General features: G+C 53.0%; 64 protein-coding genes (2 of these 64 only partly in view). 32 read left to right on the forward strand and 32 right to left on the reverse strand.

The features are described from left to right. Nucleotides 1–205: the 5' portion of a hypothetical protein gene (locus H8K03_21050; GenBank protein UVT20223.1), read on the reverse strand. The gene continues 203 nt to the left of window position 1, outside the view; only the first 205 of its 408 coding nucleotides appear in the window; the start codon lies at nt 203–205; its stop codon lies off the left edge, out of view. A 390-nt stretch (nt 206–595) separates the two neighbouring features. Next, nucleotides 596–1,036: a low affinity iron permease family protein gene (locus H8K03_21055; protein ID UVT22567.1), complete on the reverse strand. Its 441-nt coding sequence runs from the start codon at nt 1,034–1,036 to the stop codon at nt 596–598. 1,449 nt (nt 1,037–2,485) lie between these two features. Between H8K03_21055 and H8K03_21060 the strand changes: the two genes are divergently transcribed. From H8K03_21060 to H8K03_21070, 3 genes are all read left to right on the forward strand, one after another. Next, entirely contained in the window at nt 2,486–2,692 is a 207-nt protein-coding gene (locus H8K03_21060) for a hypothetical protein (GenBank protein UVT20224.1), read from the forward strand. A gap of 276 nt (nt 2,693–2,968) precedes the next feature. Continuing rightward, nucleotides 2,969–3,211 (forward strand): hypothetical protein, encoded by a 243-nt coding sequence (locus H8K03_21065; GenBank protein UVT20225.1) that lies wholly within the window; start codon nt 2,969–2,971, stop codon nt 3,209–3,211. A 393-nt stretch (nt 3,212–3,604) separates the two neighbouring features. Further along, nucleotides 3,605–4,006: a response regulator gene (locus H8K03_21070; GenBank protein UVT20226.1), complete on the forward strand. Its 402-nt coding sequence runs from the start codon at nt 3,605–3,607 to the stop codon at nt 4,004–4,006. Between the two features lie 140 nt (nt 4,007–4,146). On the opposite strand, the gene H8K03_21075 is transcribed toward H8K03_21070, so the two are convergent. The 3 genes from H8K03_21075 to H8K03_21085 all read right to left on the reverse strand — a co-directional run bounded on the left by H8K03_21075 (nt 4,147) and on the right by H8K03_21085 (nt 6,715). Further along, nucleotides 4,147–4,713, reverse strand: a complete 567-nt coding sequence (locus H8K03_21075) for an MEDS domain-containing protein (GenBank protein ID UVT20227.1) — start codon at nt 4,711–4,713, stop codon at nt 4,147–4,149. Between the two features lie 558 nt (nt 4,714–5,271). Then, nucleotides 5,272–5,565, reverse strand: coding sequence for a divalent metal cation transporter (locus tag H8K03_21080; protein UVT20228.1), 294 nt, complete (start codon nt 5,563–5,565; stop codon nt 5,272–5,274). Nucleotides 5,566–5,680: 115 nt separating this feature from the next. Continuing rightward, nucleotides 5,681–6,715, reverse strand: a complete 1,035-nt coding sequence (locus H8K03_21085; protein ID UVT20229.1) for a hypothetical protein — start codon at nt 6,713–6,715, stop codon at nt 5,681–5,683. A 579-nt stretch (nt 6,716–7,294) separates the two neighbouring features. Between H8K03_21085 and H8K03_21090 the strand changes: the two genes are divergently transcribed. The 4 genes from H8K03_21090 (at nt 7,295) to H8K03_21105 (ending at nt 9,707) form a co-directional block, all read left to right on the forward strand. Continuing rightward, on the forward strand, nt 7,295–7,963 hold the full coding sequence (locus H8K03_21090) for a PRC-barrel domain-containing protein (GenBank protein ID UVT20230.1): 669 nt from the start codon (nt 7,295–7,297) through the stop codon (nt 7,961–7,963). 38 nt (nt 7,964–8,001) lie between these two features. Further along, nucleotides 8,002–8,451 (forward strand): SRPBCC family protein, encoded by a 450-nt coding sequence (locus tag H8K03_21095; GenBank protein ID UVT20231.1) that lies wholly within the window; start codon nt 8,002–8,004, stop codon nt 8,449–8,451. A 68-nt stretch (nt 8,452–8,519) separates the two neighbouring features. Further along, entirely contained in the window at nt 8,520–8,831 is a 312-nt protein-coding gene (locus tag H8K03_21100; protein ID UVT20232.1) for a hypothetical protein, read from the forward strand. A 552-nt stretch (nt 8,832–9,383) separates the two neighbouring features. Beyond that, nucleotides 9,384–9,707 carry a 4a-hydroxytetrahydrobiopterin dehydratase gene (locus H8K03_21105; protein UVT20233.1) on the forward strand — a complete coding sequence of 108 codons (324 nt, stop codon included), beginning with the start codon at nt 9,384–9,386 and terminating at the stop codon, nt 9,705–9,707. Between the two features lie 341 nt (nt 9,708–10,048). On the opposite strand, the gene H8K03_21110 is transcribed toward H8K03_21105, so the two are convergent. From H8K03_21110 to H8K03_21155, 10 genes are all read right to left on the reverse strand, one after another. Then, nucleotides 10,049–10,534, reverse strand: a complete 486-nt coding sequence (locus H8K03_21110) for a hemerythrin domain-containing protein (protein ID UVT20234.1) — start codon at nt 10,532–10,534, stop codon at nt 10,049–10,051. A gap of 550 nt (nt 10,535–11,084) precedes the next feature. Then, on the reverse strand, nt 11,085–11,624 hold the full coding sequence (locus H8K03_21115) for a DUF4142 domain-containing protein (GenBank protein UVT20235.1): 540 nt from the start codon (nt 11,622–11,624) through the stop codon (nt 11,085–11,087). Nucleotides 11,625–11,876: 252 nt separating this feature from the next. Next, complete coding sequence (locus H8K03_21120; GenBank protein ID UVT20236.1) at nt 11,877–12,296, reverse strand: response regulator transcription factor; 420 nt, start codon at nt 12,294–12,296, stop codon at nt 11,877–11,879. Between the two features lie 178 nt (nt 12,297–12,474). Then, nucleotides 12,475–12,657 carry a hypothetical protein gene (locus tag H8K03_21125; protein ID UVT20237.1) on the reverse strand — a complete coding sequence of 61 codons (183 nt, stop codon included), beginning with the start codon at nt 12,655–12,657 and terminating at the stop codon, nt 12,475–12,477. Nucleotides 12,658–12,934: 277 nt separating this feature from the next. Continuing rightward, nucleotides 12,935–13,195, reverse strand: coding sequence for a hypothetical protein (locus H8K03_21130; protein UVT20238.1), 261 nt, complete (start codon nt 13,193–13,195; stop codon nt 12,935–12,937). A 199-nt stretch (nt 13,196–13,394) separates the two neighbouring features. Then, nucleotides 13,395–13,712: a hypothetical protein gene (locus tag H8K03_21135; protein ID UVT20239.1), complete on the reverse strand. Its 318-nt coding sequence runs from the start codon at nt 13,710–13,712 to the stop codon at nt 13,395–13,397. A gap of 8 nt (nt 13,713–13,720) precedes the next feature. Next, nucleotides 13,721–13,909 carry a hypothetical protein gene (locus tag H8K03_21140; protein ID UVT20240.1) on the reverse strand — a complete coding sequence of 63 codons (189 nt, stop codon included), beginning with the start codon at nt 13,907–13,909 and terminating at the stop codon, nt 13,721–13,723. A gap of 270 nt (nt 13,910–14,179) precedes the next feature. Beyond that, on the reverse strand, nt 14,180–14,419 hold the full coding sequence (locus tag H8K03_21145; GenBank protein UVT20241.1) for a hypothetical protein: 240 nt from the start codon (nt 14,417–14,419) through the stop codon (nt 14,180–14,182). A gap of 282 nt (nt 14,420–14,701) precedes the next feature. Next, the gene (locus tag H8K03_21150; GenBank protein ID UVT20242.1) at nt 14,702–15,421 is read right to left on the reverse strand and encodes a hypothetical protein; all 720 of its coding nucleotides are present in this window, start codon (nt 15,419–15,421) and stop codon (nt 14,702–14,704) included. Next, nucleotides 15,415–15,819 carry a DUF5009 domain-containing protein gene (locus H8K03_21155; protein ID UVT20243.1) on the reverse strand — a complete coding sequence of 135 codons (405 nt, stop codon included), beginning with the start codon at nt 15,817–15,819 and terminating at the stop codon, nt 15,415–15,417. The genes H8K03_21150 and H8K03_21155 overlap by 7 nt, the downstream gene beginning before the upstream one ends. A gap of 581 nt (nt 15,820–16,400) precedes the next feature. Here H8K03_21155 and H8K03_21160 point away from each other — a divergent pair. From H8K03_21160 to H8K03_21170, 3 genes are read left to right on the forward strand one after another with little or no spacing between them, the layout of a single operon-like run. Continuing rightward, nucleotides 16,401–16,634, forward strand: a complete 234-nt coding sequence (locus H8K03_21160; protein UVT20244.1) for a hypothetical protein — start codon at nt 16,401–16,403, stop codon at nt 16,632–16,634. Nucleotides 16,635–16,656: 22 nt separating this feature from the next. Beyond that, nucleotides 16,657–17,061 carry a YtxH domain-containing protein gene (locus H8K03_21165; protein UVT20245.1) on the forward strand — a complete coding sequence of 135 codons (405 nt, stop codon included), beginning with the start codon at nt 16,657–16,659 and terminating at the stop codon, nt 17,059–17,061. Between the two features lie 24 nt (nt 17,062–17,085). Next, nucleotides 17,086–17,484 carry a hypothetical protein gene (locus H8K03_21170; protein UVT20246.1) on the forward strand — a complete coding sequence of 133 codons (399 nt, stop codon included), beginning with the start codon at nt 17,086–17,088 and terminating at the stop codon, nt 17,482–17,484. A 469-nt stretch (nt 17,485–17,953) separates the two neighbouring features. Here H8K03_21170 and H8K03_21175 read toward each other — a convergent pair whose 3' ends face one another. From H8K03_21175 to H8K03_21185, 3 genes are read right to left on the reverse strand one after another with little or no spacing between them, the layout of a single operon-like run. Further along, nucleotides 17,954–19,672 (reverse strand): response regulator, encoded by a 1,719-nt coding sequence (locus H8K03_21175; protein UVT20247.1) that lies wholly within the window; start codon nt 19,670–19,672, stop codon nt 17,954–17,956. Further along, entirely contained in the window at nt 19,669–21,207 is a 1,539-nt protein-coding gene (locus H8K03_21180; GenBank protein ID UVT20248.1) for an AAA family ATPase, read from the reverse strand. Before H8K03_21180 ends, H8K03_21175 begins: the two co-directional genes overlap by 4 nt. Before the next feature lie 15 nt (nt 21,208–21,222). After that, nucleotides 21,223–21,651, reverse strand: coding sequence for a hypothetical protein (locus H8K03_21185; protein ID UVT20249.1), 429 nt, complete (start codon nt 21,649–21,651; stop codon nt 21,223–21,225). 560 nt (nt 21,652–22,211) lie between these two features. Here H8K03_21185 and H8K03_21190 point away from each other — a divergent pair. The 6 genes from H8K03_21190 to H8K03_21215 all read left to right on the forward strand — a co-directional run bounded on the left by H8K03_21190 (nt 22,212) and on the right by H8K03_21215 (nt 29,668). After that, on the forward strand, nt 22,212–22,490 hold the full coding sequence (locus H8K03_21190) for a hypothetical protein (GenBank protein ID UVT20250.1): 279 nt from the start codon (nt 22,212–22,214) through the stop codon (nt 22,488–22,490). 1,736 nt (nt 22,491–24,226) lie between these two features. Beyond that, nucleotides 24,227–24,442 carry a hypothetical protein gene (locus H8K03_21195; protein UVT20251.1) on the forward strand — a complete coding sequence of 72 codons (216 nt, stop codon included), beginning with the start codon at nt 24,227–24,229 and terminating at the stop codon, nt 24,440–24,442. Between the two features lie 510 nt (nt 24,443–24,952). Next, nucleotides 24,953–25,285: a hypothetical protein gene (locus H8K03_21200; protein ID UVT20252.1), complete on the forward strand. Its 333-nt coding sequence runs from the start codon at nt 24,953–24,955 to the stop codon at nt 25,283–25,285. 488 nt (nt 25,286–25,773) lie between these two features. Beyond that, on the forward strand, nt 25,774–26,187 hold the full coding sequence (locus H8K03_21205; GenBank protein UVT20253.1) for a hypothetical protein: 414 nt from the start codon (nt 25,774–25,776) through the stop codon (nt 26,185–26,187). A gap of 152 nt (nt 26,188–26,339) precedes the next feature. Further along, complete coding sequence (locus H8K03_21210) at nt 26,340–26,555, forward strand: hypothetical protein (GenBank protein ID UVT20254.1); 216 nt, start codon at nt 26,340–26,342, stop codon at nt 26,553–26,555. Between the two features lie 1,082 nt (nt 26,556–27,637). Continuing rightward, nucleotides 27,638–29,668 (forward strand): cadherin-like beta sandwich domain-containing protein, encoded by a 2,031-nt coding sequence (locus tag H8K03_21215; GenBank protein ID UVT20255.1) that lies wholly within the window; start codon nt 27,638–27,640, stop codon nt 29,666–29,668. 145 nt (nt 29,669–29,813) lie between these two features. Here H8K03_21215 and H8K03_21220 read toward each other — a convergent pair whose 3' ends face one another. After that, nucleotides 29,814–30,194 (reverse strand): hypothetical protein, encoded by a 381-nt coding sequence (locus H8K03_21220; GenBank protein UVT20256.1) that lies wholly within the window; start codon nt 30,192–30,194, stop codon nt 29,814–29,816. A 671-nt stretch (nt 30,195–30,865) separates the two neighbouring features. Here H8K03_21220 and H8K03_21225 point away from each other — a divergent pair. Both H8K03_21225 and H8K03_21230 read left to right on the forward strand, forming a co-directional pair. Then, a complete protein-coding gene (locus H8K03_21225; GenBank protein UVT20257.1) occupies nt 30,866–31,231 on the forward strand; it encodes a hypothetical protein in 366 nt (121 codons plus the stop codon). A 607-nt stretch (nt 31,232–31,838) separates the two neighbouring features. Continuing rightward, nucleotides 31,839–32,237: a hypothetical protein gene (locus H8K03_21230; GenBank protein ID UVT20258.1), complete on the forward strand. Its 399-nt coding sequence runs from the start codon at nt 31,839–31,841 to the stop codon at nt 32,235–32,237. 68 nt (nt 32,238–32,305) lie between these two features. Here H8K03_21230 and H8K03_21235 read toward each other — a convergent pair whose 3' ends face one another. From H8K03_21235 to H8K03_21245, 3 genes are all read right to left on the reverse strand, one after another. Beyond that, nucleotides 32,306–32,950, reverse strand: a complete 645-nt coding sequence (locus H8K03_21235) for a hypothetical protein (GenBank protein UVT20259.1) — start codon at nt 32,948–32,950, stop codon at nt 32,306–32,308. 332 nt (nt 32,951–33,282) lie between these two features. After that, nucleotides 33,283–33,507, reverse strand: a complete 225-nt coding sequence (locus tag H8K03_21240) for a hypothetical protein (protein ID UVT20260.1) — start codon at nt 33,505–33,507, stop codon at nt 33,283–33,285. A gap of 967 nt (nt 33,508–34,474) precedes the next feature. After that, the gene (locus tag H8K03_21245) at nt 34,475–35,395 is read right to left on the reverse strand and encodes a formylglycine-generating enzyme family protein (protein ID UVT20261.1); all 921 of its coding nucleotides are present in this window, start codon (nt 35,393–35,395) and stop codon (nt 34,475–34,477) included. A 1,209-nt stretch (nt 35,396–36,604) separates the two neighbouring features. Here H8K03_21245 and H8K03_21250 point away from each other — a divergent pair. The 4 genes from H8K03_21250 (at nt 36,605) to H8K03_21265 (ending at nt 42,337) form a co-directional block, all read left to right on the forward strand. Beyond that, nucleotides 36,605–36,808, forward strand: coding sequence for a hypothetical protein (locus H8K03_21250; protein ID UVT20262.1), 204 nt, complete (start codon nt 36,605–36,607; stop codon nt 36,806–36,808). Between the two features lie 571 nt (nt 36,809–37,379). Further along, nucleotides 37,380–38,768: a GTPase HflX gene (gene hflX, locus H8K03_21255; GenBank protein ID UVT20263.1), complete on the forward strand. Its 1,389-nt coding sequence runs from the start codon at nt 37,380–37,382 to the stop codon at nt 38,766–38,768. Nucleotides 38,769–39,561: 793 nt separating this feature from the next. Next, nucleotides 39,562–41,544, forward strand: coding sequence for an alpha amylase C-terminal domain-containing protein (locus tag H8K03_21260; protein UVT20264.1), 1,983 nt, complete (start codon nt 39,562–39,564; stop codon nt 41,542–41,544). 193 nt (nt 41,545–41,737) lie between these two features. Then, nucleotides 41,738–42,337, forward strand: coding sequence for a hypothetical protein (locus H8K03_21265; protein UVT20265.1), 600 nt, complete (start codon nt 41,738–41,740; stop codon nt 42,335–42,337). A 309-nt stretch (nt 42,338–42,646) separates the two neighbouring features. Here the strand turns inward: H8K03_21265 and H8K03_21270 are convergent, their stop codons facing one another. Together H8K03_21270 and H8K03_21275 are read right to left on the reverse strand one after the other, a co-directional pair. Further along, the gene (locus H8K03_21270; GenBank protein UVT20266.1) at nt 42,647–43,126 is read right to left on the reverse strand and encodes a hypothetical protein; all 480 of its coding nucleotides are present in this window, start codon (nt 43,124–43,126) and stop codon (nt 42,647–42,649) included. 414 nt (nt 43,127–43,540) lie between these two features. Beyond that, nucleotides 43,541–44,056, reverse strand: a complete 516-nt coding sequence (locus tag H8K03_21275; protein ID UVT20267.1) for a DoxX family protein — start codon at nt 44,054–44,056, stop codon at nt 43,541–43,543. Between the two features lie 320 nt (nt 44,057–44,376). Between H8K03_21275 and H8K03_21280 the strand changes: the two genes are divergently transcribed. Beyond that, the gene (locus H8K03_21280; GenBank protein ID UVT20268.1) at nt 44,377–44,754 is read left to right on the forward strand and encodes a response regulator; all 378 of its coding nucleotides are present in this window, start codon (nt 44,377–44,379) and stop codon (nt 44,752–44,754) included. Nucleotides 44,755–44,808: 54 nt separating this feature from the next. Beyond that, a complete protein-coding gene (locus H8K03_21285; protein ID UVT20269.1) occupies nt 44,809–45,171 on the forward strand; it encodes a response regulator in 363 nt (120 codons plus the stop codon). 627 nt (nt 45,172–45,798) lie between these two features. Here H8K03_21285 and H8K03_21290 read toward each other — a convergent pair. Both H8K03_21290 and H8K03_21295 read right to left on the reverse strand, forming a co-directional pair. Then, nucleotides 45,799–46,221, reverse strand: a complete 423-nt coding sequence (locus H8K03_21290) for a hypothetical protein (GenBank protein ID UVT20270.1) — start codon at nt 46,219–46,221, stop codon at nt 45,799–45,801. Nucleotides 46,222–46,316: 95 nt separating this feature from the next. Next, a complete protein-coding gene (locus H8K03_21295; protein UVT20271.1) occupies nt 46,317–46,532 on the reverse strand; it encodes a hypothetical protein in 216 nt (71 codons plus the stop codon). Between the two features lie 576 nt (nt 46,533–47,108). On the opposite strand from H8K03_21295, the gene H8K03_21300 reads away from it, so the two are divergent. After that, nucleotides 47,109–47,270 carry a hypothetical protein gene (locus tag H8K03_21300; protein ID UVT20272.1) on the forward strand — a complete coding sequence of 54 codons (162 nt, stop codon included), beginning with the start codon at nt 47,109–47,111 and terminating at the stop codon, nt 47,268–47,270. Between the two features lie 317 nt (nt 47,271–47,587). Then, complete coding sequence (locus H8K03_21305; protein ID UVT20273.1) at nt 47,588–47,875, forward strand: hypothetical protein; 288 nt, start codon at nt 47,588–47,590, stop codon at nt 47,873–47,875. Between the two features lie 295 nt (nt 47,876–48,170). On the opposite strand, the gene H8K03_21310 is transcribed toward H8K03_21305, so the two are convergent. The 3 genes from H8K03_21310 to H8K03_21320 form a co-directional block, all read right to left on the reverse strand. Further along, entirely contained in the window at nt 48,171–48,551 is a 381-nt protein-coding gene (locus tag H8K03_21310) for a hypothetical protein (protein UVT20274.1), read from the reverse strand. A 3-nt stretch (nt 48,552–48,554) separates the two neighbouring features. Continuing rightward, nucleotides 48,555–48,962: a hypothetical protein gene (locus H8K03_21315; protein UVT20275.1), complete on the reverse strand. Its 408-nt coding sequence runs from the start codon at nt 48,960–48,962 to the stop codon at nt 48,555–48,557. Nucleotides 48,963–49,104: 142 nt separating this feature from the next. Further along, entirely contained in the window at nt 49,105–49,332 is a 228-nt protein-coding gene (locus H8K03_21320) for a hypothetical protein (GenBank protein UVT20276.1), read from the reverse strand. A gap of 365 nt (nt 49,333–49,697) precedes the next feature. On the opposite strand from H8K03_21320, the gene H8K03_21325 reads away from it, so the two are divergent. After that, nucleotides 49,698–50,240: a hypothetical protein gene (locus tag H8K03_21325; protein ID UVT20277.1), complete on the forward strand. Its 543-nt coding sequence runs from the start codon at nt 49,698–49,700 to the stop codon at nt 50,238–50,240. A gap of 27 nt (nt 50,241–50,267) precedes the next feature. Here the strand turns inward: H8K03_21325 and H8K03_21330 are convergent, their stop codons facing one another. Beyond that, a complete protein-coding gene (locus tag H8K03_21330; protein ID UVT20278.1) occupies nt 50,268–50,435 on the reverse strand; it encodes a hypothetical protein in 168 nt (55 codons plus the stop codon). Between the two features lie 765 nt (nt 50,436–51,200). Between H8K03_21330 and H8K03_21335 the strand changes: the two genes are divergently transcribed. Beyond that, nucleotides 51,201–51,764, forward strand: coding sequence for an MEDS domain-containing protein (locus H8K03_21335; GenBank protein ID UVT20279.1), 564 nt, complete (start codon nt 51,201–51,203; stop codon nt 51,762–51,764). Between the two features lie 399 nt (nt 51,765–52,163). Next, on the forward strand, nt 52,164–52,562 hold the full coding sequence (locus H8K03_21340) for a response regulator (GenBank protein ID UVT20280.1): 399 nt from the start codon (nt 52,164–52,166) through the stop codon (nt 52,560–52,562). A 369-nt stretch (nt 52,563–52,931) separates the two neighbouring features. On the opposite strand, the gene H8K03_21345 is transcribed toward H8K03_21340, so the two are convergent. Further along, a complete protein-coding gene (locus tag H8K03_21345; protein UVT20281.1) occupies nt 52,932–53,399 on the reverse strand; it encodes a hypothetical protein in 468 nt (155 codons plus the stop codon). A gap of 257 nt (nt 53,400–53,656) precedes the next feature. Here H8K03_21345 and H8K03_21350 point away from each other — a divergent pair, with 257 nt between their 5' ends. The 3 genes from H8K03_21350 to H8K03_21360 all read left to right on the forward strand — a co-directional run bounded on the left by H8K03_21350 (nt 53,657) and on the right by H8K03_21360 (nt 54,788). Beyond that, nucleotides 53,657–53,890, forward strand: coding sequence for a hypothetical protein (locus H8K03_21350; GenBank protein ID UVT20282.1), 234 nt, complete (start codon nt 53,657–53,659; stop codon nt 53,888–53,890). A gap of 103 nt (nt 53,891–53,993) precedes the next feature. Then, on the forward strand, nt 53,994–54,356 hold the full coding sequence (locus tag H8K03_21355; protein UVT20283.1) for a hypothetical protein: 363 nt from the start codon (nt 53,994–53,996) through the stop codon (nt 54,354–54,356). 72 nt (nt 54,357–54,428) lie between these two features. Then, nucleotides 54,429–54,788, forward strand: a complete 360-nt coding sequence (locus tag H8K03_21360; protein UVT20284.1) for a hypothetical protein — start codon at nt 54,429–54,431, stop codon at nt 54,786–54,788. Nucleotides 54,789–56,603: 1,815 nt separating this feature from the next. Here H8K03_21360 and H8K03_21365 read toward each other — a convergent pair. Beyond that, nucleotides 56,604–56,645: the final stretch of a hypothetical protein gene (locus tag H8K03_21365; protein ID UVT20285.1), read on the reverse strand. 603 nt of this gene lie beyond the right edge of the window; 42 of the gene's 645 nt are visible here — the last part of the coding sequence; its start codon lies beyond the right edge, outside the window; the stop codon is at nt 56,604–56,606.

A 56,645-nucleotide genomic window follows, 5' to 3' on the forward strand; every position in this document is an offset into this window, starting at 1 on the left:
GACCGGAAAAGGCGAGGGCCGATGCGTTCAGCTCAAGCACGCGTTCGATATCCCATTCCCGGTCGAGCTCTTTGATTCGGCTAGTCAGCTCCTTCGCAGTGCTATTGGCATACTTCTCAACACGTCTTTGCGTCTCAAGATCCAACCGTCGGTTAACTTCCGGTGCCGTGTGTGCGCGAACACGATCATGGGTGTGTGTGGTCATCGTCGCCTCGGTCGGTTGAGGGTTTTACAAATATTGTCAAAGAAACAACATGACATTCAGACACAGCAATCAAAACATGACCCACCTGATTGTCCCGTTGCGGGAATCATCGGGGGATGTCCCGATTCCCATGGAACGGATATGGGTTTGGCGTAGTCGGGGTACATAAGTAGGTCTTCGATCGGTGCAATCGCCATTGCCACCTCCTTCTGAGTGCTGAGGGCAATGATGCTATATGTTAGATGGATGATGTCTGGTACGAACCTGGGAATAGCCCCAGAATGGATAGAGAAGGGGCCAATAGTGCACAGGAATGGAGCGAGGGCATAAAAATATGTGCGTCGACGAATACCTTGGCCGTCCCGTGTTGGCGCAGTGTTCAGGCCAGATCTACTTGCCGGTCTTCAGTCTTCCACGTGTTCCGTTGCGTTCCTCGGGGATCGATGGTGTTCCTGTCGCGATCTTTCCATGTTCTGCACCCTCTCGAGCCTGTCTGGCTAACTGCTCATAGAGGGCATGCACTTTATCCATGTCTTCCTGGGATAACTCCTCCAGATCCAGCATGGCATTGTGTGCCCCTTTCGTGCACCGAATGACTTCATCCAGCTTCAGTTGAGTCGCGGTACTATCGCGATTCTGCGTATTCTGGATAAGGAAGACCATGAGAAACGTCACAATGGTGGTACCCGTATTGATGACCAGTTGCCAGGTGTCGCTGAAAGCGAACAGCGGGCCGGTGATGGCCCATGTCACGACGACAATGAGCGCGACGCCAAAAGCACCGGAGGTGCCAAGCGTCCGAGAGCAGATCGTCGCAATACGAGCAAACATCTTGGTTTGTCTTGCGAGGTTGGCATCAGATCTCATATTCCCCACTATGGCTAGTGGAGAGTGTCATACCACTAGGACTGTCCCTCGGTGAGGAACTTGCCTGAGAAGTAAAAGTGGAATGCGAGTAAGAGTATGTGTCACGCCATCGGCCTGTGAAATGCGCTACCCTTTTACTCGTTAGCCCTTCACAATACAGTGGATTTCCTAGGTTGTGAGTATTGAGGAGGAAGTTCTCTCTTCGATATGGCGGCAGCAGTGGAGGTATTCACAAGAAACGGACGTTAGGCCGGATCCTCACTCTGAGCAAGGAAGGTCCGAGATACTCAATCACCGCTTCGTACAATGAAGCAACGTTCCGACATTTCCAGTCGACAAGCGGTTCCCCGATTTGGATGTCTTCCTCTGGCCTACTTCCTCTTTGTCTTACAGTGCTATAGAGTGAATAGAGGAAAGAATGTGTTGGGGAGATGTGAATATGAGCTTCCCCTGTATGCTTGCATTCTGTAGGGCGCTCTTTTCCAGCGCCATCCATCCGAATAGAATCATTCCCCTGCAGAGGGGAGGAGAAATGTCATGATTCGAGATATCCTAAAGCGAATGTCCTACAGCGTTATCCTAGTTGTCCCACTATGCGCGACTCTTGGGTGGGCGGCTGAGGATGAGGTTTTCCACAAATTGCTGGAAACACATTCATTGAAATGTAAATTTTCCATTGTGTCCCAAACCTATTGGGAGGACGGCAATGTGACGATCAAGACTGAACCTGAAAAGGATTTTCTCCTTCATTTCGATAGCATTGATATTCAGAGCCACCATGCTCGATTGTTAGGCAATCTAGGGTCATCAGACGTTAGCCTTCTTCTAACTAGTGGGTCGCTTTCTTTTCTTGAAACCACGTCCAATGGGGGCGTTAATCTCACGACCATCTTTCCAACCTATCGACGCGAATCACGCGAGTTCATAGCCGTTTCATCGCGTCACCTCTCAGTATTCGGACCGTTTCCAAGTCAGCATCATGGCAGTTGTCAGGTTTGGGAAGGACTATAGCGGCCCTCCGTTTGCTTTCCGAAACGCACACGACACATGAGTCTCGACGTTAAGCCACGTGACGGGGTGTCCCGATTCATGACGCAATCGGCATGAGATTGCCGGATGTCATGTATGCCAAGACTAGGAAGGTGCCCAGGTCATGCATAGGCCTCCATGCCTGTACACTAGTGTAGAAGATCTAGACAACGAGGAGGCATCATGATTTCCATTCCAAGAGATATTCGAGCCAGAAGCGTATTGTTCCTGGGACTAGCCACAATCCTACAGATTGGTTGCATGGGTTCGCGAGGAGACAAGATTATCAGTGGCCCATGCGACATACCACCTGGGCAAAATGCAATGCGAGCCGAACAAAGCGCCATGCGGGGAAGCCATCTGATATCTGGTGAGGTACTACGTGTGGACGGCCCAACTTATGTGCTCAAGGATGAGAGCGGAAAAGAAGTGAGCGTGCAGACCGATGAAGCAACGGAGAAGCCTCCCATTAATCAAGGAGACCGCATTTCTGCCAATGTCGATACTCAGAATCATGCCCTGTGGATTCGAGCGAATAGAGGAACCGATCGCCGAACCGAGCATGCTTCGGCTGACTGCAAACCGAGTTAGGATGCGCCTCTATCTGCCATGGTATCCGTGAACATCTCCTCGCCGGCCGTCTTTCGCTGGAAACTCTACTGGGGGGTTGTGTGAATCAAGTCTCGCACGAACCAGGGAAGTCACGAGCACAATAAAGAAGCTGAACATCCGATCATACAATTTAGCGAATACGCCAGTGTTCCTTGCCAGGAGGAGTGGAGAGGCAGCTGGGGGGGTGGCGATGCGGCATGATTAGGACGACGGCCAGGAGCGCACCATCGAGAAGGCAACAGATGAAGAGGGGCTATGAGTGGTGAACGTATCGACCCACCAACCACGCATGAGTATAAGGGACGCATGATCTCGTTGGTTCCTCAGCAAGGCGAAGATGGAACATGGCGTTGTCATTATGTATTCATTCGTTTCTCGCCGATACAATCGGCCTACATCACGAACTATCCTGATGGCGCCTTCACGACTTGCCAAGAATCAGAAGTAGCTGCCCTGCAAAAAGTAAAAAATCTCATCGATTCCGTGATCCAACGGTGATCCGGATCGAACGGGTGACCCGCGGCTTCTGACCCTTGATCACCCGTCAGGGGCAAACGCAGTGAGGCAATCTTCCCTTCTCCACCCGCTGGATCAAGAAAGCGACGAACAAAGCCATGGCCAGCTAAGGTCTTGGTAGGTTGTCAGAGCACACTCCTGTAGTCATAACCATTGATATGCGTCACGCCAATTCCTGGAACTAGTGCTACAGGCCTATCTACACCTCTGTTGCAAAAGGCCCCCACAATGATCGGCTTCAACGATTCTTCTGCCATTTTCCTCTGAAACACACTCGAATTGCAGTGGCACTCCTCTTGCTGCAGCTCACTTATGTGAATTGCGAGCGTCGGTATATTTGCAGCGACTAGGTTTTGTTCACGGGAAGCGACGATTATGGCTAACACAACGACTGTGTTGATAGTTGAGTGTGATCGAGACATGCGCCATCTGCTCCATGATGAATTCTGGAGCGCAGGTTATCGGATTCGCGAAGCCCAGGATGGCGAGGAGGCCCTTCGTGCGGTGCTGGAAACGCCTCCCGATATTATCTTGACGGACCTCCACCTGCCCGCAGGAGCAACGGACTATATTTCACGATTACACAGAATCGCTCCGCAGTGTCCCATTCTTGTCATGACGGCTTTCGGCGGAGCTCAAGTGAGAGACAATGTAATGCAGGCCGGGGCAAGCGCCTATTTTGATAAGCCCGTGCGTATCTCCGATATCAGAGCTAAAGTTGAGGGGTTACTCTTCAATTCGAATTGGAGAGTTTGTGATGGCAATCGGCAATGGTAAGAACGGGATGCCGCTGTATCGCACACCAGGATCGGAAGCATTCCTTGAGAGTCTGAAACCTGATCATAGCTGAGCGAGTAGATAGTTCTGCCACAGATTGGTCAGTGGTCTACGCGTAGAGTACAAATTCACGCTTCCGCTCAGATGCTGGCCCATCCACCGTGCGTGCGAAGCAAGGCCCGGGGATGGGCGCACATGATGTCGAACATATCTGTCGCTAAACACCGGATTGAGGCATAACAACATAATCCGATGAAGGGATGTTCGGCGATGACTGCGGTCGCATGGCGCTCGTAGCGCATAAAGGCCTGGCGACGCTCTTCAGACAGAAACTGTCCCGGTCCGCCCACGGCACGAACCCCCGTATAGCCGAGTTGGCGAGCCATGGCCGGTAAGGCGGTCAGCCGATCCAGGGAATCATCCACATCGAAGGCGCCATCACCGTACCAGTCTTCCGCAGACGAGATGTGCAGCTGCTTCTCGGCTTGCAGCGCTGGACCGTGAAGGCCGTGATTGGACAGTTCATCAAGGGCCACCAGAACGGTCAACGGGGGCGGAAGCACCCAGACGCACAACTCGCGTTCCGCTAAACCGGCCTTCAGGAAGGAAGCAGTAACTCGCAGAAATTCTGTGGGCCGCCGATAGAACAGACAGAGATGCGATCCCAAGGGAATGTCATGAATGCCACGAATACCACTGGCAGGCATGGGGGTACCCTCCTACGTCATACGTGGATGTCTCTAAATCCTGTGTTGTGTCGCCGAGAAGGAGTTGATGAACCCAGAGTGGGCAGGATCGTTCGGCCATCGAGTGGCTCACTACGAAGCTTAGTGGGTTAGACCTGCCTGGGACATGTTAAACAGCCGGTCTAAGCCGGTTTCCTCATGTCTATCGAATAATTCTCGCACTAAGCAGAACAAACAGTACGTCCCGGATTTACTTCTCGGTTTCTCGTAGGACACAAACCACCAAGCATCCTTGGATACGCAAGAATAATCTCAAAGTGTCTCATTTTAGGCTAGGAATACTCCTAAGGTCCACCGCCCCGTGGCAGTCGGCCTTACATCACGATAGGCTAATCACTCGGATCGTCCTGGTCTTTACCGAACAGTGCGGGAAGCCGCTTGGATATGTTCCTGAAGGCCTCCGCTTCCTCATCCGTAACATCGCCCAGTTCCAGAACCCTTGGACTGGCCAAAATATAGTCTCGGCCGCTGTGCCGGTAATCTTCGTGATCACCTCATAGGAGCCTACAATTTGGATGGTTACAATGGTGAGGCCGATGGGAATGACGAGGGTCCAGAGTGGGACCAGAAGGAGGAGATTAATCCCTGCGGCGATGCGAGAATATCCGTCCCCGCGTTGAGAGTATTGGCGACCATCAAGGCCTCGACGATGGTAGAGAGAAGGGCTCGAGGATAATGATCCCGCAATACCCCCGCGATCCCGTGTCCACTCACCATCCCAATTTTTGTGCACGTGAACTGAATGGACGCCACTAATGGAATGGTCAACCAGGCGGTCCGGAGTGTCGCATACCCGAAGGACGTCCCAGCCATGGCATAGGTCCCGATGCCTGAGGGATCATCATCGGAGGCCCCTGTTACCACGCCCGGTCCGAGCGCTTTGAGTACCTTTTTGAGGAGAGTCAGAGTTCCGAGGAACGCGCGCGGGTCAAGGGTTCATCCCCTGGTTATCTGTCTCGCCTTCGATTCTGCGGAGCTCAGATTCCCATCCGGCCTTCACAGTCATCTCTCGAATCAGGACCTCAAGCTCTTCGTCAATGAGGCGCAACGAAGCCTCAAGGGTTTCTAGCATGGAGGCCCGCGCCCGCAGCTCAGGAGCTGAATAGTGACCGCCTGCGCTGAAAAACAGGAGACGTCGGTGTGCTTCGTCTTGAGAATCCCGCTCCCCCAACCGTCCTTTCTGGCGCCAGCCATTGACCACTTGCGTGCGGGGCGAGGCATCGTGGGCAGTCGGCGACCGATGGAGATACCGCCATAGAATCGGGGAAAAGATCTGGGGCTTGTCGGGATCCTCCCAGAGTTCTCGGAGGATATTGCGCTCGTGTTGGAAGTCCACTTCGGATTGAATAAAGAGGGCGGAGACGCCGAACCACGAGGCGAGCACCCCTCCTCCCAGCGTGGCGGCATCTGCGCCCACCATCGCACCGGCGGCAAGGCCTATTCCGCCGGTGACAATGCCGGCGATTCCTCCTACGACAATGGACGCAATGGTGAGCTGCTTCACCCGCCTCCCATCGACTTCGTCAATGCGGTCCGCCAACTGGTCGGCTCGATCTCGTTCGCAGACGATTTCCGCGGTGGCCGAATTCACCTCGAGCATGGCCAGTTGAATCTGCTCCATCAGCTGTAAGCGACGAATAACCACATTCAACGTGGACCGGGGCGTCTCAGTATCCAGGAGTGCATTTAGGAGGGGCACTGCCTCGATGGTCTCGGCGATTCGACGCGCAACCGGACTTATCTGCTCCTTGACCCGTTCGGATGGCTCCACGCGCACCGTGGGTTTGACGTGAACCGGAGCCCGATTCGGACGTGTCTTGGCCTCTTCCGGTCCACAATGCTGGTTGTATTCCGTGGCCACGCCTCGTTGAGTGGATGGAATCAGCGAAGAACATCCAGCGGCGGAAAATACGGTCAGGGTCATGAAGGCGATGAGTCGAGAAGAGTAAGGAGCAACGATCATGGAATGCGTATCGGAAGTGCGTTTCAGTCAACTCTCTCTACTGATACCTTTCTAAGGATGAGTGAGGTGCTAGGACTCACCCTAGTATGCGGGCCCCTCTTTACGCGCACCTCGTGTCCGGCATCAATATATCCACGATGACCGACCGGTTGCTGATGGTGCAACGCCGGCTCCTCGCGGCTGGACTGTCGGAATGTAGGTGCAACGGTGAGCAATTCGACAAGAGGATCACTCGAAAGCCAACAACACAGACTAGATGTTTCCCGAGACCTGAGTCGTCGCACATTATCGATCTTCCCGCTCTGCCATGTCTTTTCCCAGTATTGAAATCCTTGAGGCTAGGCTACGGTATAACCAGCAAGCAAGACGGGGTCAGGTTATGGAGTCTCCAAGAGCGCAGTACCGAAACAAGGCAGTGAAGCAACGCTGGACGGATCGGGATGCATCCCAGATTCGAGCAAGAGCAACACCGGCAAAGGGTCAATAGAGGTTGAACCGCTTAACCAGAACAGACGCTAACGTGAAAGGAAGTCTGTTTGCTCGACATTCAACATGTGCCACAACAGGAAGGAGTGGGTGATGAAAATACGCAACATGCTGCACTATATGACGGCGGTGACCGTGATGGTGATCGTGCCAAATTGGGTCTTTGCGGAAGGGGATCCAAAACCAAAGCCGCCGCAATCTCGTATGGAAAAGCAGGCGACTGACATGACGGCCGGAAAACAAGGGAATGTTGGGGAATACGATGTGGTGCCAGTCCCACGCGGTGCCTTAGTCGATGAAAAGGGCAGTGCGCTTGATCAGGTGGTCAAAAACACCAAAGGAGAGACGCTGGGCACGATCGAAAAACTGTTGAAGGATACCAAGACCGGAAGGGTCGAATATGCGGTCCTCGAGGTAGAAGGCACCAAACACCAACTGCCGCTGCAATGGAGCCAATTCAAGCAAAGCGGGGGACAGCTGACATTGAATGCGACGAAAGAGGAGCTGCAACCCTCGACCAACGCGGCACAGGCTACAGACAAGTCTCCGGACACGTCCACCTATATGGAGGAGATCAACAAGGTTCGGAGGCAACCAAAACCGCAAGGTATGGCTCCCGACGCGGGAGGCACCGACCGCCCCGCCGCTGCGGGTCCGATGGGTGAATCCGAAGTAGGGGGTGGTGGTCCAAGTGGGACCAGGGCACTTCCGCCCGGCGGCGCGCCCGGTTATGAAGGGGATCACCCGAGCAGCAAGCGGTAATCTGATCCAATAATAATCAAACCAGGAGGACGTTCACGATGTCTGTCATAGAAAAATCCATTGACCTGAATGTTCCGGTTCGGACCGCCTATAATCAATGGACCCAGTTTGAGGACTTTCCTCGGTTCATGGAGGGGGTCGAGCAAGTCCGGCAGATCGACGACAAACATCTGCACTGGAAAGCCAGTATTGGCGGAAAGCAGGAAGAATGGGATGCCGTGATCACCGAGCAGGTACCTGATCAACGGATCGCGTGGCGGAGTCAACAAGGAGCAAAGAACGAAGGGATCGTCATCTTTTCTCCAGTCACGGAGGGGAAGTCGAAGATCAACCTGCGCATCGAATATGAGCCCCACGGGGTGGTCGAGAAAACGGGTGATGCCGTGGGCGTGGTGTCTCAGCGAGTGGAAGGGGACCTGAAGCGATTCAAGGAATTCATCGAGTCGCGTGGACAAGCAACCGGTGCCTGGCGAGGGAATGTGAGCTGAGCGAATAAGAACGCGCTCTCAGAGGTTTCGTTATGACACTCGCCTGAAAAACAATATACGGAGGTTCTATGAAAACAGCACTCCTATCGATGCTTGTGGTTGGACTATTGGGCTCCGGAATCGGGGTAACTTACGCCGCGGATCCTATGGCGGAGAAAGAAGCCAGTCCCACCATTAAAGAGCGACTGACGAAAGATGCGATCAAGGGGACGTTAATGAAGATCGAGGGAGGGTATTACTCCATAAGAGATGAGGATGGTATCAACCGAAAGATTCATGTCGACAAGAGCACAAAGCTCGACAAAGTCCTGCTGGGCGACCTGGTCAAAGCGTATGTGACGGATCAAGGCCATACGACGACGTTGCAGCGGGCGAATTGACTGTATTGACTAATTGTGAAGAGAGCGCACGGTACCACCAGAGAAACCAAGGGGCCCTCCCAGTACCGGTCGAGACAGGCAGACGATAGCATGATCATAGAACAGAGCAGTGGAAATGTTGTGAGCCGATGACGGAAACGTTATCGAAGACATGATATAAACATTGCGCTGTTCGACAAGCTCCGTTCTTGAAAGAGGACGGAGCTTTCTTTTTGCCGTCAACAATCGGGCAGAAGGGAATGCGCCGCTGACGATGCAGGCGCTCATGTATGCGTTGCGCCGAGGACGAATCAAGGAGCCGTGCGCATACGGACAATGCCATCCGAAATGCCAATCTCTACCGTGTTGGAGAATTGCCATTGCTTGAACGGATGGTTGGGCATGGATATGCACCATCGTTGAGGCCTGTCTTACGCTTCGCAAGAGCCTATGCCCACTCAAAAGCATCAGGGGTTTCGGCTAGGCGCCTATCTATCCAGCTTTGCCTACAATGATCCTGAGACGCTCATATCGGGAGATCGCACAGGCACTTGGAAGTTCATGGAGGTTTCTATGACAGCGGTACGGAAATTGTCAGATCCGGAGATCAGAGATCGCTTAAACAACCTGAACGATTGGTCCTTAGATCACGGAAAGCTCTACAGGGAGTATAAATTTAAAGATTTTGTCACGGCGTTCGCCTTCATGACAAAGGTGGCGCAAGCAGCAGAGGCTGCTGCTCATCATCCGGAGTGGTTCAACGTCTATGACACCGTGAAGGTGCACTTATCGACGCACGATGTGGGCGGTATCAGTGCGCGCGACTTTGACCTTGCCCAACAGATCGACCATATAGTTGTAACTATGGCCCTTCCAGGACCAGATCGAGGAAGCTGAACGGCTTGCGTAATCTTTTCATAGCTCTGTGAGCCGAGAGCCTCTGCCAAACGTCAGGCTTGAAAGGCATGAGGGTGGTTGTCCTGGCAGGAAGGAGGAATGGAGTTCATTCACATCGAATGTTCAGGACGAGTCTTCACACTTTTCCGGTTTGCCAAGACCTCGATGTAGGTGTTCGGTTCGTTAAGAGGTCCGCTGGATCGAACGGTTGACATAGGTCTCGTCTTCCGCCGACACCAATTTAATCGGTCGTTCGATCAGCCAGGTATGTACTCGTGTGACGGAGCGGTAGGAAGGGCCGCTTCTCTCTCATGGTTTCGAGAAAAGCGGCCCTAGAGTAACTAGGCTTTGGCAAAGGGCTTCTTGCCCCTAGTAAACTTGTTCACCCCGGTGTCCTTGCGCTTCATCACCGCCATCTCTAGTGCTTCCCAGTCGAGCCCGGCTTCCTGTGCCTTTGGAAACATTTCCCCTTCTTCTTCCTCGACATGATGCTTCACCAACTCCCCCAGGACTTTGAACTTGGCCTGAAAGGCTTCATCCTTCGGTTTGAGCTTCTTCAGCTCCTTGATGAGAACGTGAACGAGATGGTGCTCTTCGATCGCCTCGTTCATTTGTTCGTCATCGTCGATGGCCTCACGAATTGCCGGGTAGATGAGCTTCTCCTCCAAATCAGCATGGACCTCGAGTTCCATAATCGTGGTGGCGGCAATGTCTGCTTGCTCCTTCCCTTCCACCGATTCGAACTCCTCGAACAGCCCTTTCACCTTCTCATGGTCCTCTTTCAACATCTCAATCACGCCGGGTACGACTGCTGTTTTGCCTGCCATAGGGACCTCCTTTTGTGAATAATCCTTGTTCAACGTAATCGACTTCGGACCGGCGTCCTACTAGGAAAGAGCATAGGAAGGCCGATGGAGCAATGCCTCGACACCCAAATGCACGGCAGGCGCGATTCGTATCTGACCTCGTCCCTTGAGTTCTCTCCAAACAGTTCATCCGTACGCGGCTTCATTTGTTACTCAAATTCTTAAGGGGTCACGGCGAGGCGTCCATTTCGGTCTTTGGGATGATAGGAAACCAAGGTATGCGGCTTGTATCGAGGAACGGCTTGTTTCCTGACTTTACAGCAGGGCCTCTGGAGGCCCTCCACGTGTGTCTCTTATTGGCGTCGCGCTTGGATGGCTTCTTAGCAGGCATGACTGCGTCCTCCCAGGAAAGCGGACTTGTTCATTGCAGAACTTGAGGGTGACGCCGATCCGTGGATTTAGCCACCTCTTGGGCGTCGGCATCTTGGTAACCGTATGCTTCAAAACGGTTAATCCTCCGGCTGATCCACCTTCATAACCCAGCAAGAGAGGCAGGCGCTTGAGGCCCCAGCTATTTTGCGAGGTGTTCTTCGGGAACGCCCAGGGAAGAAGCGATGGTTTTCGCCTGGGCGAGGTGATCTTTCACCACGGGTACGGCGTCAGCCACCCATTGGCGAACCTCTTGATTCTTCTCCTGGCCTGCACGTTTTTCGAGCTCCTTCATTTCCTTAGCATGTTCCCGCAACATCAGGGTGATATAGGCGCGATCAAACCCCTTGCCTGACGCCGCATCGAGCTCAGCTTTCATCCCTGTCAGCGAGTCGCTCGACTGGTTTACGAGCTGCAGTCCTCCGTTCGAGGCCAGACGCTCAACGTCTTTCCGAGCCTTCTGATGATCAGCCACCATCCGGGCGCCGAACTGTTTAACCTGCTCACTCTCGGCTTTCTGTGTAGCGATCTGACCCAGGTCGATGTGCTGCTGCTGACCAGCAGCGGCTTTTTGCAGGAAGGCTTCGGTGGTTTGTGGGGGAACGTCCGGGGCGGCCATGGCCCAGGATGTTGAAACGACTACAGCAATTCCACATACGATCGATACGATGGGATGAGACATGGCGCCCTCCATATGCTGAGATGCCTAAGGATTGACATGGTGACCAGTATGCATGGCGACCATGCATGACATGGCCTTGGTTCATCATGACGGACTGCGATTGGGTTTCGTACTAGGAAGGCCCTTAGGGGAACGAGATGCCCAGCTGGACGTCACGACCTGCAAGGCGCGGAACCATAGCTACGGGTTCATGACCAGGGCCAGGAATGTTCTCACATATGTGAGACGCGGCGAGAGAGGATGAAGTCTGCTTTACCTAAAGAGCGCGGAATGGATGGCCTGGTAGAAGTCCTCCGGCGAGGCTTCCTTCGTCAGGTAGGCCGACGCGCCTGCGGCCTTCATGTCACGAGCGACTGCGCCACTTGGGTAGACTGAGAGCCCGATAATGATCACCTGGGGCTGCGTCGTTTTGATCCACCGCGTGGCATCGAGGCCATTCATCCTGGGCATGTCACGATCCATGAGGATGACATCTGGCTGTAGTTGTTGCGCCAGCACGCAGGCCAATTCCCCGTTCTCTGCTTCGCCGACAACCCTGAACTCACCGGAGGAATTGACCATGTCCCGCAATTCCTGGCGGATGAGACGATGGTTCTCGACCACGAGCACGCGAACGGGCTGGAATGATCGTCTCCTGGTGTTGACGGAATCTGGTTTGCGTTGCACAGCCATAGATATCTGGACCGAAGGTTACACATCCGTAGACTCCATGAGATTAGCGGACTCCGAGTGGGAATTGTGCTCGGACATACCCTAGGGAGGGAATATGACCAATAAGTGGTCAGGGGAAAAGGGAAGGCAGCCGATTGCGCTGACGATCAAGCAGGCGGAAGAAAACGCTAAGATCACGTCAAGACGAAGAGGTTGGAGATTCGTCTCCTAAGACAGCTGGAAACTTCGCGGCAAGCATAGCGAGGTAATGTTGAATGGTCTCTCGCTCTCTTTTACTAAGATCGTCAGGGTTCGTGCCGATGATGATCAAGCGTTCCGAAGCGACAGCAAATTGCCGGATCTCGTCACGTATGGATTCCATGAACGAACATCCTCCTGCACAATGAGGGGCGATTAGGAGGAGCGATTAGGCCATCCAGGCTGTTAGACATTAGGCCTCAGAAGGGCATATCAACAATCAGGAATTTCCTGAGTTTCCTACATTATTATACTGGGACGATAAGGCATCATCAGTTCAAGCCGGCGGACCCTGCCCACGTTGTGGGTTACGGTTCCATACCCCTTAGGCAGCACCAGAAGAAAAGGAAACGGTGAGGCGAGAAATACACACGCAGGGGTGGTGCTGCGGGTAAAGGACGCTAGGCACGTAGATGAAAACTGTCGTCAGGCACGGGTCCGAAGTGCTTCCAGTTGGAATCAATCCACGCCTTCCCAGCCTCGATGGCTCTCACATGGGCTTCATCCTCGGATCGCGCAGTGATGGCGAGGGTCGGTAACGTCTTGGGATGGTCAGACCCATCCTCCGGCGCCGGCCATACCCGCGTTTCAACGGTCCAGCTGCCGGGCCCCTCGACAGCCGCCGTCGTCGTGATGGTTCTTCCTTTGTAGCCGGTCTCCATGGCTCCCTCCGTGCCCTAGGACCAAGTCACTCCCATCATCGGTTGCGGTCCGTGCTCTGTTCAGTGAGGAAAAGAACCCGGTTGTCCTTGAAGACTCCTCCGCCAGGCCAACAAATTTTAAGCGTACGTAATATTTCTAGACAATTAGAGAAAAACCTCAAGGAGAAGTCCGGAGGTTGGGCTGGATCTATGAGGCAATTTAGGACAGTTTCTCGGCGATGGTGATTCCTCCATCGGAACCTATTCGAATTCGCATTGCTGGGTTTGCTAGGACAGCGGGGATAACGGTGTTCTCCATATAGAGCTGAAGTTTCCTTATGGTGCGCAGATCGTCCAAGAACTCCCGATTGAACTGCAATTGCCAACTGTCCTTGCCGTTGTTGAAGACGAAGAGCGTGAGGAAGTCTCCCCCAATCTTGACATCATGGAACAGATTCTCAAGGGAATCTTGTATGATTCGTCTCTTTTCCAGGTCTAATGCTATGCGATCGTCGCTCATATTGATCTCGACGTGCATGGCACGTCCTATTTGGCTTTCGTTAAGAGGATTTTCAGTTTCTCGTACCCCGGTGCTTCTGGATGGCAATAATACTCCGTGAGGGACCCATTGCCGTTTCTGATAGAGATGCGAAAGCTCTTACCATGAGCCTCGATCTTCACTGCCTCAACAATGTTGAGATAGAGGTCCTGATTCACCTGGACGATGTTATCCACCTGCGGTCCTCCATTAAAAAGCACTCAGCCCATTATGTAGAATCAAGGCTTTTAAAGGTAGTGATCACTAATCAATTGTTGTACAACCTCGAGTGCGGTCGTATGGGCTTCATTTTCGGATTGGCCGGATGCTCCGATCGTTTGCAGCACAGTAGGAAATGGTAATTGGTATGGAATGAAGTCGCTATGCGGCGTAGTGAGTTGGATCTTCCTTGCACAGCTTCAGGACTATCAAACGCCCGTGTTCTTGTCCGTCGGATAACGCTCGCCCTAGTGGAATAAACTGTAGGCCCCGAATTTCTTACCCGGTTCCTCTCGGCTGGCTATTAGGGATAGGATGTCTTGTAACGCTTTGAGATACCCGGCACGCCAATAGGCACAGTCTGTTGGGTCTGCATGTTGATGCAGCGGCTCGATTCCCTCAGAAGATCCATGCTTCTGGGTCCAGCGTTCGAGCGCTGCTGCGGACTCTTCAATCAGGACACAGACCACACAATCATCCTTAGACATGCGCGACGATACCCCTCACAGGACCATTTGTATCAGGCTCTGAATACCTCTCAGTGCCGCCAGGACGTACGAGAAGCAGTGCGGTTCTACCACAGAGCGTTGGAGATTCGGAATCTTTCTGAAGCAGAAAAATAGACGTACGGGATGAGGCCATTCGCTGCGGGCACTAGGCCATAAAGGGAATTAGGGATCAAGGTGGTGCAAGAGGAGGTTTTCGTGGAAATGTAACCGAGCTATCTAGAGAGCCTCATTTTGGGAGAGTCCTAAATGGCCTCTCATCATCTAGAGCCGAAGAAACAACCGGTGCATATATAAGAACCACGCCGCCAGATACATCATCAAAACGTGCATCATTGCATAGAGCAGCGACGCCAACTTCGGCGTGGCAATCACCTCAAAAAACGATTTGTACAGCAATGTACTAACGCCGATCAACGAGAGCAGCGTGGCAAACAACACGGACATCACATAGATCGAAATCGGGTTCGCGCCATAAATCGCCAGCAACCCGCGCCAGTCTTTCCACCTCGACACATCGATGAACCAGTAACAGCACGCAAATGTGAGAGCCGCATATCCCGAAGTCAGGAACGCGTAGGGCGGCGTCCAAAGCTTCTTGTTGACCGGCATGAAGAAATTGAGAAACACCGCGAGCGACACTAATGCGAGACCCCACACAAACACCCAAATCGTCTTCTCACGCGCGTCCAATCCTTCACGCTGCAACAACGTCCCACACAGCGTGCCGAACAGGAGATTCGAAATCGCCGGCAGCGTGCTGATAAGCCCCTCCGGGTCCCACACCTTTGCATACAGATGTCCCGACATGAGTAGATTGTCGATGTACTGCGCAAAATTCCCAATCGGATTCAATATGCCCGGACCGTGGCCGGGAACGGGGATCAGAGTCATCATGGACCAGTAGGCGGTAGATAGCCCAATAATCCAGTACACCTGGGCGCGCCACGACGTATAAATGACGATCGCAGCGCCGACTAGCAAATCGCGATCCGTTGCAGCACGCCAGGAATGTGAATCGTCTCCAGGGTATAGGTTGGAAATCCGTTCAACAACAACCCGAGACCAAAGAGCAATGCGGCGCGCCGCAGCATGTGCAGCATCAGCTGAAGCTTGTTGGCGCCCTCGTCGATCCGCCGAGTGAACGAAAAGGTCAGCGACACACCGACAATCCAAAGAAAAAACGGAAACACAAGATCGGCGAAGGTCCAGTCGTGCCACTTCGCGTGTCGCAGTGGTGCGAACGTCTCTTGTCCAAAGCTGCCGTTGTTTACCAAAATCATCGCCGCAATCGTCGCCCCGCGAAATGCATCCAGTGAGATCAGGCGCCTGCTGTCACCAAATAGAATAGATTGTTGACGAGCGAGGGTGTTCTTGAACACGTTGTACCTAAGCCGTTTGAATCAAATCCTAAAAGCGCTTGAGGAGCATAGTGATAGATGCGGGCAACACAAAACCGAAAAAGTTGGAGGCGTGAGACTCCCGGCAGATCAGCATGCACCGCTGTCACTACTCGGACAGATGATAATCATGCCCACTAAAGGTTGCCCACTGGTGATCGCCCTCATTCTGGAATCAGTGGTTCATACGCCCTCGGGGGGCGAGCGTCATCAACGAATGGAACGCTTCACGGTGCTACGCCTCTGAAAATGTCCTATGAAGCAGTCAAGAAACGAGCGGAGCCGCATAGCGAGATCGTGGGTGAACTGCCGGACATGTGGAAGGACTCGGTGACACTCACGAGCTAAATGCGAAGGCAACAAGCCAACCGATATTCCCATGGGTGTTCCTTTCGCCAGAACTTCAACGGCGAGACGAGAGAAATCTCCGTCGGGGATGGTGCCTCATAAACTAGGGAAGTTGCTAGTTCAGAGCATACCCTTGAGAATGCATAACTAAGGCGCTCTTCTAGAAATGCTTCCATAAGGATCGCCGTCAGCGGTGTAGAAAGAGCGGCTCCCTCATGATTATACGCGACGAGATACGGCAATTTATGGTCGTCTCGGAAAGCTTGCTCGACGGTACCCTCAAAGTGGAGGAGCTGACACACATCGAACTAGAACTTCTAGAGTATTGTCTACTCAAGGTTGGTCAGAAGGTTCCGATCAACCGAGCACTGACGCATTATTCGATCCAGGACAATGCCGATCTCACATCGCAATCATTACCTAGTCGTTCAACTGCCAGGCGAGAGTAACTTGCATGAGTAATGTTCACTCATGCATAAACACGATTCTTCTGCCTTGTCTTTAACCGCCGAACAGGACGTTATGATGCACAACGGAAACCATTACTATGAGCGTACTGGGCACGTGATGGGATGGTCTTATTTTATAGCTGGGGCATTGATTGGAACTGGTGTTACGCTGCTGTTTGCGCCTCAATCGGGCACCGAGCTGCGTGGCATGCTGTGCAACTATGCCAATCGCGTGAAGGATGATTTACTGGATTGGGCTGAAGAGACATATGACGTGGGAGAAGAGATCCTTGGGGATGCCGGACAGTCGACCAGTGAATTTGCAAAACAAGGACAGGAGACGGTGAAGGATGCCGGACGTACGGCTAAAGTAGTGACCAAACGATCACAAGACATGGTCCGCGAGCCGAGGCGTTCAGCGCTGTAAATCAGCACAGAAAGAGAGAGGATTATGACGATTCGACACATGGGCGCCTCTATCGTCATGATGAGCGTGATTCTTTTTAACACGGGCTGTTCCCTAATGATCGACCCACCTAAAGGGGATACCCCCGCCGAGAGCACCTTGAAAAGTGAATCAAAAAGTCTGGCTGGTGTGTACGCAGACCTTGGGTCGGACGGCTCCATCCAGCCTCATTCTGAATCAGTGGGCCAGGGAGGGCGGATCAATGGTCTCATTATTCTCGGTGGACCGGCAGACATGCCCGATATGAAAACGGGTAAGACGACGATCAAGGGGTCGACGGACACCACACCCACAGTGAAGATGGGAGAAACAACGTTTAGTTCCGGATCAGGCTCGAATAGCACGGGGTCATCGGGTAGCGCCCCTAAAGCCGGCGGCAAATAGGTGTGTGGTCAGGTCTGGAGATGATGGCTGCCTTTGTCGGTGCTCAAAAGGTCCAGCAATAATTGGCTGTCGGAAGCAATTGGTCCCTTGCGGTCGTCCAGCGTTGAGTCTTACTGACCGATTTTCCTTCCTTCCATAATTGAAAGCATAGTTTTTGGGAACTGTTGCTCTGCGGCATAGGACCTCCGCGGGAGATTGTCCGTCGATCTCCAACCTACTCAACAAAGCTACCCTTTGAATAAAGTGAGCAACTTATGTCAGGGTTCACTCGCCTCCTAATTTCTTCATACACCACAGCTTCGCATGATGGGCGCACCCTGCCCCCGTCATGCTCATGGGACTCTTTTGAGGAATGCGACACTAGGAAAATGGAGGAAGAGGTATTCCTAGCTGAAGTAACAGCGAAATAAGGCTATTTCTATCCATGAAGAGCGTAATTGCCCTATGTTTGCGAAGTCGTAATCAGACGTTATGTGAACAGGCCTGGCGGAGTCGTTTTCCTCTTGCAGGATACGGCCTTGTCGATAGCGTGGCACAGCGCATCTCCCGCACTCTCTTTGGTCAGATAGGCAGCCGCGCCCGCCGCTTTCATTCTTGGGCCCGTATCCGGTGATGATAGGACCGATAAGCCGATAATCACAATATGTGGTTGATGTGCTTTGATGCGCTTTGTCGCTTCGATGCCGTCCATCTTCGGCATGTTAATATCCATCACGACCACATCGGGGTGGAGTTCCTGAGCGAGTTCTACAGCTGCGAGTCCATCGCCCGCTTCGCCCACCACTTCCAAATGCTTATAGGCAGACACAATGCTTCGCAGGCCTTCCCGCATGAGGGGCTGATCGTCCACGAGAAGAAGGCGAATCGGCGCGTGCGTTTCTGATGCTGAGGACTGACTCCCGAGGATGCGGCGATCAGAAAAAGAGTTGCTAGGTGGCGGCTGATGATCGATCGTCTTCTCTATCGTCTCGCTTTTCATACCCGCGACTTCAGTTCGCATTGTGACGGGCAAAGTGAGCGTCGCGGTGGTGCCCTCCCCCGGCTCTGATTGAAGATCGAAACTGCCACCCATCGCCTTCATTCGTTCCCGGATGCTGAACAGCCCAAACTTCGAGGACAGCGGGGAGGGACTTTCGGAGAGAGCAGCTGCAGACAGATCAAACCCGTTGTCATCGTGCACGGCCAGGCGCAGCAATCCACCTTCGTACGTCATCTGAACAGTGGCCCGCTTCACCATGCCATGTTTTGCGACGTTGATCAGTAACTCCCGGACTGATTGGAACAAGAGTACGGCGCGATCTTGAGTCAGTGGCAGGTCGCCTCCCTGCTTCACGTCGAGGGTAACAGTCAACTCGTGTCGCTTCATATTGTCGATCAACCACGTGAGACCGGCGGGCAATCCTCGCTCCTGTAGTACCGGTGGACTTAACTCGGCCATCAAGGTTCGGCAGTACGTCAGGGCCATCCCCAAGGTTTCCTCTGTTTGGTTGACCAGGGCTTCGCTATTGGACGGGAGGCCGGTCCGTCTTGCTTGCGTGAGCGTCATCCGGCAGAGGACCAGCAGTTGCGCTAGATAATCATGTAACTCGGTCGCTAATCGCTTGCGTTCACGCTGTTCCGCGAGGTTCAGCTCCGTCGCCAGCAGGCGAAGGCGATTCTCCGATTGCCCCAGGGCTTTCGTGCGTTCGGACACACGTTGTTCCAGCTCATCGTTCAGCTTGACCGAGACCTCCGTGCGTTCATGCTGGCGTACGGATGAGAGCAATAACTCCTGATTCATCGCCGTGGCCTGCTGATGAAATAGCGTCGTCTCGGTGACTTGCATCATGACGCCCACCGGTCGTTCATGGGTATCCAGCACGGGCCACATTGCATACGACCAATAGACCGGATGGGGTTCTGTCTGCTCTGACTCGGTGTGCGTTTCAGATGTTCCCGTGCGGTAGACGCGATCCAAGACAGTAAGACAGTGGTCCCCTTCCTGAATACTTTCGCTGAAAGGCCTTCCCAAAAGAGCATCCCGGTCCTTTCCAACCAAAAGGCAGAAGGCAGCGTTGCCATAGTGGACGATGTGTTGGGCGCCCTTGAGTTCGGCCATGGGCACCGGGGAACGCTCCATGAGGGAGTGGCGAAGTTCCGGTGGAAGCACGACCCGCGAAGAATCTTTCTGGGGCTCCGGCTCTGTCATGGCTCTTTCGATTGGCTCCCGGCTCTCCAATACGCCGGAATGCCAGTGATCAGCGCACGATATTCGTTGAGGCGTGTATCGGTCAATCTGATCCCCTTCCCGGTAATCTCAAATTCACGGATATCTTTGCCGTGCTGGCTATCACGCATTTTGACGACAGCCAGGATGCGGCGGAGCACGCCGTCAATATCGACGTACCGCAGCCGGATAATGTCATCGGCCAGGAAGGATACCATGTAATGACTGAAGCGAAATTCGGTGAAGCTCTCGTCCAATTCGACCGTGTTGAAGACGGTCACCCCGGCCCCCGTCACGGTGGCCATCATCCGGTACAGTGATTCGCGGAAGTCGGTGCGGAACCCGGGCGCGAGCGCCATCTCGAAGCCGACCAGAGAATCGATGACCAGCCGTTTGGCATCGAGTTCTTTGACCGCATCGAGGATCGCTTGAAGACTTTCATCCACCGAAAGGTCCAACGGGCGCAGGTAGAGGATTTTGAGCGTCCCATCTCGCTCGGCCTTGGCCAAGTCGTGCCCCAGGTTCTTCGCCCGGCGCTTCACGTCCTCCGGGCGTTCCTCAAACACCGCCATAATGGCCGTCTCACCTTGCCGCAGCCCTTCGGCAATGAACTGGACCGCCATCACCGATTTGCCTGTCCCGGACGCTCCCGCTACCAGGACACTGTCCCCGGTTGGGATGCCGCCGCCCATCATCTGGTCCAGCGCAGGAATACCGGTAGACAGGCGGGGACGTTTTTCCGGTCGGGGTTTTCGTTCCGCCAACCCCAGCGTGCGCGAGAAGGTTTGCACCCCATCCTCGGTGATACGGAACGTGTGGAGCCCCGGCACGGACGCCTGGCCGCGCAGCTTGATGACTTGCATCTTCCGCACGACCGAATTGCGTTCCGTCACTTGCGAGAGCCAGAGTAGGCCGTCGGCGACGGTGAAGATCGGATTCTCCTGGACTTCATTCTCAACATATTCGCCGAGCAGAAACGTCGTGGCCTGCCAACTGGTCAGGTGGAGGGCCAACTGCTGGACGAAAAACTGCACGTCCATCTCGGTCACGTCAGTTTGTTTCCGCAACGCGGTGCGAAACGAATCGACCACGACGAAGCTGGGATTGGCCGCCTCCACTTCGCGCACGATCGCCTGCAGCACCGTGGGCAAATTCTGTTCGAGGACGACGTGGCTCAAGTTGATAAAGCTGATCGCGCCGCTCAATTTGGTCTGATCGAAGAACGTGAATTGCTGCTGGTAGCGCAGCATCTTGATAGCCGACTCGCCGAGGATCGTGAAATAGAGCGCAGGACGTTTCGGCGTGGCATTGGCGAACACGAACTGATGCGCAAAGGTGGTCTTGCCGCAGCCGGGCCCGCCGGCGACGATGTTGAACGAAAACTCCGGGAGGCCGCCCCCCAGGATCGCGTCGAGCCCGGGAATGCCGGTGGGTAACTTACGGATGATCACCTTCCCCCGTTTGTCGAGGGGTTTCCCCGGCCGTTCGTGTCCCGTCGGTTTGACTGGTTTTCTCATGGATTGTCCTCTCGTTTACCCCTGCCTGTCGTCGAATGCCACATCCGGCCATGCGTCCAGGAGCAGGCGCATCGTCAGCCCTTCGCCGATGAACGTCACCAAAAGCCCGAGTAACTGAGTGACCAGCAGGACCTCTCCTTCGCGGATCTCGTGCGGCGACAATTGTGCCTGCGTGTCGTCCCAGCCCTTCAAGGATCCATCGGCTGCGATGTGGATGGCCTTCAACCAGCGCAGTTCGCCGCTGGCCAGCGCCAGCGCACGGGACAAGAGCGACCGAAAACCAGCCACTCCGGCCAGGCGTGAGAGAGGCTGGCGTAGCTTTTCGCAGACGCAAAAGGCCGGTGATGTGTGGTCGCCAACGCTGGCAGCTGTGGCCGTACCCGTCTCAAACTCAATGAGTCGATGGGCAAACTGTTTTACATTCGTAGAAATGTCGTCTCGCATGCGCTAACCCGCGATGATTCTTCGCGAGTGGGTTAGTTGAGCGGACTGTTGCAACGTACTCCGCGTGTTCCACGCGGGTAATTTCTTGAAGAGAGAAAATCTTGTCATGCGGGAATCTTTCGTCCTAGTTAGCAGCAGAGTGAGGAAGGGCAGTAGCATATAAAGAGGCGAGATTTGAAGCAACCTGGTAGAAGACCTAGGGTCTAACCACCGGGGGCACTATCACATCCAGCAATCGATCAACCTCGCAAAGCCAGCTTACGCCCTCGTGAACAACCGGTCAGAGGGAATGCCCCGATACCGTCCAGGGCCTTGTAGAAATGTTATAATCCTTGCTCACCTCCCTCGTTCATCATCGTCCTAAGCGTTTCCCTAGTATCAAGCCTATCGAGGTCATTAGGGTGGGCTCTTTTGAAAGAACGGTCCAACTTTTGGATTTAACCTGTACTACAAATACTCCCCCAAATGTCCGCCTTCTTTCAGTAGCCCTCTGTCATGTTTTCCTAGTGCCCGAGTCGATAGCCTCCTGAGAGAATGATTCAACACGAACGGAGGTACCTATGAAAACCACATTACTATCGGTACTGGTGGTTGGACTGTTGGGCTCCGGCATAGGGATGGCCTACGCGGCCACTCCCATGGCTGAGAAAGAGGTCAGTCCCACAATTAAAGAGCGCCTGGCGAAAGACATGGTCAAGGGGACGTTGATGAAAATCGAAGGGGAGTATTATTCCATCAAAGATGACGACGGCAAAACGTACAGGGTCCATGTCGACAAGAACACCAAGTTGGATAAAGTGGTGGTGGGAGACCTGGTCAGAGCCTATATCAGGAGATAGAACAGCACAAAATAGTACCGCTACTTTCTAGGAACAACGCTCTGTCTTGCACTAAATTCAGTGCAGCCTGCATGACCAAGAACTGGAGCGCCTCAAGTTCCGCGCTAAGATCTTTTAGCGCACGGCAACGGCCTGAGATCCTTGGGCAGACAGACTCTTGTGGCGATTATTCGAAATGGTGCGATCAATAATGGCCCCGCAATTGAGGCATTTCCATGCATAAAACGCGAGAAAGAAATCTGAGAACCGTTCTAGCATCATCATCCCTTTGCACTTCGGACATTCCATTGATCCCTCCCAGGTTGATTGCGTTCACAGCTGATGACAAACATAAGCAAGAGCTGCACCAAATCGTGCTATTCAATAGTGCACGTATTTACGCTATACGTAATATAACGTGGGTAGAAAGTGTCATACGCTTGACGGTGCGCAAGGGTTGAATCCGTCAATGTTTTGTCAGGGTGCGGGAGAGACACGCGGCGGAATCTTTGGTGGAAGGTGGTTTCCGGAACGATAGAGTGGTTAGTTCCGGCCCTTATCGACTTGCCCAGGATTGGATCGGCACGGCGTGGATGGCGTTCTGTGGCGAACCCTCGATCACTTGATCGCTATAGGCGAGATTGATGTAGGTCTAGCGTTTCTTACCGAAATAGCGGACCACTTGCAGCCACGTCTGGTTGCGTGTCATCGCGGGCGGGGACGTCAGACACAAGAATGGAGAGTTGCCCTACGAACCAGACGGGCTACGTGCCGGGTAGCCATTCGCTTTTTGCACAAGGTGCGAGTATCATCTAAAAAGTTCTCACATTTGTCGCGTGGCCAAGCCAACAATTGCTTGAGCCGCTTTAGGGGCGAGATCGTGTGGGATCTTCCTGAATGTACTCGAAAGTTAAAAACGTATATTAAAGTGGCATCCTTAGTCATAGGAATTGGCGGGGCCTTGTTCGTGTCAATCGCAATCGACAGCCATGTGCTTTGTAACAGTGATGACATGGAAAAGAGGTGACTGTATGATGCCATGGATTATCGAGCCGTTCTTGGTGGGAGCCATTCTCGGACTAACGTACATAGTTATATCTAAATGGCGGAGTTGGAGGGAGTAACTGGTAACAAAGGAATTCTCAGCAGAAGTGAATAGGTGCGAGAGTCTTATCGTAGCCTGGTAGCTCTCCCGATCCTTTCTGAAGAAATTGTCATTCCAGCAAATAGAGTGCGTTTCCTGCTAGGCCCGCGTTTCAACCCGAACTGTTCACCCCGTACCCATCTCATAATACCCGCTAATGCAAAGATCCATTGCCTTGTCTCCAGCCTGACACGCTCCAATATATTTCAGCGGGCGTCTTCCACTTTCCACGGTTGTCTCAATCAACGTGTTGCGGTACTCGTGTATAAGGTCCTATACGTTTAGAAACTTGGGCCCAGCAAGCTCTGCCCCAAACAGAAGAACATATAATTGCAGACATGACAGCATCAGTGGCATTCATTCCAGTTGTCGGTGTAGGAGAAGCCGCGTAGAAGGGCCAAAACGGCTGACGGCCCGTGAACACAAATAGTCGTTTGGTAATGGGTACGTTAGCAAATGCTGGATTCGTTTCCGCAAGCAGCCCCCATTGTTCATTCGGAATAGAAAGTGTTGAAAAGTCCTACCTACACACAAATATTGACGCCGAGCATGTAAGTATGTACATTTCCGTGCCCTATCCGTAGTATTTCGGCTAGAAACAGGAGAGATGACCATGAGTCACACAGGCAAATGCCCTCACTGCAATCAGGTTCTACAAAAGGTCAGTTTTGAGCAGCTTCCTATCCACCAGGGCAATCAGAAGAAATGGATCGGCGCAAGCATGGTCTGTCCTTTCTGTGAGAAGATTTTGAACGTTTCGGTTGATGCAATTGCGTTAAGGAACGACATCGTGAATCAAGTTGTCGATCACTTGAAGAGAGAAAAGTAGTACTGCCCAAGACTGCGGTCTCAAACCGTTGCAACAGGGGGCCACAAGTTGCAACCTACTGTACTACTCATCCCCTCGCCAGCCACCCAACCAAACCGGCGCACCCGTCCGCCCTCAGGGAAAGTGCTCCATTGCAACACCAGGATCAAAACCATACCGGATCATGCTGAGCATTTCCTCCATGCCAAAGGGCTTGCGAAGGGTGTGACGGGCTCCCAATAGCCTGGCAGTACTGAGCACACTCCGCTCACCGTCCATCCCAGAAACGGCAATGACCTTGGCGTTCAGAAATTCATGGGTGAGCTCGATGATCGTGACGAACTAGCCACTATGTGTTTTCCTAGTAGGATGCTCTCACCGCATAGAACTATTCTAAAGTAAGCAACCTGCGTTTAAGTCGTCGCAGGTCACGACGTGAGTTTGTGAAGGCTACTTGTTTCTGTCCAATCTGGGATGGATCAGATGGCTGTTCGGTGTCTAGACCAGTCTCACTAGAAAGGGGAGGATGTCATGAGAGGAAAGAACCTAGTAACAGTTGGATTCTTGTCGATGCTGGCTGCAACCCTAATCTTGAGCCCTTTCGACAGCTTCGCTGCTGACCCACAGGGAAACAAGGGGAGCACAAAGGAGAATGCGGCGTCCAAGAGCAGGAAGGAAGCGGGAAGTCAGGAGAGAGTGGATGTCATGGAGCAAGTCCCGAAGAAAGGGGCGCAGCCCGACAGCATGACACCCGGAAAGGAGAAAAGAAAGGATGTCATCGAGGATGTCGGCTCCAACGGTGATGTCTATCCATCCACCGGGGGGTCAACGAGAAAGGATGTCATCGATACGATCAGAAACTAGCACCAGAGTCTAAGGTTTATATAGTGAGCCCCTAAGGTCTTGCTGCGACGCCTAAGTGCGTTCAGGTTCTGACAGTACCAGCTGGACAAAGTGTTGCTGCGGGTGACCTGGACAAGGCCTATGTGACCGGCTAAGGCCATACGACGACGTTGCAGCGTACGCATTGAGGCGACAATCATGACCGAAAAGCAATGCGCCCATCCTCAGTGTAAATGTCCCGCTAAGGCGGGAAAAGAATTTTGCTCCGACGAATGCCGCACTGGCCGCACCGAGGGTAATGCGTGTGCCTGCAACCACCCGGGCTGTCGGACCGCCAAGTAAAGCTGGTGGTTTGGTTCTCGGAACGAGGGCAGAGCAGCAGGTCAGGTTGTCCCAAAAGCACGGCTGGGTGATATTGAATTGCTTGGCGAAGCTGGGAATGGCGAGGAGGCGGTCTAGTATTAATCAGCTACGCAACAGAGACACCCTGAATTCTGCGAGGAGCAGCAATGTTCGTCCTGTTGAAGTCCTACTTCAAAACACTCCCGGCCCTCCTCCTGCTCTTGACCCTCGGGTGCGTTACATCCATCCCCCCTGTCACTCCTGAACAGATCGCGAGAGCGGACTATGGCAAAGTCCCTGCTCGAACAATCTATCAGGAGGCCGTGAAGGATTATATGCAAGGTGTGCTGTTTGATCCGTACACCGCCTACTATCGATTCTTCGGAGAGCCACAGAAGGGGTACGTGCGCATCTCGGGGACGAAAAACCCTTCTCCGGTGTTTGGCTATCTTGTGCAGGTGGGCATCGATGCGAAGAATCTAAAGGGCAGCTACGTCGGCGAGCACCCGTATCGATTCTTTATCAAGAACGAAACCCTCTATCTGCTGAATTCGTCTGACAACGCCGAGGTCGTGCCGTAGAAACCGGCGAAGGCCTACCTCGCTTCCAGATTTACAATGGATCAATGAGTCTGAAGCTCAAGTCGTTCAATGCTGGGAAACCGCAGAAGAGGCTGTCGCGGCGAGATTAGCTAAACACAAAACAACATTGATTCACGCTGATGGAGTGAGACATGGAAACCTTATACAAAGGAAGAAAGATTTCCACTGCGGTGCGTCATATGGGAAGCAACTGGCTGCTCATCACGACTATCTGGCCAGCGGCATCGAACGAGACTGACGATCCGCAGGCGATACAGACGATTGGCGTACCCAGCCAATCTGAAAAGGAAGCCCATGCCAAAGCGCTCGAAACTGGACAGCGATTGATTGATGCTAATTGTATTTAGCCGTTGCCCCTTCCATTTTGGTGGGGGGATACCTAATGGACAACATCGTGAAGGAGGTCCCGACCTCTATCCCAATATCACAGAGGCGGTCAAAATGGAGGCGCATGGGAAGAGCTTCGCATCCCATCAGGAATGGCAATGGTTCCCTAACCCAGTATTACCACTCTGAAGCACCGGGTATATCAAGATGAAAGAACTCCTAATCAAGGTAAATGAACGGTTCCTATTTCCCTCTGACCGATTGTTAACGATCACCTAGGCTCGCCCATCTCCGGCGCTGTCTTCTCTATTAACTGAATCATATCGGGTCGCCTCTCCGGGACTTCACTCTCACTCAGCGGTCAGGCCTCCGGATTGACTCCATTACCGATTCTGGCAGAATGCTGCGTCGTTTATGCTCGGGAAAGGAGGCACCCAATGCAACTGGCGAAAGAAGTGAAAACATTCTCCGTAGCTTGTGAACACATTCTCGCCGCCATTGCCCAGCACAGAGCGCTCACGAAGGATGAGCCCTCATGATCGAATACTATTGCGTGGAGATACTCTCCAAGATCGCGCCATTCATGACCAAACCAGGATGATCATCCCGTCCGATTCGTTTAGAGCAATACGACCGAACATCAAATCTTGATCAATAGGTGTTGATCAATAGGAGGTTTGGAGAACATACGCTACGTGAAATTAGGGCACCGCTTACCCGCCTCGGTCTTTCATTCAAGCCATCTGAAGAACCAGTTGCTCACACTACGGTGAGCCGGCTAACCCCCTGAAGCAATATTGGTATACCGTCCATCCGTCATGGGGTGAGGCAATGCTTCAGTAGCTGAGACCATAAGACTTACTGTGCAGGACCGTCTTTGCACAGAGTGAGGAGCCGGTCTAACGCTCGCTTGCTCGTGTGCTATTCAAGTGAGGCCGCCACATCGAAGCATAAAGCTGCTTCCTCCATTATTGCGTTCAGGTGCATACCTGCATCGATACGGCCTAGGGGTATCCCTACTTCCTTGCGAATCTAGACTTATTCATAGATGGACTTGTCGCGGGTTGAATAGCTTTATTCCTTCATGACTTCATAAAGGCCCATGGTTCGAATCACGCATCCATTACTCGCCGGTGCTGGACAGTATCTAGCCGCCGCTTTTCTTGTTGCACTCGGGTTGAGCGCCTCTGGGTGTGGCGACTCGGCGTCCGTTAACCCAGCAGTGGAACTCAGCAGGCTGACCGTCAGCCCCGGCACACTTCAACCGGGGTTTAGCAGCGAAACAACCTCATACCGCGTCGATCTGACCAACGACATTACGACTGTGACCGTCACCGCCCAAGCGGCAGTCTCGGGCGATACCGTGACGATTAATGGTCACGCGACGACAAGTCGTACCATCACCCTCGATCCGGCCGGGCAAACGACCGTCGTCAATATTGTAGTTTCAGAATCACCCAATAATTCGAGAACCTATACTATCCGTCTGATCAGAGCAGGACTAGTTGGAAACAACTCATTACAGAGCTTGGGGGTTTCCTCTGGAGCACTGGCTCCCGCATTCGATGCGAACGTGCAAACCTATACCGTTAGTGTTGCCAACAACGTCGGAAGCCTCAATGTCACCTCCACACTGTCGGATCCTGCTGCAACGATGACCGTGAATGGACAGGCCGCGCTCTCTGGTCAAGCCCGTGCAATCACCCTGAATGACCCGGGCCAAAGCACGAGCATCACGATTATCGTGACAGCCCAGAACGGCAATGACAAAGCCTACCTGGTGATGGTGAGCCGTGGAGTGTCAAACAATAACAATTTGCAGAGTCTGACCATCTCACCGGGAGCGTTAACCCCCCCTTTCAGCGCCGGTACCGTCGGCTACACGATCAATGTGGCAAGTACCGTGAACAGCGTGACGGTAACCCCCAGCGTGCAAGATAGCGCAGCAAGCATGACCGTGAATGGCCAAGCCACGAACTCAGGTCAGGCTCGAGCCATTACGTTGAACGGGCCGGGAGCAAATACCTTTATCAATATCATCGTGAACTCTCAGAGCGGCCCCTCCAAAACCTATTCTGTGAACGTGCTGCGTGCCGCTCTCGTTGGGAACAACAACCTCTCAGCGTTGACAGTGTCGTCCGGTTCCTTATCTCCTGTCTTCAATTCCGGTACGGAAGACTACTCTGTGAGTGTGACACCCGATGTCACTACCGTCACGGTGACGCCTGCACTTCAAAATTCTAGTTCCACTATGACGGTGAACGGGACACCCACCACCTCTGGCCAGGCTCGCCCCGTTACATTGCGTGCAGCGGGGTTGAGTACCCTGATCAATATAGTGGTGACGGCGCAGAACGGAACTCAGAGGACCTATACGGTGGAAGTCGATCGTGCCGCATTGGGTGGGAACAACAACCTGTCGGCCTTGAGCGTATCTCCAGGCTCTTTGGCTCCTGCGTTTGTACCAAGCACTCTGACCTACACGGTGAACGTGGCAAACTCCGTCACCAGCGTGAATGTCGCTGCAACCAAAGCCGATGCCAATGCGGTGATATCTGAAGACGTGACAGCCGGAGCAGGAACAGCCACCGGCCAAGCAACCATACAACTCGGTGGGGAGGGGACAGCGACTCTTGTGTTGATCGCGGTCACTGCCTCGAATGGCAGCTCCAAGACGTACCGAATCACCGTGGCCCGAGCCTCGTCATCGAGCAACAACAACTTGTCAGCCCTATCTGTCTCGCCAGGGTCCTTAACGCCTTCCTTTGCAGCGGGCAGAGAGGACTACACCACAGATGTAGCCAGCGATGTCACGAGCATGAACCTTTCGGCTACGAAGGCCGACGCGAATGCCGTGCTGTCCGGCTCAGTGAGCGCCGGGACAGGGGTTTCCACAGGACAAGCCACCATTCCATTAAACGGAGCTGGAACCAGTACTTCTGTCTCCATCACGGTGACCGCTGCGAATGGCAGTTCGAAGACCTATTCCATCACCGTAAATCGTGCGGCCAATGGAGACGAGGACAATAATGGCGGCAACCGGGGGAACGGGAGTAACAGAGGAAATGGAGGAAACAATGGGAATGGAGGAAATAACGGAAATGGAAACAACAAAAATAAGGAAGATGACTAATGCAACTTGCTACGCATATATCCGACCAGCTCGGGCCATACACTCATGAGACTCTTCTCCCATTAACACGTTTCTTTCCATTTTCTGTAACAACGATCAGCAGGCATACGTACTGACATGGGTCGGTCTTCATCACCGTGACCACCTACGAAGCCGCTTTGATATAGGATGCTCGTTTCCAACCTGACCGCAGCCTGCCCTTTACCAAGACTTTGAGGCGCTGGAGCTCTTCAACCACGCGCTCCCACTCCTCTAATTTGTTCAAATCATCTTGGCAACTGGTGTCTGCGAGCCAGACTTGGAACAGGGCAAGGTTTGCGATCTGCTCCTGGTTTGTCGGTTGTGCAAGGATAGAGGGATCGTTATTGATGAGTCCTCTGAGATGGGGGCAAAGACTTCCGAGTTCTGCGAGCTCACACGAACAGCTCACAATGAGCTCTTTCTCCGTCCATTCTGCGTTCACCTCAGAGGGAAAATGCGAGGAGAACTCATCGACGCAATACAGGGACAGTTCCTGTTCATTCACAATTGCCGCTCGCTCTCTGCCAGGCGGTCATCTATTACAAGTGTTTATAAGGCAGTCTAAGATTGGACGGGTTGTACATCATGGGGTAGCCAGCGTGCAATAGAAAACGAGCAGGTATATTGCTATAGCCTGAGACTTTACTTAGGAACACTTATTGGCGCTGGATATGTTCTCACGCATATACATGCATATAAATACGTATGAACACGACACGCAGCATCAACTAGGAGAGTTGCTAGTTCAGAAGATACCCTTCCGAATGCATAACTAAGCCGGTCCTATAGCAATGCATCCATATTGACCGCCATCACGATCGCAGAAGAGCGGCTCTCTCATGACCTTACGTGATGAGATTCGGCATTTTATGGTCATATCGGAAACCTTGCTCGACGGCTCCATCAAAGCAGAGGACCTGACATACATCGAACTCGAACTTCTCCAGTATTATCTATGCAGGGTTGGCCAGAAGTTCACGACCCACCCTAAACTGACGCATTCGTCCTTGTGAGACAATGGCGATGTCCCATCGCAATCATTGCCGAGCGGGTCAATGGTCAGGGGAGAGTAACGTATATGAGCAATGTTCACCGCCAACGAGTTTGTGTCTGACGACACATCGAACATACTGTTCAGACTGAGCCACTACCAGCTTATGGCTGAGAGACGAAAAGATGGCCAATACTATCAGAGGCTTCTTCGGCATGCTCGCACACGCGGAACAAACAAAGTTCGAACTCGCAACCCTTAGGAAGGTTCCCACGATCGAGATGCAGGTCTACGATCACGTCGGCTTTCAGCCCACCAGCCATACCGACATGTCTCCGAATGGTTTCTTCGCGAGCCTCAAGCACGTACTTGGAATCGATCCATCGAGTCAGCCTCTGCCCCCAGAAGGCGTTCGGCGTGGCGGACCGGTCCTTGAGGTCCAAGCCGAGGAGCGTTACCTCAATGCGATTGCCGAGACGTTGGACCGATGCGGAGCGGAGGATATCTTCAGCTTCACGACAGCGGAGCGGATGGGTGGACAACAGGGGTAATTTAGCCAGAATCATGGCTGGCAGAGAACGGTGGGACCAAGTCGATAGTCAGGGGAAAGCTGCCATCCGTCATAGTACTGAGACTCTTTTAGGCTTCCAGCGCCAGGAGAAAGGGAAGGTGGTGTCGGCCCTGCCAAGACTCCCTCCCTGTTCAGTGTTCTCCCTAGTCGCGCTCAATGAGTCTGGATAGGTAATCTTTAACAGAGAGTTCAGCCAAGGCTGCCCCCTGGCTTGGCTTCACTACTATCTCTCTAGGAATCTCTCGCCTATGAATCGGCCCTGGTCCAAGATTCTTCATCTCCTCACGCACGGATTTTCGGTCTTGGCGCGCTACGTCCCTCCTGTCCCGTTGTACCATGTGCGCCCGAGTCGTGCCGTGAGTGTGGGGGACTGTGGTGTGCCAGAGCACTCGCATCGGACCAAGAAAGCGGCCGAGCGTTGTCAGCCAAAGCCTATCAATAGGACGGCTCGAATTGTTCCTACAAAGGAAGAGCAAGCCGCTGATGCCAGGCGTTTATTTGAAATGGTCTTATCCGGAGCGACATATTCACAGGCGGCGACGACGTTTGGTACGTCAATGACACTGTGTAGGAAGAGGTTCTTTAGATTGGCGCGCCTGACGGTTCGCAGGCGTTCACCGGCTCATCGATACGAACCACCGTTTGATGAGCAGCAGGTGGCGGTGATGAGGCGACACAAAGAAGCCTGGCTACAAGCCTATGACCAAGCAGTGGCACCCCTGTCGCTCTCTGAGTGTCAAAGGCCAGAAACTGTTTCGATCTGTCAACTCAAGTTGAGCTCCTATACTGAAACCTCCCTCAGAAATGCTGACATCACCACACTTGCTGACCTCCTCAATACGACCGAACATCAGATCTTAATCAATAGGAGGTTTGGGGAACATACGTTGCGTGAAATTAGGGCACTGCTTACCCGCCTCGGTCTTTCATTTAAGCCATCTGAAGAATCAGTTGCTCACACCACGGTGAGACGGCTAACCCCCTGAAGCAATATTGATATACCGTCCATGCGTCATGGGGTGGGACAATGCTTCAGTAGCTGAGACCATGAGGCTTACTGTGATGGACTGTCATTGCATAGAGTGAGGAGACGGTCTAAGGCACGTTTCCTGGTGAGTTCTTGAATGGAGGCCGCCGTATCGAAGAGATTTCCTTCCTCCTCAGTCGACAGAAGCGGGCGCTTGCTCGTCTTGAACATCTGTAATGTTCTGTCGACCAATTCATAGGCAGCCGCAAGATGTGGTTCAGCGGTGAAATCCCGAGGATATGTCTCCATATGGTCTTGAAACGTCGCTATTGCCCGCACTCTCGACGCGAGCAATTTCATCAATTGATTATGCCATAGGGCCTGTTTGACCGCATGGACAGCCTCATGAGGAACGACGGGCTTCGCGATGAAATCCAGCGCATCCCGTTGGAGGACCCGATAAGCCGATGTGCGGTCTCGCTCACCGGCAGTGACAAGAATGGGCGCGACGGAACCCTGGGCGGCTTTATATTTGAGGAATCGATACGCTTGCAGCAGAATGAGACTCATTGCCATGGTGTCGTACGATGCCAGGCCACTCTTCCGACATAGTTCCTCGACGGAAGTACAGATATCGACCATCACGTGCGGGAAGTGATCAGACAAGATGCGCGGGAAATGATCGAGGGTATGAGGATCGGTGTCAGCGAGGATAATCGTATGGCGGAACATCTGTGTGCCCTAGGAACAAGTGACTCCCATCATCGGTTGCGATCCCTGCGCTGTTCAGTAATGAAAAGAAGCCGGCTTCCTTGAAGACTCCTCTGTCAAGCCAACAAATTTTAAGCGTAGGTAATATTCCAAGACAATTAGAGAGAAACCTCAAGGAGAAGTCTGGAGGCTGGCTGATGGGTGAACGAGAATTGCAGATAGCGCCGCTGACAGATAATGGAAGTTAGAGATCTCACGTCGGCTAATTCGCAATAGTTCTCAAGGACTAGCGGCGATGGACGCAACGAGAATAGTCAGGAGCATGCAAGACGTGGTCATCTCTCGCTCTTGTGTTATCTAACCGATGAGCCAGGAATCTTGCCATCTATGATGAGCTGGCCATAGGCGATGCACTGGGCCGTGGCTTCTTCGAATGTCGTATATCGACCAGTCCTCACGAAATGACGGCTATCCTCCTCGTCCTTCGTTGACCAGGAAATGAAGACATTCAATTCCCACATTCCCGTATCCACGAGTAGCCGAGGTGCGGGCTGAATAGTATAGCCTTTGTAAGTCACGGCTGGGTTTTCGGAATAGCAGGTGAGTCAGGACAATTTCTGGGCGGTCCGATCATTGGTAGGAGACCGGTCCTCTGTATGAACCGGTGAGGGCTTCCAACACGCACTATCCAGATACCAGGTTCCTGTTTGTTTACAGCGGACACAGTACGTTTGGAACATGTTTGGAGGGAGAAACGTATTCTGGGTTTTCTCTTGGCAGACCGCGCACAGGAGGAAGCAGGTATTCGAGAAAAAGAGTGCGTCGATTTTCATCGAAGCGACCTCTTGCGGCCTGCTCGTCAGTCACGCTTAGCGAAGACCGCGAACTGGGGAAAATTGTAGCAAATCGTAAAACTACTTACAGGGTCATCAACCCCATGAATTCCATTGGCAGGCATTGAGGCCCCCCGTAAGTCATGGATGATGCTTCAAAATCCTGGACTGTGTTGTCGAGAAGGAAGGCGTGAAACCAACATGGGCAAGCTCGCTCGGCCATCGAATAGCTCACTGTGCAGCCCAGAGGGTTAGACCTGCAATGCACTGGTTTTATCAGCCGATTAGGCTGGCTCCTCATGTCCATCCAGCAATTCTCGCGCTCAAAGTGTCTCATTTCAGGATTGGAGCATTTCAATCTGGTAACCGATAATAAGCAAGATTTTCTCTCTGCCCACATTTATCACACGCGCCCGTTAGGCTGATCGGCCGAAGCTGGCGGATAGTCGCCCAGTAGAATAGCATCTCATTTTTCGTCTTGGGTCTTAACAATGATAACAGGCCAGCGCATCTCGAACAGTATTTGATCGTCGTCATAATGCTGCCCTCCTGTCGCAGTGCAGTTCGCGGCAGTTATTTTCTGACAGAGAGGACAAGTTCTAATACTAGGAAGAACACTAGGCTGGTGATCAAGGGCACATATGGGCGGACCCGGATCGAAGGGGTGACCCGCGGCTTATGAGGTAGCGGTACAAGAGCAAAGCACAAAGGGTTACGGCTGCATGTCCTGGGCAAGACGGAAGCCGACATTGAGGCCCCGATGACTGGCATAGAGCCAGATGCGGATTGAGGTACGCAAAAACCCTGGCGTGAGGTACCAGGATCCACCCCGAAGCACGCGCGCGCCGCAATGACCACCATGCGCCTCTAACCATGCCGTGCCATCTTCTGGCGCCCCATCATAGGCTGAATGCGCACAATCCTCGACCCATTCCCACACGTTCCCACTCAGGTCATGGAGCCCGAAACTGTTCTGCAGCTTCGTGCCGATCTCCGCCGTGCGACTTCCTGAATTGTCCGTAAAAATGGCGTACGCCCCAACCTGCGATTCCTCAGAGGTGCCTGCCCATTGTTCCTCCTTATCGCCGCTGCGTGCCGCATATTCCCATTCCGATTCCGTCGGCAGTCGATAGCGTGTGCCCGTTTGGGCGGACAGCCATGCCGCATAGGCTTTTGCATCCTCCCAAGAGACGTTCATGACCGGGTGAGAGCCGCGTCCCCACCCCTGGTCTTCCGGCAAATGTCGTCCTGTGGCGATCGCAAACCGGTCGTATTCGTCAAAGGTCACTTCATATTTTCCGAGCTTAAAGGGCTTGATCGTCACTGGATGAACCGGGTTGCGCCATGATTCGCCTAACTTCTCCACATCACCCATCTGAAAAGAACCGGCTGCAATCTGCACCATCTGAGGCGGCACAAGGATACTGACAAAGAACGATTGAAGCTTGAGCGCGGCCTGATCGATGGTATAGCCCTTCTGCCAGAGCCACGACGTGCCCAGCACGAGCAGCACCATGGCAGCAAGGGCAGCGTTGAGGACCTGGCGTACCCGTCGGTTCGTGGGCAAATACTTCTTCATCGCTTCGGTGAGACCGATCTCAGTTCGGCCATACTCGCGATCTTCCTGGGCCAACGCAAGGCCATAGTGCCAGAACCGCCCCTCTCCACTCCTTTCTTCCCTGTGCGTACAATCGAGATGATGAAGCTTGGAGAGAAGAAACAGAACTTTTCGATCACCTGAGGCGAGGATGCAGAAGCAGCTGAGTCCTAAGTCGCTGGTTTAGTTGGTGGCGGTGGACCGCAGCAAAAATTACTTTGGCCCAGAAACACAGGTGATTTTCCAACCTGAAGTGAATGCCGCCTGAATGTACTCCCTCGCAGCTTACCACACCGGTGAATTTGGCGGCAAGGAAACCCGTCCAGCGAATGACACATTACTCTTTCCCTAAGGCCCAGCGGGGCAGTTGACCTGCGGCTTCACCATCCTATTTCTGACAGATTGGTTTTGATGCTATGCGCGCCGAGTTCTATATAGGCTTTCATCTGTGCTTTCTCAAATATTTGATGAAACGTACTCAGTTGGGGAAAAGGCGACGGACATGCAATCAGATCCCCTTTAAGGCAGGGTTCCACTCGATGAGCGCGTATAAATTTCACCAGTTCATCAGGATATTCCTTCTCAAGTGACCTGTCACAATCACGTCGGGAGGTGTTTCCAAAACGGCACGAACGGCTTCATTGACATTCTGGGCTTTACAAACCTGATAGCCTGCGCCTCAAAATTCATCATGGAGAAGAGTACGCATATCTCCATCGCCCTCGACAATCAGCACAATCGTCCTGTTAACCATAATTGTCTCTCTGTGAGTGACGCCACGGCCGTAGCGAGCCTACGATACGCTCGAAATCCATACGAGTAAGCTCCAGCAAGAGAAGTGCCACTAATGCGAATGTGTTCCTGAGGTAAAATGCAGGTAAAAACCTCCTCATCCCCTCATTGTGGGTGCCTTTTGCAACACTGGTCGAGAGTGGCCTGTCGCATTAGTCCCCCCAAATGAGTGTGCGGCGTATCAAACGGAGGCGACTAGAGAGACCCATATTACATGGTGAGTCGTTCTCGCGGTTCCAAGTGCGAACTGAGAACTATAGCTAACTGGCAGACGGTGCAGTTCCAGCCTCTGTGAGCGGCTCTAACTGACACTTCACTAAATTACAATTAGCGTACTCTATCAGTCCGGCCTCAAGATTTCCTCTTGAGGTTGTTATCGAATGGCCTTGAAATATTACCTACGCTTAAAATGTCCTGGCGTGACAGAACAGCACTCACACCACCGAGAAGCAAGTGATCCGACGCGACGACAAAATGTCGAATCTCTGTTACCCTTCCCATGCTCAGGTCCAAGTGATCGGTTTATCGGTGAATACGGGAGGGGAAGCCTTCAATGCCATCACGACTGCGGGAGCTCGGACGTTATTGACGAAAGAAGCTGCTGTGGAGCAGCTGCATGGCGTCATCCAGCAAGCGATGCAGGTATCCGTCAATTAACGTACAGAATAAGGAGAAAGGTCTGTGGTGATTCCACTTGCTGGATCAAAGCGAGATAATGCACAGCTACAGCAAAAAATGGGACCCGTACAGCTATCGGATAGAGGGGGCATGGGGGGGCTTCAATACTCGTTTGCAGCGGGCTATCCAAATTGTTGCTAAATTCATGGGCCGAATCAGGGTAACCATTTGTGTAACCTTCCCTTCCATGTATGACTGCGTGAGCTATCGTTGCTCGTTATAATATTTTAAATGGATAGATGGCTTTTCGACTCTGACATCCTGGCGTGCTGCAGCATCCTAGACTGAAAGGAAGGCATCATTGTTCGCCCTTTGTGCAACACCAAAAAATCTCGCATGACGCTCCTTGGGGCCAGAATTGCTCCATACACCCTTCAAGGAACAACATAAGCCAGGATTTCCAGGTTGGAAATCCTTGATATAAACCATACACGGCTGAGACCGGTGCATGGTGAGCGCGTTGGGTATGCGACGCGATCCAGCTGTAACACGGAAATCCTGGTTGCCATGCAAATACCCACATCGAGATGGGCTTAAGGAGATGTATACGATGTCGCCCCCCTCACAATCTAGTGCCGTGCTTGTGGCGATCCACACCCCTCATGTAACCGGAGAGCAATTAGAAAGTTCTCTTCAAGAGCTCACACGTCTTGTGAAAACCCTCGGGTACCATGTCGTCGGCCAAGTCAGACAAAAACGCTGTTCTGATAAATTCGCGACGGTCCTGGGTCGTGGAAAACTCGCCGAATTGGCGCTGTGGACGGGTGGTTCGGGTAAAGTCGCGACTTCGTTTGCAAGACCCACGCACAAAGCGGCCTTGAAGCGCGAGGCGGCGGCATCTGAGGCAGACGAGGAGTTAGAGGAAGGCGAATTGGATGACACGATCGACACCTCATCCAGTCCTCGCCAACAGGCGCAGATCGTCATTGTGGACGGTGATCTGTCACCGTCACAATTGAAAAGTCTTGAAAGTGCCGCCGGAGTGCCTGTGCTCGATCGTACCGGTGTCATTATTGAAATTTTTAGCCGACATGCGCGTACACGAGCGGCCCGACTCCAGGTGGAACTCGCGAGGCTCACTTATCTCGCGCCACGTGTGCGTGAAACCGGTAGCGGCAGCGAACGGCAAAGCGGGGGGATCGGAAGCAAAGGGGCAGGAGAGACGAGTCTTGAGCTCGATAAGCGCAGAATACGGGATCGCATGAAAGAAGTACGAGCTGAATTGGCGTCGATCGGGGACGAACATCGCACGCACCGCGCAAGGCGGGTCCGCGAATTGACAGTTGCGCTCGTCGGTTACACGAATGCCGGCAAATCTTCGCTCATGCGAGCGATGACGGGAAGCGAGGTGCTCGTGGCTGACAAGCTGTTTGCCACACTCGATACCACTATCCGGCCTCTGTATCCCGAAACGTGTCCGAAGGTGCTCCTGACCGATACGGTGGGCTTTATCAAAAAGCTCCCGCACGACCTGGTGGCGTCGTTTAAGTCGACGCTTGATGAAGCGGCCAGTGCCTCGCTGTTGCTGTTTGTCGTCGATGCCTCAGATCCGTCCTTTCGATCCCAGCTCGACGTCACGCGGAAGGTGTTAGCCGAAGTGGGAGCCTCGAGTGTTCCCAGTCTCTTGGTGATGAATAAACAGGATCGTCTCGGACCGGGAGAAATCGCCTCGCTGAAGGCGGAATACCCCGACGCCGTTTTTCTCTCCACAAGAAGCAAGGACGATGTGAAGGAGTTACGTGAACGCATCATGACGTACTTTGAGAGCGACATGATCGACGAGGAGCTGTGTATTCCCTTTACGGCTCAAGCGGTCCTTGGAGAGATCAGAGTTCGGATGCGTATCTTGTCCGAAGAATATTCCGCTGAGGGACTCAAGATACGGGTGCGATCGACCCCTGCGAACCTTGCGTTGATCAAAAAGAAGCTCACGCGGTGAGCCGCGGATGTCTGACGATTCCAGCTACGGTATTGGGGTGGTCAAATCCACCACGGAAGAAAGACACGCTACGTAGACCCCGCGTGTTCTCTTTACGGAGAAACTTGCCCAAAGTCCCTTAAATTTCCAGAGAAGAGCTGAGCCCGTCAAACAGGCGAACTCCGCTGCTAGAGCGATTTACAATACATCTAACTAGAGCTGATGTGAAAGTATCTGCAAGGCGAGACAGGTCTAGTATGCGAAACGACTCGCAAGTCCATCACGTCTGCATGAACCACAATGCGTGAAAAGATATGACTCATGGAAAGATCGCGATACTCCTGAAAGATGCCTCCCAGACCGGCCGCGAACGTGACAGGGTTGAAGTTTGTGGTCCGATAGTTGAGTTTAATAAGAGTAACTATTCCCATTTTGGCAGCTCTAGTCTTCGCGGCTGCCGCGGATTGTGACACCGTTTGATGGAACCAAAGATGTCCCCTCGCGGCTGATGAATCGCGAGACTCACCTCTCGAACCAAAAACCACATCCTTAGGTCGCTGCTGAGTGGGGCCTGTAGACATGTCCTGTCGAGATGGCGGCTACTGCCTGCTTTACTTTTGCATGGAAAGTTTTTAGAGTTTACTGGCCTAGGAGATGGCATGTGGCACACTCCGGCCTTTCGGCTCTCTTACTTTCTCGACACTCCGCCCTGAACCTGTTCGGCTTCTTGACATAACGTCAATTGGTTTCGACCTTAAAAGTTTCCCTAATTTTTGTCACCACGCCCGTGAAACTTTAGTCCGAAAGGACCGTCATGGCAGCTTCGCAACTGAATATCACATCGAACACGCCGCTCGGCGCCACTCTAGTGCCGGGCGGCGCTACTTTCCGCACCTGGGCACCGACTGCGCTGGAGGTATACATCGCCCTGGGACACCTGACCGGCACCGCGCCTGGTGCTTTCCCCAAAAATCCAGGCGACTTACTCGTGAAAGACGCCCATGGCTATTGGGCTGGCTTTGTTCCCGGCATCAAGGACGGCGACCTGTACCGCTTCTATGTGGTCGGAACCGGGAGCGAGGGTTTCAAGCGCGATCCGTATGCGCGCGAGCTGGAGTGTAACGGATATCCCGACTGCAATTGCATTGTGCGCGACCCTGCCGACTACCCCTGGCATGACCGTGCGTTCCGTCCGCCCGGCTTCAACGATCTCATCATCTACCAGTTTCACATCGGCGTGTTTTACGCGACGGATGCTGCCGGCAACGACCTCCGCCCCCACCGCATCTGCAAGATTCTTGACGTAGTGGATCGCATCGAATATTTTGCAGACCTTGGTGTGAACGCAGTCATGCCGCTGCCGTTTCAGGAATATCAGGGGGAGAACAGCCTGGGCTATAATGGCACCGATCTGTTTTCGCCCGAGATGGATTACGCCGTGCCGGCGGCGGATCTCGCGCCCTATCTCGGTCGCGTCAATCGCCTGCTCGCGGCAAAAGGATGCGATCCGCTGTCCTCCGCTCAACTGACCGGTCAGATCAATCAGTTCAAAGCATTTATAGACCTCTGCCATCTCTACGGCATCGCAGTACTCGCAGACGTCGTCTATAACCATGCCGGCGGCGGGTTCGACGATCAAAGTATCAAATTCTTTGACCGGCAGCCTGAAACGACCGATAACAACAGCCTGTACTTCACCGATCAGGATCACGCCGGTGGACGTGTCTTCGCGTTCTGGAAACGGGAGGTCCGGCAATTCCTGATTGATAACGGCAAGTTTCTGCTCCAGGAGTATCACGTGGATGGCCTCCGTTACGATCAGGTCACGGTGATTGCGGAAAGTGGCGGCTGGTACTTTGCCCAGGACCTCACGAACACCCTGCGCTTCATGAAGCCTACTGCCGCACAGATCGCTGAATACTGGGGTGGGGAACGCTGGAAAGGTGTCGCCGTCCCGCCGTATGGCATGGGCTTTGACATCGGCTACAGCGACATGCTTCGCGACAGCTTGCGCGCGGTCATCGACGAAAGCACAGGCGGCCGGGATGCCTACATCAATCTCAATCCCTTGCGCGATGCCCTGTACCTCACGCACAAAGACCCGGGCCGTTGGACCGTGTTTCAATGCATCGAGAACCATGACCTGTTGTACTATGATCACCAAGGCCGCGACCGTCAACCGCGTATCGCGGCTCTCGCGGACCCAACCAACACGCGATCCTGGTATGCGCGCAGTCGGTCTAAAGTCGCGACCGGTTTATTGCTGACCGCTCCAGGTGTGCCGATGATCTTCATGGGTCAGGAATTTCTCGAGGACAAATACTGGACGGACTGGCCCGGGCGGCCCGAGTTGTTGATCTGGTGGGCTGGTCTCGAAGGCCAAGACAAACACATGTCGGATCACCATCGCTTCACGCGCGACCTTCTGTGGCTGCGGCGCAAGCATCCGGCGCTGCGCGGCGAGGGGATCAACGTGTTCCACATGCACAATGAGAACCGCGTGATCGCGATGCACCGCTGGCTGCCCGGCATCGGGCGCGACGTGGTCGTCGTGGCGAGCCTGAACGAGCATACGTTTTACAATTATAGTTACCACATCGGGTTTCCCGGCGGGGGGCACTGGAACGAAGTCTTCAACAGTGACGTGTACGACCAGTGGTTCAATCCCAATGCCCAGGGCAACCCCGGTGGCGTCAGTGCCAATGGGCCGGCGTGGGACGGCATGCCAACCTCGGGAGGGATCACGTTGCCTGCGAACAGCCTCCTAGTGTTCGCACGCGATGGGGGGGATTTCTGAAAGGGAAGCCTGTAGCACCTAAGACTGGATGAGGTTCTAATCAACGGTGACACCGTCATTGTTTGCTACCACGCTGCTACCATGACGGGACAACCCAGGCCCATTAGGCCCCACCTCGGAAGCATCCTCTGTTGTCCGAGGTTGGATTATCGGAAATTCGTACACCACAGACAAGCTGTAACCGAGACCTATCATGGTGATAGGTGTCTTCACTCAGGAAGGGTTAGACCTCTTTCGGAAGTCCTTTTTAAAAAGTGTGGCCGATCTGCGCAGGTTAGCGACTACCAACCAGAGTAATACTCAGACGCGTCTGCAAGAGGTGGAGCGGGAGATCAGTCATATCATGGAGGCGATCAAGCAAGGCATCTTCACGCCGACGACAAGACAAGCCCTAGAACAGGCGGAAGCTGAGAGAGAATGCCTGCAGAAGTCGCTGAACCCCTCGCACAAACCTAACGGTACTTTACCTGCTGTGTTGCCAGACCTGGCCGCGTGGTTCAAGCGGTCCATCGGGGATCTTGCCAACTTGGGGCCGCATCAGGTGGACAAGGCCCGGGGAATCATCAAGGATCTGGTGGGCGGGTCCGTCACGCTGAAGCCAACCGAAACCAGTCAAGGGCACGCGCTGGCTGCCATAATGAAGCCAGACTACATGGGATTGGCCAGGCAGCTGGTTGGTCCCAAAATAATTTTGGTGGCGGTGGACCGCTTTAAGCATTATTTTATAGCCTCGCGCCTCAGGGTTCCCCTCCGGATCGACGGAATCAAAGCAGCAACACATTTACATAGATGATCCGACCACAGGTTTCCAGGTAGGTTCCCCTATATTCTGTTGGCCAGTTATCATTCTGTTTAGTGAGTTGTGCATGTAATACGTGAAAGGCAAACCTTGACGCTGCAAATGAAAATGGCTACATTTTCATGCTCGCCTGGCCGTTTTTAACGTTGGCCAACCTTGACGCGGTTCTCGACTGTATTTCTGGGCCCATGATTTCAGCTTCATTCATCGGACCCCCTGTTATTATGTCGGCCATGAGAAACAAATCATTAATCGGTTGAAGAGAGCCAAGTAGCGGGTAAAGAATGAAACGTTTCAGTATATTTATCCTTGGAGCTTTGGGAATCGTTCTAATGCTTGGGTTGTTTGGCAACACTCCTTCAGCCAATACAGAAGACGCATGCGATGGCCCTCGGAATCCCCAACATCAACCCGGAAGACATTGCCTTGGCGATCAGCCAGAATGAAATTGTCCTTGGTAATGGTCGGCGCGACCATGGCATAGGTGTCTCCAGTTGGAGTCACGAGAGCCTTTGGGGCCAGATGTTCCATCTTCTGCAACTTCATCAAGGTATTTGCTTTCTTCTGTAGGTCGTCCGAAGAAATCACCGTGCCGCCAAGCTCGGTCCGCAAGGGCTCGGGATTGCCCGTGGTGGCAAGGGTCACCAAGGCGTCCGAAGCCTTTCCTGTAACGGACGCCGGTAAGTCTGCCGCATAACCGGGTGCCGCGAAAGCGAGCATCAGCGCTGCCATGGAGGCGTTCAGAATCGTCTGCGAGTCATTCTTGGTCAGTGTCTGTGTCATGGTTGATCCCCTTTGGTTAGCGACCCATTGGTCGTGGCGATGTTCTCTAGTGAGAAGGACTTATTGTCTGAGCCCTCTTTCCTTCTGCGAATCAGCGGGAGGCGAGGACCTGTCTCATCCGGCTACGCAGGCTGTAGTCTGTACCTTCGCCAAAACCTTACAAGGTGCATAGTGTATGACGAATCAGAGAGAGGAGGTGTGCTCGCCAGGGCTGGGATCCTCCCTGATTCAGTCCCGAACCGCGAGGAATAGTCACGATCAGCTCATCAATAACGTGCGGGTTAGTCGCAGAAGACTTAGGAACTGAAGGGGATGATCCGACAGCAGAATTGGAAGAGGCTATGCCTAATGAGGTGCCGAGACGAGCAAGCTTGGCTTGATACCTCCGATACGAATTGAACCTATACCAGCAGTTTAGGAAACCTTGTCCACCTGATCCACACAAACTGCCCGATCCATTTTTCGGGCTAGCATATTATCCACCGCATAAGGACCAGCCCCCCCGACTACCAATACGGCTAGACAGACGAGATACAGTAGATCAGTTTCATACCCTGGTTGCCCGAATTGCGCTCTGCCGTCGATAACGGATTGAAGTTTGATGGAGCTGAATCCATAGGGCCAATGAACTGTGACGGCCGCCACGATTAGAATAGCTGCCATTGGTATGCTCCAGAATAGCACACAGGTCCCTAATACCATACACAGACCGCCTAATAGTTGGACAATGATCGTGGCCCACCCCATGAGTTGAGGCATGGGAATGCCAATACTGGTCAGTATGCCGATGAACTGCTCTGGTCCTCTAGTGAACTTGGCGTATCCATGAGCCATGAAGCCATAGCCAACAATTAACCGCAGGAGAAGCGGTGTCCAAGGACGCAATACATTTTGGAACGTGTGATACAAATCGGTCGTCCTGACTAGCATATGGACTTGCTCTTTCTTTCCTCCTGATGTGTTATCGATGTCCTCTTTGTTTAGTCGATCATGTCATGCAATTCTTACAGCAGTATCAATTGTCCCCCCTCGACAGGCAGACCCTGCTCGGGCACAAGCATGGGTTCCCATATTCGGTTTGCAACACTAGGACAAAAAAGAGGGATATCGGTCACTAGCATAGGAGTAGCACCGTTTACTCCTAGGAAGGTCTTGCCCCTTCCTGGTAGCAGCACGATAGAAAGCAGAAAATGATGGATCGTCGCCTCCTTCACTGAGATCATAGGTTGCTCGATCGGATAAAGGCCCACATGACGAAGATTCTCGTTATAGACGATGATGCCCGCGACCGGGACCTCCTCATGGTCGTCCTCGAGGAAAAAGGCTATGAAGTTATGTGGGCAGACAATGGGGGGGCAGGGTTGATGGTATGTCACCAGCGAACTCCTGATGCGGTCGTGTTGGACCTCAACATGCCTGGAATAGACGGCCTCAGCCTCCTGCGACAATTGCGGATACTACACCCCAACCTCCCTGTCGTCGTGTTTAGTGGACGCAGCACAGAGGAGGTGGAGGAAGAGATGCTGAACCAGGGCGCCACGGCCTTTATTCAGAAGGCCTTTTCCCTGGATCTCCTGGGGGCGGCATTGCGGGAGGTCCTACCGTCCCCCACGCGAGCTGACCGCTGAATCGCCAAACTCCTGGTGCGGCGTGGTAGCGGAATTTTAAGGGACGCGGCATCTATGGCCAAAATCTTGGTAATTGACGATCAACAGAGCGTCCGTAGCTTTGTTCGAATAGTCTTAGAAGGAGAGGGCCATGAGATCACGGAGGCGTGTAATGGCCGTGAGGGCTTGTACGCCTATCAACAAGTTCCAGCGGACTTAGTCATTGCCGATATCCGTATGCCAGAGATGAATGGGTTGGACCTGATCCTTGCATTGACCCGCTGCTTTTTGTACGTGAAAGTCATTGCCATGAGTGGCGAGTCGGATGCAGTCGACACGCTCTCGAAAGCCAAATTATTAGGCGCCCGGCATGTCCTTCAGAAGCCATTCAACCTTGAGAGGTTCCTCAGTCTCGTGCGATACGAACTCGCCCACTAACGACAGTATCTCTACTGATGGGTCAATCGTTCTACCCTCGTCAAGCGGCGTGAATCTTCCACGTCTAGAAGCGTACGATGTCTTCTCCAGTAGAATGCTCTTAGGCATCGGTAGGATGAGCCGAGCGGCTTAGAATTGGTGAAACGCGCCTGCAGGAGCATCAATCTGGTAGCCGATAAAAGGCAAGATTCTCTCTCTGCCCACATTTATCACACGTACCCGTCAGGCTTAGCGGACGAAGCTGACGGACAGCTGCCCACTTGAATAGAATTTCCTTTTCCGTCGTGGGTCTGAATACCGATAACAGGCCAGCGCATCTTGAACAGTATTTGCTCGTCGTCACAATTCCGCTCCCCCGCTATTGCGCAGTTCGCGGGCATCACTTTTTGACAGATAGGATTAACGCTTCATACTCGGAGGAACCCTAGGAGGGCATCTAAACTTTTGTCCTCGCAACCAACTGTGTCACGCGTCGTGACGCTGCTCTCTAGAACGCTGAGAACCCTTCGCTGGGGTATTACGAGATCAGTTGATAGATGACTGAGGAATATCTGAATCGATTTCCCCTTGGGCGATCTCCAAGGCGGCGGCTTCCGCCTCATCACGAGTCGAAAAGCTGCCTTTAGGCTAGCCTGTCACATTGGCTGCCCGCATGGGTCCGAATCCGATGATTGTGTACTGACAGATCCAGGTTCCATCGTCTTGCTGACCGGACCTCAGCTTGATCGCCCGACCATTATAGTTCGATTCCGTCACGGTCGGTTTCCCGAGAGGGTGGACCTGCGCAACAGTGTCTGCGGTTGCTGAGCGTGAATCGATGATAGTGATAGCTAGCAAAAGAGCTGCTGCTCTGGCTGCGTTTGGGGATGGAAAGCTGTCGTCTGTAAAGCCGGTGGTGTACGGCGATTCGGTGTGGACCATGTCAATTACGACATACTCACCAACCCAGGTTTCTTCATCCTCTTGATTTGGCGTCAACAGAATCTGGCAGCCTTTATAGGTCTCCGTGGTTGGACGGGTGTTGGGGTCCTCCTGCCTAGGGCCACTCATGTTGAGTGTCATATTCACACTGTTCCCCATTGAGAGCAATCGGGGCATCTACGTGTCCGCGTGTACTAGTCGTGCCCGCTCGATTTGGACACGTGTTAGGGCAGCGGTGGGCGCGAATCGAGGACACGCTCTCCTTCACCCAGAGCAGCAGCTTCGGCCTCTTCGCGAGTCCTGTAGCTACAATCCGCATGCCCCTTGTTTCCCTCCACGACGGTTTCGGTATAGTCACTAATCACATAGTAACCAGTCCATCGCCCATCCGCTTGTTGCTTCGCAATCGTCTCAAGCTGGCGTCCTCTGTATTGCAGCATTGATGGTGCCTCCTGGCTGAGTGCATCTCACCGCTCAGTAGGTGATCAGTCTCTCCGATAATGATGATCGGCCCTGTACTTCCATTCTTGAGCTGGCGAGTTCCCTGGTTCACGATGGGACTATGAAGGCTAATTTAGAGGGGCGTCCAGCAAGCACACACGGAATGTTTCGTCAGCTCTGATGAGATTCGCTTGGATCTCATCGCTGTTTCCCGCCTATGTGTTGTCCCAGTAGTGAACTCCCTCAGGGTTGGCTACGATACATCAGCAAGTTCAGGAGAACGAATGTGGATCAAACCGAATACAAAGAAGAGGATTACATGACGATGCGTCAAACGTGCATTTATATATTGATGGCGAGTGGAATATTCCTATTCACGAGCGGCACCTTACAGGCCCAGTCAGGCGGTGGTTCTTCGCTAGGGGGGGCGCCAACTATTGGAAGTGGGACAGGAAAACTCGGTGAATCAGGGAACGCGATGAACCAAAATCGGCACCACGATAGTACACCGTCGGGTCCGATGGGAGAAGGACGCCCTGAGAGTACAAGACCCGGACAAGGGAAGGAGTCACCGCTTGGAGTGCCCGATTCAAGTGGAGGTAGTCCGCGAGTTCCAGGCGCCTCCGGACCAGGGGCTGGCGCTGGCAGTATCGGATCGGGTGGAAGCATGGGATCGGGTGGAGGTATGGGTTCATCTGGTGGTGCGGGAGGCGGCGGCAAATAGGCTCGTTCATTGAGTAGTCATCAAGGCGGTCGAGGAGACTTACTCGTAGCCTCTCCGACCCTTGTTGGTTATCTGCGGCCAATTCGTCATTGAGGTCGCAAAAGACATCAGGCTTTATGTGGTATCTCTTAATCGTCCTTATTACGTCACCCCCGGTTTTCGATGCTGGAACCGTCTTGAAGAGCTTCGCAACGGTCGAGGAGTGTCAGCCCGCGCGGGATCGTGTGGGGTTTGAACTGGCTGAGAGCTATCCTTATGAGAATGACTTCAGCGTGGTGTGCGACTTCCGAGCCTCCCCCAAGATACTGACACGGCACGGGCAGCGTGAACATGAACTGTATTCACGACAAGAAAATCAATCAGAAGAAGTCAGCGAGTAAGACTACTCCCGCTGTGCATGAAGCCTATAAGCGGCTCGCGGAAGCAGCAGAAACGTTTGTCAACCGTGCGCCTCGGCAAAAGCGAATCGAGACGGAACGCTCGGCACTCTTCGAGGCGCTGCATGATGCTCAACTCGTCTTGTCTGTGGCTGGATTGGCAAAGAAAAGCGACAGGGATACATCGAATCGAAAGAAGTCAGCACAGAACATCAGAGTGCTTGAAGACAACTTGAAGTAAGTCAAGGCTGACCTTGCGAAGTCTCAGGACGCCCTTGAACAGCTGAATTCGCTCATCAAGCCAGTGGCAACAATGCTCGACGAACTGAGGGACAACACCCCCAAAGCCCAATCAGTCTTACAGACGGCGCTGAAGTCTCCGGCGCGTGTGTAGCTATTCAGAAACTCTCGATAGAACGTACACCTCCCTATAACGTCCCTTACTAGAAAACACTCCACCCAAGTCGGCGCACCCCTCACCCGCAATGGGCTTGAGACTCCTTTTGGCTTTGCAACAATATCAAACATGTCGCTCGCTATGCACTGGATCCAGGCGGGTTGTTGACTCGGCTGGTATTTCTATCCACGTTATTCCCCAACAGATCGGTCGCTTGCCTGAGCGCGTCTCGTTCAGCTTCGTCCCGCGTGGGATAGGAAATGGTGCGAAACGACTGTTCGGAGGAATTGTCGTCAACTCCACATGACACGGTGCCCTGGACCATCCATTTTCCATGCTCCATCGATTGAAAGGAAAGCTTCACCCGGCAGCCTGCCACCCTGATATCCTTGATATCGTCCGTAGTTTCAGGAACGTGAGTCATAATCGCAGCTCGCCTGTTGTCTGGCAGTGACGTCCCTTCCGGCGGAGCGGGACTATGAACCCTCACACGACGGATGCCGTCCAGCCAGCTGCTCATGTTCTAATTCGGATTGCAGTCAGCCGAGGCATGTTCAGTTCGGCGATCCGTCCCTCGGTTCGCGCGAATCCACAGGGCATGATTCAGATGGTCAACGTTTGCCGTCATGCGGTCGCCTTTGTTCACAGGAACCTTCTCCGTGGTCTCGTCGGGCAGCACGCTGACTTCTTTGCCATCTTCATCTTTCAAGATATAGGTTGTCCCGTCTATGCGTAGTACGTCACCAATAATCAGATGGCTCTTCCGCACCGCATTTTGTTCGGCCTGCATGACGTTTTTCCCAGGCGTGATGTCACATGGGGCGGCTAGCGTTTGCTTACCTTGAGATGCTGCGCAGCCGGTTTGCAGCAGAATGGCTAATCCTAGGAGCAGGATACTTGGAGCTCGAACATTGGTTGGAATCGAAATCATGATACCTCCTGATGATATGATTGGCCTCAAGTAGAGCAGTACCTGCGCACGAGATGTATGAGCTGGGAAGACTCCTAGGTATAGAAATCTGCAGAACCTGTGCTGCTCACACCATACACACCGCCTCCAATAGGTCGGCTAGCTACGCCCCTGGGAGGAACAGATAGAGGCCAATTACAATGATGGGAGCTGCGATAAGCATAGCTTTTTTCCCGAAGGCATCATTGACGCCGTAAAGTAAGATCCCCCCAATGATTGTAAAATAAATGAATCCAATTCCCCGATACGATCCATGAGCAGCTTCCTCTGCCCACGCGAGTGTGGGTCCAAGAGTCGAGAATGCAATCAAGAGGCTGAGTACGCGGTTCATAGCATCTCCCTCCTTTCGTTTATAGAACATGTCCTCTCACAATGGTTCACCACATCCTGTGTTCCGAAGCATGGCTCCATCATATCGTGTGGTAACGGTGGGCCTACCAGGAAAGACCCGAGAGCCTCTGCTCGCAGTAAGAATTGAGGGAAGGGGAGTGGTGCTTGGAGGAAGTGTCAAGCCTCACAGGACTCCTAATCCAGAGTTCTCCCTAGTCGCGCTCAATGCCTCTGAATAGGTAATCTTACATAGAGTCCAGTTCAGGCTGCCCTAGCTTGGCCTCACTCCCATCTGTCGAGGCACCGCCCGAATATGCATGGGCCAGGATCCTAAAATGGCCAAAGTCAATCATGATGAGGTCTCGCATGGTTTGGATAAAGAAAGATCAATCCGCTCTTTCCAGGCGACTATTTGAGATGGTCTTATCCGGAACTTCCTATTCGGAGGCTGCGACGACGTTTGGGATGTCAACGGAAAACTGTAGGAAACGGTTCTTTCGATTGGCACGCCTGGCGGTTCGCAGGCGTGCACCGGCTCATCGACACGAACCACCATTCAACGTGCAGCGTGTGACGGTGATGCGACAACACAAAGACGACTGGTTACGAGCCTATGACCAAGCATGGGCACCCCTGTCGTTGTCTGAGTGTCAACAGCCAGAAACGGTTTCGATCTCTCAACTGAAGTTGAGCTACCAGACAGAAGCCTGCCTCAGACATGCTGGCATCATCACACTGGCTGATCTCCTCCATACGACCGAACATCACCTCTTGATCAATAAGGGGTGCGGAGAACAGACGCTGGGTGAAATTCGGGCACTGTTGGCCCGCCTCGGGCTGTCATTCATGCCAGCTGAAGAGCCGGTGGCTCACACGATGGTCGGACGGCTAGCCCCTGGCAGGTCCTGATGATACCTAGGAGAAAAGAAGCCGAACTCAGAACGGTTCAGGCACGTTTGCGAGTAACTCAGCCGCACAGAGCCGCACCACTCCAGTCTCGTCTGCGGTAAGGACTTCGCCTTGGGCGAGGATGCGTTGTATTCGTTCGTTCGCTGCGATGAAGTCTGTAATCTCCTGTCGGAAGGTGATGATCGGCGTATTCATTGGAGTATCCTCCATGAATAATGATGAGGGATAACTGTTGTCCTCGCATCCACGTTTGTCACGCGGCGTGACGCCCCGCCCTTGAACGCTCACTGGATCAGAGACCGCTCCTCTGCCTGAACCGGAAATGGTTGCCAGGACGCACGATCCAGGTGCCAGGTTCCTGTTTCTTTACAGCGGACACAGTACGTTTGAAAGATGTGGGGGAGAGAAACGTATTCTGGGTTTTCTCTTGGCAGACGGCGCACAGAAGGAAGCAGGTATTCGAGAAAAAGAGTGCATCGATTTTCATCGAAGCCACCTCTTCAGCTCTGCTCGTCAGTCACGCTGAGCGAAGACCACGAACGGGAGAGAAGTGTAGCAAATCGTAAAACTACTTACAAGGTCCGCCACGCTGATGGGCCGAGGCGCGCTTTATACAAGTAATAGGAGTCATGACAAACACATCCACTATACGTTGAGCAGCGCACGGGCACACAAAGTTTTCATCATGCTTGATTAGTTGAATAGTCAGTTCATGGTTTTCTATCGATGTTGAGAACGTAATGCGCGCAAATATGTCTCTCCACATCATGAGTTAGGTCCCATATTCTCATTGCAACACGAGGAGAAAAGGGAGGTGCACCATCACAGATCTAGAGTTTCCCAGTCACATAACGAGAATCCGGTCAGAAGCCCCACACAACTAGATGGGATAGCGCCTCATATGCTAGCATCTTGCTCTCCTACAAGCCGATCGGCAGATGAGTTAAAAAAGGTCTTGCCGTGTCGCAGATGCCGAGACACCAGTGCCTCGTATATCAAGGGTCTCCTGCCGCGCATCTGCCTATGCTTGCATCCCTGATCCGGCTTAAGCTGAAAGAGAACACCCGATGCCTCTATCTGAATAGTGTGCCAATGGTGGCCGGTCTGCGGTCATACCTTTTCGCAGGGGGTATGGATGTGCCGAAGGAAATCATGAAAGGCAGTCTTGTGCTATCTTCGGACACCGGCCATTTTCTGAATGGGCGTTTTAATATTGAGCGAATGCTCCAAATTTTGACTGACGCACTGGACCAAGCACAACATGAGGGGTACCAAGGTCTTTTGGTGACCGGTGATATAAGCTGGGAATTTGGTCCGGAACGGGACTTTTCAAAACTGCTAGAATATGAACGGCGGCTGGAAGAATTGTTTCAGAAACACCCAACTATGTCTGGCATCTGCCAATACCACACAGATACGTCGCCTCCCGAAGCGATGCGGCAAGCCCTCGTGAGTCATCCAGCTATCTTTATCAATGAAACGCTCTCCCGTTTGAACCCAGAGTATGTGAGCCCAGATGCTTAGATGTATATCCAAAAAAACATGCAGACACACAGAAGATACCATGAAACATTTTATAACCGAAATCACTGCCAGCTAGGCAATCCATTTTGTAACCTCCTAGCATACCCAGCCACTATCGCAATAGTCGGACGGTGAATCCTACCAGGTCGTCATAACCTGGTTTCTCTAGTTTCGTATCCGTTGAGATGCGGCACGCTCATTTTCGATGATTATTGCGACAGGCCACTCTCGACCAGTGTTGCAAAAGGCACCCAGGATGAGCGGGTGAGCGGGATTTTATCTGTATTTACCTCAGGAACACACTCGCATCGTAGTGGCACTTCCCTTGCTTAGATCACTCATAGCGAGAGTATCGTCGGCTAGCTACCCCTATGGTCCCTTTCCCGGAGAGAGACGATTATGGTCAATAAGACGACTGTGTTGATTGTCGAGGGTGATCGAGATATGCGGAATCTTCTCCATGATGAGTTTTGGGGCGCGGGCTATCGGCTCCGTGAAGCCCAGAATGTCAATGAAGCCGTTCGTGCTATCTTGGAAACACCTCCCGACGTTATTGTGACGGACGTCCAGCCGTCGGTAGGAGCGTCGGAGTATATCGCGCTATTGCGCAGCGTCGCTCCGCAGTGTCCAATTATTGCAATGACGGCATTCGGCAGTGCCAAAGTGCGGGAGGATGTGCTGCAGGCCGGGGCCAACGCCTGTATCGATAAGCCTATGCGACTCTCTGATATCCGAGCCAAAGTCGAGGGATTGGTCTTCAAATCGAATCGGAGACGAGTTTGTGATGTCAATCGATAATGGTAAGAGCCGCGTGTTTGCTGGGGGGGCTTATAACGTCATTGTTGACCTGTGCTTTCAGCCAACATACTCATAGCACCCTCGCAAGATGGCAGACCTCTCACCCTGGCATATGCTTTGGTCCCATATTCCCTTTGCAACACCAGGGCAAAAGGAGGTGTCAATGCTTTGCTGGTACGCTTACTAGAAACCATGACACCAACCTGGATGATTTCTCGCTCGTTTTTGGTTTGACAGTTGGTCGCATGGAACAATCGCGACCCATGTCTTTCCCCAGTACGGTCCTTCCATAGCCTTCGTTAGCAAGCAGTTTCTTGGTTGAGGTCCAGCTCAATACTACCAGTCCCTCTGCCGTGTCCGCCTGTGCCATTAGAAGAGCGAACATTTCCCAATCTCCATGTACGGCGTATTAGTCTCGTCATCAGTTATTTTCTTCTCCCCGCCGGTGGGTAAATCCTCGCCAACCTCTATATATCCAAATGGAGAGGTGCGGATGAACCTTCCATTGTTTTTGTTATAGGTAAAATCCCCCCAAATCATCCCGCAGGAGAGAAAGCCTGCCTCGTTGAAACCCTCTTTGCACCAGTCGCGCGGAGCGCTTTTCCCAACCACGGTAATCTGAAATGCGGCTGTAGGTTGTGTGGACCTCGAGATGACATATTTCGACGGATTGTTAAATGTAGTCGAGTTCCAGTGCTTGCTGGTTTTGTCATGCCAGAATCCATTTCTCTGCTCAGCGATGCACAAATAGTGTTCTCTGGGCTTTTCCGAATCTCCTGCCTCCACATTCGCCGAGAGCATCGTCAATAGGACGGTCAGCACAAGTTGGATTCGCATCGGTCTGTCCTTCCATTACTTCACCAGTCCAAGACCGAACATTTGTTGCCTAAGCCGCATCAAACCCTTTGCCTAGCCGCACTGTCGGTTAAGTGTGCGCATATACACGCATAAACATAAGATAGATAGTAGGTACGGATCATAAACTAGGATAGTTCCTAGTTCGGAATAGATTCTGCCAACTGCATAACTAAGTTGTTCATTGATAAATGCGTCCATATGGACCGCCATCACAATCGCAGATGAACGGCTCTCTCATGACCTTACGCGACGAGATTCGGCACTTTATGGTCGTCTCGGAAAGCTTGCTCGACGGTACCATCAAAGCAGAGGATCTGACCTACATCGAACTCGAACTTCTCCAGTACTATCTATGCGAGGTTGGTCAGAAGTTTCCGACCCACCTCAAACTGACTCATACGTCGACGCAGGACCACGCCGATGGCACCTCCCAATCATTGCCGAGTGGGTTCATGCCCAAGGGAGAGTAACCTATATGAGCAATGTTCACCGTCAAAGAGTTTGTGCTGACGACACATCGACCATACTTGTTCAGACCAAGCCACTACTAGCTGATGGCTGGGAGACGAAAAGATGGCCAATACCGTCAGCGGTTTCTTCCGCACCCTCGCCCACGCGGAACAAACCAAGTTCGAACTCGCCACCCTGAGGAAGTCGGCTTTCAGCCCACCACCCATGCCGACATGTCTCCGCATGGGTTCTTCGCGGAACCTCAAGCACTTACTTGGGATCGATCCATCGAGTCAGCCTCTGCTCTCAGAAGGCGTTCGGCGTGGTGGGCCAGTGCTTGAGGTCCAAGCCGAGGAACATTACCTCAATGCGATTGCCGATATTTTTGATCAATGGGGAGCCGAAGACACCTCGATCTTCACGGCAGCAGAGCGGGTGGATGAACAACAGGAGTACTGGAGCCAGATGTTGGCTGACAGAGACTAGGGGGACTATGCCGAGAGGCGGGGGGGAAGGCTCACCTCGGCACGCGTAGTGCCAGTGGAGCCATGACACATAATGATCAATCTACTAGATCTCAACCAGCGGACGACCATGCTGGACTATAAGCATCGCTGGATTGAATTAACTCCTAGAAGGGATACTCACGATGGGACATGGCGCTGTCAGTTCATGATTATTGGATTCAAACATACGTCCTGGAGCTACCATCAAGGATATGCCAACGGAACCTTCGCGTCCCGTGATGCTGCCAAATCGGCTGCACTGGAAAAGGCGAAACGTCTCGTCGATACACTTGAACAGACTGCCCAAGATCCACGGCCAGAATCCGGCTTGGTCTTGGAACCTACACGAGCAGAATTCGAAGACTGTTTGCTTAGGCTCGATGTTGTTATGGCGTTAACGCGACTGCCTTGATCAGTTTCCTCCATTCCGACGATGCGATAAGCTGATGACCTGCTTATAATCCTTTCCTTTCGTTCCACGCTTCAAGAGTTATATCCCCCTATCCCCCTAGAGCATAGATAGCTGAGGAGCGGAATTGCTGGCTTTACCAAAGGATAATTTGAGGAGTTTTAGGACACGCTTAGCTCCCGCTTCGTGATAGAGTGCGCGATGCCTATTCGCAATCACTCCAAATCCAATCCCAAATCGATTCCCAAAAATAAGAATCAAAAGAAGTTAGGTATTAGCATTTTTTATGCAAACCCAAAACTCAAGCAACTTCCAGACACGACCCGCATTCCGTGGTTTACTAGTAAGGCTCTACCTACCCCAGCAAGCCCGGCAAGGATATCTAGCCGTCAACTATCTTCGCTTCCGACCAACCAGTTGCCTTCAAGTAATTGATCGGCACACTCCTGCCCCCGTCATAGGCTTGAGACTCTTTTAGACTTTGGAGTACAAGGAGAAAAAGGAGGGCAGTTACTGGACTGAGAACCCATCGTTTGGCGCGTTGGAGATCAATCGATAGATGACTGAAGAATGTCTGAATCAATTTCCACTGCGCGACTTCCAAGGCAGTGGTTTCTGCTTCGTCGCGAGTCGAAACTCTGCCTAAGCGTAGCCGTAGTGAAGTATGTGGGTGCTCTCAGGTACCGAGGTTGCCAAGACCCCACTGATCGAACCATCGACTAGGTGTGGCTCCTTGCGCGTACCGATCATGGCCGAGTACAGCGGGTGGCACGCATTACAGAACGTCGCGGTGAAGGCATAGCTATCAGCTGGTTGACTATAAGATGCATGGTACTCCGTTAGCCTCATCCACACATCTCCGTTCGGATCATAAACTCTCTCGCACAGCTCACAGAGTGTAAGGGGTTTTGATTGAGAGGCCATGACTCACCTCCACGCATATGGGGGATCACGACGAAGTAGAATCCGAATTGGGGCGCATTCTGGCACGGGTGCGCAGCCAAGACTTACTAGGATAATCCCTAGCTCGACGATTCTGACACCGGGCAAAACAAATATGGGGGCGATAAGTTTCACTCTAGGGGTCTGCCTAGTGTCATAACCATACAAGACAGACTCTCAACCTCTCATTTTTGCGACACCTTTGTACCCGCACTTCCTGGTAATGCTAAGTAGTTGCGTGTGTAAGTCTTTGTATCTACGTACGAATCGCTCGCCGTATGTTTAGCCTACTCAATGGCATTTAACTTGCGCTTGATCTCTGGGGACAGCTTGCAGGGAGGTGGATATGCAACAGGGATTGCATGTGCCCAGAACAATCAGGGCGGCCTTGTTTGTCCAATATGAATGGCATCTCACGCCGAGAGGATGGATACTCGGGGGGTGGTGTGCATCTGAATCGGTCACCTCACCAATGCCGCCTCCGGATGATCGTGTTGAGACATGGATGATCACCGCAACACCCTACAAGAACCTGTGCGTTCCTGCGCAACAGCAATGGTCGCTCGTCTGGGTCTCTTCTCAACATAGTGCGGCCCAGCGACGCGCATTACGGGCATGGCATCGTCTGCCCGCGCAAGGGCGGGAGGATTCAACGCCCACCTCTTGGGACTTTCCTCTGAACTAGTTTTGAGTGTGCCCCCTACTGACCAAACGGCACACCTCGCCACCATTCATAGTTCATAGTCACGGGACTCTTTTAGGGAATGCACCACCAAAAGCAAAAGGGAGGTGTTTTTGGTTGACCGGCGGGAAATCAGCAAATGCACCTCCCACAGAAGCACCCGCACTCGTGGGGTGGCTCGAGCGTAACCATGTTCACTCGCTGCCCGCGAAGGGTGGCGCCGTCACATCGGTACG

The sequence above is a fragment of the Nitrospira sp. genome, from assembly GCA_024760545.1.
GTDB lineage: Bacteria > Nitrospirota > Nitrospiria > Nitrospirales > Nitrospiraceae > Nitrospira_D.

Coding starts and splice junctions, on each gene's coding strand:
- H8K03_21275 (UVT20267.1), bottom strand. CDS start 44,056: ATGCTAGTCAGGACGACCGATTTGTATCACACGTTCCAAAATGTATTG.
- H8K03_21125 (UVT20237.1), bottom strand. CDS start 12,657: ATGGAATCCATACGTGACGAGATCCGGCAATTTGCTGTCGCTTCGGAA.
- H8K03_21310 (UVT20274.1), bottom strand. CDS start 48,551: ATGAGCAGCTGGCTGGACGGCATCCGTCGTGTGAGGGTTCATAGTCCC.
- H8K03_21260 (UVT20264.1), top strand. CDS start 39,562: ATGGCAGCTTCGCAACTGAATATCACATCGAACACGCCGCTCGGCGCC.
- H8K03_21085 (UVT20229.1), bottom strand. CDS start 6,715: ATGATCGTTGCTCCTTACTCTTCTCGACTCATCGCCTTCATGACCCTG.
- H8K03_21055 (UVT22567.1), bottom strand. CDS start 1,036: ATGTTTGCTCGTATTGCGACGATCTGCTCTCGGACGCTTGGCACCTCC.
- H8K03_21215 (UVT20255.1), top strand. CDS start 27,638: ATGGTTCGAATCACGCATCCATTACTCGCCGGTGCTGGACAGTATCTA.
- H8K03_21190 (UVT20250.1), top strand. CDS start 22,212: ATGAAAACCACATTACTATCGGTACTGGTGGTTGGACTGTTGGGCTCC.
- hflX (UVT20263.1), top strand. CDS start 37,380: ATGTCGCCCCCCTCACAATCTAGTGCCGTGCTTGTGGCGATCCACACC.
- H8K03_21320 (UVT20276.1), bottom strand. CDS start 49,332: ATGAACCGCGTACTCAGCCTCTTGATTGCATTCTCGACTCTTGGACCC.
- H8K03_21270 (UVT20266.1), bottom strand. CDS start 43,126: ATGACACAGACACTGACCAAGAATGACTCGCAGACGATTCTGAACGCC.
- H8K03_21075 (UVT20227.1), bottom strand. CDS start 4,713: ATGCCTGCCAGTGGTATTCGTGGCATTCATGACATTCCCTTGGGATCG.
- H8K03_21355 (UVT20283.1), top strand. CDS start 53,994: ATGGCCAATACCGTCAGCGGTTTCTTCCGCACCCTCGCCCACGCGGAA.
- H8K03_21070 (UVT20226.1), top strand. CDS start 3,605: ATGGCTAACACAACGACTGTGTTGATAGTTGAGTGTGATCGAGACATG.
- H8K03_21295 (UVT20271.1), bottom strand. CDS start 46,532: ATGCTGCAATACAGAGGACGCCAGCTTGAGACGATTGCGAAGCAACAA.
- H8K03_21170 (UVT20246.1), top strand. CDS start 17,086: ATGACGATTCGACACATGGGCGCCTCTATCGTCATGATGAGCGTGATT.
- H8K03_21305 (UVT20273.1), top strand. CDS start 47,588: ATGAACTGTATTCACGACAAGAAAATCAATCAGAAGAAGTCAGCGAGT.
- H8K03_21080 (UVT20228.1), bottom strand. CDS start 5,565: ATGGCTGGGACGTCCTTCGGGTATGCGACACTCCGGACCGCCTGGTTG.
- H8K03_21285 (UVT20269.1), top strand. CDS start 44,809: ATGGCCAAAATCTTGGTAATTGACGATCAACAGAGCGTCCGTAGCTTT.
- H8K03_21345 (UVT20281.1), bottom strand. CDS start 53,399: ATGCGAATCCAACTTGTGCTGACCGTCCTATTGACGATGCTCTCGGCG.
- H8K03_21145 (UVT20241.1), bottom strand. CDS start 14,419: ATGTCTAAGGATGATTGTGTGGTCTGTGTCCTGATTGAAGAGTCCGCA.
- H8K03_21130 (UVT20238.1), bottom strand. CDS start 13,195: ATGGAGACCGGCTACAAAGGAAGAACCATCACGACGACGGCGGCTGTC.
- H8K03_21180 (UVT20248.1), bottom strand. CDS start 21,207: ATGAGAAAACCAGTCAAACCGACGGGACACGAACGGCCGGGGAAACCC.
- H8K03_21195 (UVT20251.1), top strand. CDS start 24,227: ATGAGTCACACAGGCAAATGCCCTCACTGCAATCAGGTTCTACAAAAG.
- H8K03_21325 (UVT20277.1), top strand. CDS start 49,698: ATGGTTTGGATAAAGAAAGATCAATCCGCTCTTTCCAGGCGACTATTT.
- H8K03_21360 (UVT20284.1), top strand. CDS start 54,429: ATGATCAATCTACTAGATCTCAACCAGCGGACGACCATGCTGGACTAT.
- H8K03_21175 (UVT20247.1), bottom strand. CDS start 19,672: ATGACAGAGCCGGAGCCCCAGAAAGATTCTTCGCGGGTCGTGCTTCCA.
- H8K03_21200 (UVT20252.1), top strand. CDS start 24,953: ATGAGAGGAAAGAACCTAGTAACAGTTGGATTCTTGTCGATGCTGGCT.
- H8K03_21280 (UVT20268.1), top strand. CDS start 44,377: ATGACGAAGATTCTCGTTATAGACGATGATGCCCGCGACCGGGACCTC.
- H8K03_21290 (UVT20270.1), bottom strand. CDS start 46,221: ATGAGTGGCCCTAGGCAGGAGGACCCCAACACCCGTCCAACCACGGAG.
- H8K03_21115 (UVT20235.1), bottom strand. CDS start 11,624: ATGTCTCATCCCATCGTATCGATCGTATGTGGAATTGCTGTAGTCGTT.
- H8K03_21340 (UVT20280.1), top strand. CDS start 52,164: ATGGTCAATAAGACGACTGTGTTGATTGTCGAGGGTGATCGAGATATG.
- H8K03_21110 (UVT20234.1), bottom strand. CDS start 10,534: ATGGCAGGCAAAACAGCAGTCGTACCCGGCGTGATTGAGATGTTGAAA.
- H8K03_21105 (UVT20233.1), top strand. CDS start 9,384: ATGACAGCGGTACGGAAATTGTCAGATCCGGAGATCAGAGATCGCTTA.
- H8K03_21210 (UVT20254.1), top strand. CDS start 26,340: ATGGAAACCTTATACAAAGGAAGAAAGATTTCCACTGCGGTGCGTCAT.
- H8K03_21100 (UVT20232.1), top strand. CDS start 8,520: ATGAAAACAGCACTCCTATCGATGCTTGTGGTTGGACTATTGGGCTCC.
- H8K03_21350 (UVT20282.1), top strand. CDS start 53,657: ATGACCTTACGCGACGAGATTCGGCACTTTATGGTCGTCTCGGAAAGC.
- H8K03_21090 (UVT20230.1), top strand. CDS start 7,295: ATGAAAATACGCAACATGCTGCACTATATGACGGCGGTGACCGTGATG.
- H8K03_21135 (UVT20239.1), bottom strand. CDS start 13,712: ATGCACGTCGAGATCAATATGAGCGACGATCGCATAGCATTAGACCTG.
- H8K03_21095 (UVT20231.1), top strand. CDS start 8,002: ATGTCTGTCATAGAAAAATCCATTGACCTGAATGTTCCGGTTCGGACC.
- H8K03_21160 (UVT20244.1), top strand. CDS start 16,401: ATGATTATACGCGACGAGATACGGCAATTTATGGTCGTCTCGGAAAGC.
- H8K03_21120 (UVT20236.1), bottom strand. CDS start 12,296: ATGGCTGTGCAACGCAAACCAGATTCCGTCAACACCAGGAGACGATCA.
- H8K03_21330 (UVT20278.1), bottom strand. CDS start 50,435: ATGAATACGCCGATCATCACCTTCCGACAGGAGATTACAGACTTCATC.
- H8K03_21205 (UVT20253.1), top strand. CDS start 25,774: ATGTTCGTCCTGTTGAAGTCCTACTTCAAAACACTCCCGGCCCTCCTC.
- H8K03_21165 (UVT20245.1), top strand. CDS start 16,657: ATGCATAAACACGATTCTTCTGCCTTGTCTTTAACCGCCGAACAGGAC.
- H8K03_21225 (UVT20257.1), top strand. CDS start 30,866: ATGGCCAATACTATCAGAGGCTTCTTCGGCATGCTCGCACACGCGGAA.
- H8K03_21265 (UVT20265.1), top strand. CDS start 41,738: ATGGTGATAGGTGTCTTCACTCAGGAAGGGTTAGACCTCTTTCGGAAG.
- H8K03_21065 (UVT20225.1), top strand. CDS start 2,969: ATGAGTGGTGAACGTATCGACCCACCAACCACGCATGAGTATAAGGGA.
- H8K03_21235 (UVT20259.1), bottom strand. CDS start 32,950: ATGTTCCGCCATACGATTATCCTCGCTGACACCGATCCTCATACCCTC.
- H8K03_21185 (UVT20249.1), bottom strand. CDS start 21,651: ATGCGAGACGACATTTCTACGAATGTAAAACAGTTTGCCCATCGACTC.
- H8K03_21315 (UVT20275.1), bottom strand. CDS start 48,962: ATGATTTCGATTCCAACCAATGTTCGAGCTCCAAGTATCCTGCTCCTA.